Below are 55,420 nucleotides of genomic sequence, written 5' to 3' on the forward strand. Positions count from 1 at the left end.
TGCGCCGCTCCGGCGCCTACACGCTGCCCGACTTCGCCGAGGCCCGGCTCGCCTCCCAGGGCGTGCGGCGGCTGGCGGGCGCCTTCGTCGTCGGCATCGGCTGGCTGTACCTGCTGCCCCAGCTCCAGGGCGCCGGCCTCACGCTCGCGGTGCTCACCGGGGCGCCCGGCACCCTCGGCGGAGTGATCGTCGCCGTCGTCGTGGTGGCCACCGTCGCCGCCGGCGGCATGCGCAGCATCACCTTCGTGCAGGCCTTCCAGTACTGGCTGAAACTGACCGCCCTGCTCGTCCCCGCGCTCTTCCTGCTGCTCGCCTGGCAGAGCGACGGCGCCCCCCGCCACGCCTTCGACGAACCCGCGGCCTTCCGCGAGCCGCGCACCGTCCGCGTCGGCAGCACCCTCGACCTGCGGCTGGACCGCCCCCTCACCGTCACCGTGCACGGCACCGTCGACGGCCGCCCGCACCCCGGCGAGCCCGTGCGCCTGGCCGCCGGAACCCACCGCCTCGGCGGCGGCACCCGCCTCACCTTCCGGCCCGGCGACCCGGTGCCCGCCGCCGGCCGGGCCCGCACCGGCGGCATGTCGACCTCGCTCGCCGCAGGCCGCGAGGAACGCCCCCTGTACGCCACGTACGGCCTCATCCTCGCCACCTTCCTCGGCACCATGGGACTGCCGCACGTCGTGGTCCGCTACTACACCAGCCCGCACGGGGTCGCCGCCCGCCGCGCGACGGTCGCCGTGCTCGGCCTCATCGGCGCCTTCTACCTGCTGCCGCCCCTCTACGGCGCCCTCGGCCGCCTCTACGCCCCCGAACTGACCCTCACCGGCGACGCGGACGCCGCCGTCCTGCTGCTGCCCGACCGGATGATCGGCGGCCTCGGCGGCGACCTGCTCGGGGCGCTGGTCGCGGGCGGCGCCTTCGCCGCCTTCCTGTCCACCGCCTCCGGACTGACCATGGCGGTCGCCGGGGTGCTCACCCAGGACGTGCTGCCCTCGCGCGGTCCGCTGCCCGCCCGAGGCGTACGGCACTTCCGGCTCGGCACCGTGCTCGCCATGGCCGTACCGCTCGCGGTGAGCGTCCTGGCCGGGGGACTGCCGGTGGCCGACGCCGTCGGACTCGCCTTCGCCGTGTCCGCGTCCTCCTTCTGCCCGCTGCTCGTCCTCGGCATCTGGTGGCGGCGGCTCACCCCGCCCGGCGCTGCGGCCGGGATGCTGGCCGGCGGCGGGGCCGCGTTCGTCGCCGTCGCCGTCACCATGGCCGGACTCCCGGGAACCGGCCCGCCGCACGCGCTGCTCGCCTGGCCCGCCCTGTGGTCGGTGCCGCTGGGCTTCCTCACCATGGTGCTGGTCTCCCTGGCCACCCCCGGCCGGGTGCCGCCCGGCACCGCGGCCGTGCTCGCCCGCTTCCATCTGCCCGAGCCGCCCGGCACGGAGGCCAAGGCGTGAGCGGCTTCCTCGCCGGGCTGTGCGTCGCCGTCCTGCCGCTGCTGGCCGCCGGGTTCTGGCTGGGCCGGCGCACCGCCAGGACCCCGCGTCCGGGCGGTCTCGGCACGCCCGTCGAGCACGCCACCTTCCGGACCCTGCACACCGCCTCCCTCGCCGCGCCCCCGCTGCGGGCCGGGCTCACCGAGGAGACCGCCCGCAGATCGGCCCGGCGGCTGCGGTCCCTGCTCGGCACCGACGCGCTCTGCCTCACCGACGACACGCGCGTACTGGCCTGGGACGGCGTCGGCGCCCACCACCGCGCCGAGATCATGGCGCGGCTCACCGGCCCCCTGGAGACCGGGCGCGGCGAGGCGTTCCGGCTCGGCTGCACGGCACCGGACTGCCCGGTGCGCTGGGCGGTGGTCGCCCCGCTCACCGTGGACGACCGGGTGCACGGCGCCCTGGTCGCCTGCGCGCCCCGCGAGTCGGCCGTCCTGGTCCGCGCCGCCACCGAGGTGGCCCGCTTCGTCTCGGTCCAGCTCGAACTGGCCGACCTCGACCGCTCCCGCACCCGGATCGTCGAGGCCGAGATCAAGGCCCTGCGCGCCCAGATCTCCCCGCACTTCGTGTTCAACTCGCTGGCGGTGATCGCCTCGTTCGTCCGCACCGACCCCGAGCGCGCCCGCGAGCTGCTGCTGGAGTTCGCCGACTTCACCCGCTACTCGTTCCGCCGCCACGGCGACTTCACCACGCTCGCCGACGAACTCCACGCCATCGAGCACTACCTCTCGCTGGTCCGGGCCCGCTTCGGCGACCGCCTCGCCGTCACCCTCCAGATCGCCCCGGAGGTGCTGCCCGTCGCGCTGCCCTTCCTGTGTCTGCAACCGCTCGTGGAGAACGCCGTCAAACACGGCCTGGAGGGCAAGGCCGGGACCTGCCGCATCCGTCTCACCGCCCGGGACGCGGGCGCGGAGGCGCTGGTCGTCATCGAGGACGACGGCGCCGGGATGGACCCCGGGCTGCTGCGCCGCATCCTCGCAGGGGAGGACAGCCCCTCCGGCGGCATCGGCCTGTCCAACGTCGACGACCGGCTGCGCCAGGTCTACGGCGACGACCACGGCCTGGTCATCGAGACCGCGCCCGGCGCCGGAATGAAGATCACCGTGCGGCTGCCCAAGTACCAGCCGGGCGTGCACTCCTCGGCCCGCCTCGGCGGCTCCCCCGCGAACTGAGCGGCGCGGAACGGAGCTGGGAGGGGCTCAGGTGTGGTGGGTCACCACCACACCCAGGGTCGCAAGGCCCAGCACCACCCAGCCGAACCACAGCCAGCCGTTGCCGCCGAGCGCCACCGTGTACGCGGTCACCGCGACCAGGGCGCCCACGGTGAGCACCCCCATCGCTCTCGTGGAACCGTCCGTCGAACCGGGCATCGCGGCACCCTCCTCCTGGTCGGCCTCCCTCCCATGGTGCCCCGGAATCCGCCTCCTGGGAGGCTCCGGTGCACGCACCGTACGGAAGTGACGGGGGACGGGCGGGCCGCGGCAGGGCCAGGGGTCAGTTGCCGCGGGCGTTGAGCGAGGCCAGATAGGCGTTGTAGGCGGCCAGCTCCTTGTCGCCGTCCCGCTCGGCGGCCCGGTCCTTGCGCTTGGCCTGCCGCTGCTCCGAGCGGTACCACTGGAACAGCAGCGCCAGCAGCACCAGCACCGAGGGCACCTCGCTGAACGCCCAGGCGATGCCGCCGGCCGCCGTCTGGTCGGACAGCGCGTCGATGCCGAGCGAGGCGGGCGGGTCGCGGAAGGTCTCCACCAGGGGCGTGGAGCCCATCATCAGCGCGATGCCGAAGAACGCGTGGAAGGGCATCCCGGCGAACAGCTCCAGCATCCGCATCAGATAGCCCGGCCGGTGCGGGCCCGGGTCGATGCCCATGATCGGCCAGAAGAACGCCACCCCGACCGCGAGGAAGTGCACCATCATCGCGATGTGCCCGGCCCGCGAGCCCATCAGGAGGTCGAAGAGCGGGGTGAAGTACAGCGCGTACAGGCTGGCGACGAACAGCGGGATGGTGAACGCGGGGTGTGTGATGATCCGGACGTAGCGGCTGTGCAGCAGCGCCAGCAGCAGTTCGCGCGGACCCTTGCGGCCCCGGCCCGCCACCGGCAGCGCGCGCAGCGCCAGGGTGATCGGGGCGCCGAGCAGGATCAGGATCGGCGAGAGCATGCTGATCACCATGTGCTGGACCATGTGCACGCTGAACATGACCATGCCGTAGTCGTTCAGCTTGGTGCACATCATCAGCGCCACCGTCAGCACCCCGACGACGTACGCCACCGTGCGGCCCACCGGCCAGGAGTCGCCGCGCCGCCGCAGCCGCACCACGCCCCAGCCGTAGAGCGCGAGACCGAGCAGGCAGGCGACGAGGAAGAACGGGTCCGCGGACCATGCGAGGCCGCGTCCCAGCGTGAACGGCGGCAGATCCATCATCATGCCGTGCCCGCTGTGATCCATCCGCCGGCTCCTGATTCGTGGGGGTGTGCGCTGTCCGACCCCAGCTGTGGGCGTCCGTGACCGTCTGTCCCCAGCTGTCTGTCGGCACCCAGACTAGAACCGCCCCCGGCCGCTCTCGCGACCGGGGGCGGCTGACGCGCGGGCGTGTCCTACAGCACGCACTCCGCCTCGGCGTACCGGTCGGCGGGCACCGTCTTCAGGGTCTCCACGGCCTGGGCGAGCGGCACCATCACGATGTCCGTGCCGCGCAGCGCGGTCATCCGGCCGAACTCCCCGCGGTGCACGGCCTCCACGGCGTGCCAGCCGAACCGGGTGGCCAGCACCCGGTCGTACGCCGTCGGCGTGCCGCCGCGCTGGACGTGCCCGAGGATGACCGGCCGCGCCTCCTTGCCCAGGCGCTCCTCCAGTTCCAGGGAGAGCTGCCGGGCGATGCCCGCGAACCGCTCGTGGCCGTAGACGTCCTTGCCGCCCTCGTCGAAGTCCATGGTGCCGGGCAGCGGCTTGGCGCCCTCGGCCGCGACCACGATCGCGAACCGCTTGCCCGCCGCGAACCGCTCGCCGACCTTCTTCGCCAGTTCCTCGATGTCGAAGGGCCGCTCGGGGACGACCACGGCGTGCGCGCCGGCGGCCATGCCGGACTGGAGCGCGATCCAGCCGGTGTGGCGGCCCATGACCTCCACGATCAGCACCCGCTGGTGGGACTCGGCGGTGGTCTTCAGCCGGTCGAGCGCCTCGGTGGCCACCGTCACGGCGGTGTCGAAGCCGAAGGTGACGTCGGTGACCGCGATGTCGTTGTCGATGGTCTTGGGCACGCCGACGATGGGCAGGCCGTTGTCCGAGAGCAGCCGGGCCGCCTTGAGGGTGCCCTCGCCGCCGATCGGGATGATCGCGTCGAGCCCCAGCTCCTGGACATGGCCGCGGGCCCGCTCGACCCCGTCGCGCAGGTGCTCGGGACGCACCCGGGAGGAGCCGAGGATGGTGCCGCCGAGGGCGAGGATGCCGCCGACCGCGTCCAGGTCGAGCTTGAGGTAGTCACACTCCAGGAGGCCCTTCCAGCCGTCCCGGAATCCGATGACCTCGTCGCCGTGGTCGGCGACGGCACGGTGCACGACGGACCGGATGACGGCGTTCAGGCCGGGGCAGTCGCCGCCGGACGTGAGGACACCAATGCGCATAGCCCGAACAACCTTCTCCACGTGGGCCGGGACCGGACCGCGCTGTCCGGCTCGATCCCGGCCACCCTACCGGCGTGAGGGGGTGGTGCCGTAAGGGCCGTCCGGCTGGTGGACGCGGGTGCACAGGTGAGCGGACGCGCCGTCAGCCGGGCCCGGTGACGAGCGTCCCGCGCGCACCTTGCGGGGAGCTTGCGAGGGGCTTGAGGAGAGCCGACACCCGGCCGAAGCGCCGGAGACGCAGACACCGCCGGAAACGCAAGACACCGCCGACGCCGCGGTCACCGCCGACACCGCGGCCGCCGGGAGACACCGCGGGCGCGCCCGGGAGGGTTCCCGGGCGCGCCCGCGGGCCGCCGTGCCGTGCGGTCCGCGCTCAGGCGGGCTGCTCGGCGGCGGCGATGCGCTCGGTGCGCAGGGCCTCGTACCAGCGGTCGTCGACCGGCGGCAGCGCGTTGACGTCGAGGGCGAGCTTCAGCAGCAGGTCCGCGATCTGCGGGTTGCGGGCCAGCACGGGACCGTGCATGTAGGTGCCGAAGACCGTGTCGTTGTACGCGCCCTCCGTGCCGTCGCCGGTGCCGTTGCCCCGGCCGACGCGGACCTGGGCGAGCGGCCGGGCGGCCGGGCCGAGGTGGGTGACGCCCTGGTGGTTCTCGAAACCGGTCAGCGGGGGCAGCCCGAGGCGCGGGTCGACGTCGCCGAGCACGTCGCCGACGCACCGCTCGCCCTCGCCGCGCACGGAGACCACGTCGAGCAGGCCGAGGCCCGGCTCGCGCTGGCCGAGGTCGTTGACGAACTCGTGGCCGAGGATCTGGTAGCCGGCGCAGACCGAGAAGACGATGGCGCCGTTCTGCACCGCCTGGTAGAGGTGGCCGTCGCGGCGCAGCCGCTCCGCCGCCAGCCGCTGCGGGCGGTCCTCGCCGCCGCCGATCAGGTAGATGTCGCCGGAGGTCGGGATCGGCTGGTCGCTGCGTACGTCCAGGCGGGCCACGTCCAGGCCGCGCTGCCGGGCCCGGCGCTCCACGACGAGCGCGTTGCCCTGGTCGCCGTAGGTGCTCAGCAGGTCCGGGTAGATCCACACCAGCCGCAGTTGGTTGTCGCTCATGAAGTGCTCGTCCTTCGTGATCAGTTGCCGACGCGGCGGCGCAGGTCCTGGAACGCGGTGTAGTTGGCGATGACCTCGATCCGGCCGGGCGGCGCCTGCTGCACGGCCTGGTCGAGGTTCTCGCAGACCTGGAAGTGCTGGTTGGCCACCTCCAGACGCACCGCGAGGTCCAGCTTCCGGTCGCCGATCACGAGGAGCGGGTGGCCGGTGAGACGGGTGTAGTCGACGTCCCACAGCCAGGAGGTGTCGGTGCCGTCGGCGCCGCGCGCGTTCACCGAGAGGATGACCGGGGTCGGCGGCGGGTCGATCAGCGAGAAGGTCTCCAGCCAGCCGGCCGGGTTCTTGGCCAGCAGCAGGCGCAGGTCGCGGCCCTGGAACTGCACGACGTCGTAGCGTCCGGCGACCGCCTGCACCTGGTACATCCGCTCCAGCGCGACCTGCGGCGGCACCCCGAAGACGGCGGCGACGGCCGCCGAGGAGGCGGCGTTGGCCTTGTTGGCGCGGCCCGGCAGCTGGAGGTGGATCGGCCAGGCCGAGCCGTGCGGGTCCAGGACGTGGTCGCCGGACAGGGCCCAGCTGGGCGTGGGGCGGCGGAAACCGCACTCGGCGCAGAACCAGTCGTCGCCCGGACGCTGCATCACACCGCCGCAGGACGGGCAGGACCAGGCGTCGTCCTTCCACATCTGCCCGGCGGCCACCCAGATCACATTGGGCGAGGAGGAGGCGGCCCACACCACCAGCGGGTCGTCGCAGTTGGCGACGACCACGGCCTTGGACCCGGCGAGCCCCTCGCGCCAGTTCTCGGCGAGCATCCGGGTCTCGGCGGCCCGGTCCAGCTGGTCGCGGGAGAGGTTGAGCAGCGCGATGCACTTGGGGTCGGTGTCCCGGGCGACGCCCGCGAGGTACTTCTCGTCGACCTCGATCACACCGAACTTGGCCTCCGAGCCGCCCGCCAGCGCCGAGGTGATGCCCGCCGGCATGTTGGCGCCGAGCGCGTTGGAGACCACGGGGCCCGCGGCCCGCAGCGCCTCGGCGATGAGCCGGGTGGTGGTGGTCTTGCCGTTGGTCGCCGACACCAGGATGACGTCCAGGTTCTGGGCGAGCCGGGCCAGCAGGTCGGGGTCGAGTTTGAGCGCCACCCGGCCGCCGATCACCGAACCGCTGCCGCGCCCCGCGGCGCGCGATGCCGCCGCGACCGCCTTGCCCGCGGTCACGGCCAGCTTGGCCCGCGGCGTGAGCGGGTCCGAGTTGCCTGCCATCAGTTCTCGATCCTCCTTGCGTACGCGCCGCGCCTGAGCCATCCGGCAACGTGGTGTGGACCTCAGCCTATCGAGATCCGTTCACGCACCCGAATTCCGGCACCCGTGCGGCGCTCGCGCGCCGTTCGCGCGTGCAGAAGGACCGTACCCTTGCCGCCATGCGACACGGCTCGATCCCCGGCGCCCGCGGGCGCGTACGGCCCCTCACCCTCCTCGGCGACGAGGCGCTGCGCACACCCTGCCGGGAGGTCACCGCCTTCGGTCCCGAACTGGCCTCGCTCGTGGAGGACTTGTTCGCCACGATGTACGCCGCACGGGGGGTGGGACTGGCCGCGAACCAGGTGGGCGAGGAGCTGCGGGTGTTCGTCTACGACTGCCCCGACGACGAGGACGTGCGGCATCTGGGGCATGTGGTGAATCCCCGTCTGGTGGCGGCGGACGGCATCGTGCTGCGCGGTCCGGAGGGATGTCTCTCGCTGCCGGGCCTGGAGGCGGGGACCGAGCGCCACGACCACGCGGTCGTGGCGGGATTCACAGTGACGGGGGAGCCGGTGACGGTCGAGGGGACGGGATTCTTCGCCCGCTGCCTCCAGCACGAGTGCGACCACCTGGACGGCCGTCTGTATGTGGATCATGTCACGGGCCTGCGCCGGCGCAGGGTGCTGCGGCAGGCGGCCAGGGCACCCTGGGCCCGCCGGGGGTGACGGTCGCGGATCCGGGTGGCTGTCCGCGGCCGGGTGGGTGCTAGAAGCCGGGGCCTCCGGCCTTGTCCCCGGCGCCCGCGAGCCGGCCCCACAGCAGATCGGCGAGGCTGCGCACCAGTTCCGCGCGCGAGCAGGGGCGCTCGCCCAGCCACCAGTCTCCGGCCGCGTGCATCATGCCGACGATGCCGTGTCCCCACACCCGGGCCAGCTGCTGGCCGCCCGGTCCGAGGTCGAGGCGCTCCCCGATGACCTGGGCCAGCTCCTCGCCCATCCGGCGCAGCAGCGGCGCGGAGTGCTTGCCGACGTCGAAGCCCTGGTCGCCGCCCTGGCCGCCCTCCGCCGGGTGCATCAGGAAGCGGTACACCTGGGGCCTGGCCTCTATGGCGGCGAGGTAGGTGTCGAGTGTGGCCTCGACGCGGGCGCGCCGCTCGGCCGGTGCGTCGAGGGCGGCCCGCAGCGAGTCGAGCAGGGCGTCGGTGTGCCGCTTGGCGAGGGCGGCGTACAGGCCGCCCTTGTCGCCGAAGTGGCGGTAGAGGATCGGCTTGGTGATGCCCGCCTCGGCGGCGATGGCGTTCATCGACGCGTGCGGACCGTCGCGCAGCACCACTCGGTCGGCGGCCTCCAGCAGCTCGCGCCGTCGGCGGTCGGCGGACCGCTGCTGATCGGTCCGCTGCGTGGTGTCCATGATCTCTCCCCACCCGTGCTGATTCGGTGACGCCTGCGCAAACTAACACTGACCGGGCCCGCGGCATCGAACGGGCTGCCGAGGCGACAGCGGCACTTGACTTCTCCTACTGGTCGGTAACACGGTACGGTTACCGCAAGTAACACCACAGTGTGCCGCTGGAGGGGACATGGCCGAGTTCACCATGGAGCTCAACGACGAACAGAAGGAGGTGCGGGACTGGCTGCACGGCTTCGCCGCCGATGTGATCCGCCCCGCCGCCGCCGAATGGGACGAGCGTGAGGAGACTCCCTGGCCGGTCATCCAGGAGGCCGCCAAGGTCGGCATCTACTCCCTGGACTTCTACGCCCAGCAGTACTTCGACGCCACCGGCCTCGGCATCCCGATGGCCATGGAGGAGCTGTTCTGGGGCGACGCGGGCATCGCCCTGTCGATCGTCGGCACCGGCCTCGCCGCCGTCGGCGTCCTCGCCAACGGCACCGAGGAGCAGATCGGCACCTGGATCCCGCAGATGTACGGCGACCCCAGCGACGTCAAGGTGGCCGCCTTCTGCTCCTCCGAGCCCGACGCCGGCTCCGACGTGGCCTCCCTGCGCACCCGCGCCGTCTACGACGAGGCCAAGGACGAGTGGGTGCTCAACGGCACCAAGACCTGGGCGACCAACGGCGGCATAGCCAACGTCCATGTCGTCGTGGCCTCCGTCGACCCCGGCCTGGGCTCCAAGGGGCACGCCTCCTTCATCGTCCCGCCCGGCACCCCGGGCCTGTCCCAGGGCCAGAAGTTCAAGAAGCACGGCATCCGCGCCTCGCACACCGCCGAGGTCGTCCTCGACAATGTGCGCGTCCCCGGCTCCTGTCTGCTCGGCGGCAAGGAGAAGCTGGACGAGCGCCTCGCCCGCGCCCGCGAGAAGGCCAGGGCGGGCGGCGAGCGGGTGAAGAACGCGGCGATGGCCACCTTCGAGGCGTCCCGCCCCGCCGTCGGCGCCATGGCGGTCGGCACCGCGCGCGCCGCCTACGAGGTCGCCCTCGACTACGCGAAGACCCGCGAGCAGTTCGGCCGGCCGATCATCGACAACCAGGGCGTGGCCTTCCAGCTCGCCGACATGGCCACCTCCGTCGACGCGGCCCGCCTGATGGTGTGGCGCGCCTCCTGGATGGCGATCAACGGCAAGCCGTTCACCGCCGCCGAGGGCTCGATGTCCAAGCTGTTCGCCAGCGAGACCGCGAAGAAGGTCACCGGCCAGGCCATCCAGATCCTGGGCGGCAACGGCTACACCCGCGAGTACCCGGTGGAGCGGATGCACCGCGACGCGGCGATCTACACCATCTTCGAGGGCACCAGCGAGATCCAGCGGCTGGTCATCTCCCGTACGGTCTCCGGCCTGCCGATCCGCTGACCCGTCCACCGGCCGCAAGGCGCCCTGGTGGCGGCGGTCCGCCGGCGGGGCGCCTCGCGGCCGGCCGCCGACGGACACCGGGCGCGGCCGAGGCGCCGGGGGCGGGGCCGTCAGCGGTGCCTGAGCGGGGTCAGCTGCTCGATGTCGTAGCGCCGCCGCAGCGCCTCGATCGCCGCGTGGTCGGGCGGCCCCCCGCTCCTGAGGATCTCCAGCAGCTCCTCGAAGTACCGCTCATGGTCCGGCGGCGGGGACGCCTGGAAGAACATCTTCGCCGGGCTGTCCGTGGGGTTGGCGAACGCGTGCGGGCAGCCCGGGGGCACGGCGATGACCGTGCCCGGGGTGGCCCGCACCACGCGGCTGCCGGACCGGGACTCCCACTTCTGCCAGCGGTCGGGCGTCCGCACCCGCGGCTCGAACGCGAGCACGTCCAGCTCGCCCTCCAGCACGTAGAACAACTCCTCGCTGCGCGTGTGCACATGGGCGCCCACGTCGAAGCCCGGCGGGACCTCCACCTCGAAGGTGGAGGAGGTGCGCGAGTGCGAACCGGTCACCTTGAACGTCACCCGCTGGGCGGCCGTCTCGACCACCCGGCCCTGGCCCGGTGGCACGAGCAGCCCGTCCACCGCGGCGAGTTCGGGATCCTCGATCGCGGGAAGCGGCGGCTCGATCGTCGTCATCGGCGTTCACCACGCCACGGGCAGGGCCTCGGGACCGCGGATCAACGCGCCCTTGCGGAACGGCACCTGCTCCGGTGCCACCGCGAGCCGCAGCCCCGGCAGCCGGTCGAGGAGGGCGTCCACCAGCAGTTCGGACTCCATCCGGGCCAGCTGGCCGCCCGGACAGTAGTGCGGGCCGAACCCGAACGCCACATGCGGGTTGGGACTGCGCGTGAAGTCGATCCGCTCCGGGTCGGGGAAGACCTCCGGGTCGCGGTTGGCCGACAGATAGGACACGTAGATCGCGTCGCCCGCCCGGATCCGCACCCCCTTGATCTCCACGTCCTCCAGGGCGATCCGGGACAGACCGACCGCGTTGCGGTGCGGGATGTAGCGCAGCAGCTCGTCGATGGCCTGCGGCCGGACCGAGGGGTCGGCGCGCAGCCGGTCCGCCAGTTCGGGCCGGGTCAGCAGCAGGTAGAACATCTGCCCGCTGTTGTTGGTGACCGCCTCGCCGCCGATCTGGAGGAGCACCGCGAGACCCACGGCCTCCTCCAGGGTGATCTCGCGCCGTCCCACGGCGGCACCGAGCAGCGAGGCGACGTCCTCGTCGGTGCTGTCCGCGCGCGCGTCGATCAGTTCCGTGAAGTACGCGCCCATCTCCTCCTTGGCCTGCTCGCTGACGTCGGCGCCGTGCGAGGACGACAGGATGTACTGGGTCCAGGTGTGCATCGCGTGCCGGTCGGCGGCCGGGACACCCATCAGCTCGCAGATCACCGCGATCGGGAAGGGGCTGAGCACCGCTGCCGTCAGGTCGGCGGGCGGCCCGGCGGCCACAAGCTCGTCGACCAGCTCGGCCAGCATCCGCCGGGCGCTGTCGCGCACCCGCTCCACGCCGCGCGCCGTGAACGCGGGCGCCACCGACCGGCGCAGCCGGTTGTGGTCGGGCGGGTCCAGGAAGCCGACCGCGCCCCGGGACGGGATGAAGTGCGGGGCCAGCCTGGTGACCTGCCGGTCCATGACGGCCTCCCGGCTGAACCGGGCGTCGTTGGTGACCAGCCGCACATCGTCCATGCGGGTCACCAGCCAGGCCCAGCCCTCGCCGTTGGGCAGCTGGATCCGGGTGACCGGGCCCTGCTCCATCAGGTCGGCCAGGACCGGGTCGAAGTCGACCCCGGTCAGATCGAGGGCCGGCCAGTGCCGCACCGGGCACTGCTCGCCCGCGGCCGGATCCGGTTCGGTGAGCGTCTTCTCGCTCATGACTGGTCCCCGATCTGCCAGTTGCCGAGCGACATCTCGGCGGTGATGCCGGGGCCGAACCCGGCGAGCAGCCCGCGCGCACCGTCCTGGACGCCGCCCTCGTCGAACAGCCGCCGCAGCGCGTCCAGCACGACGGCGCTGGCGATGTTGCCGTACTCGGTGAGCGTGGACCGGCTGAAGCGGAACGCGTGCGGCTCGACCTTCAGGAACTTGGTGAGGTCGTCGAGGATGCGCGGGCCGCCCGCGTGGATGACGTAGAAGTCGAGGTCGGAGGCGTCCCAGCCGTGCAGCCCGGCCAGGTCCTGGAGCGCTGGTGCCAGCGGCTCCATGGTGGTGGGCACCCGCTTGTCCAGCAGGAAGTGGAAGCCGGTCTCCCGGACGTCGTACGCGATCCAGTCCTCGGTCTTGGGGATCAGGTACGAGCCGTTGCGCACCAGACGCACGCCGGTGCCGCCGGTGCCGCGGACCACGGCGGCGGCGATGCCGTCGCCGAACAGCCCGTTGGACAGCAGCGAGCCGACGCCGATGTCGGTGGGCTGGTAGCACAGCGAGCAGAACTCGCAGGCCACGATGAGCACGTTGGCGTCCGGGTAGGCCGTGCAGAAGTCGTGCGCGCGGTTGATCGCGGCGCCGCCCGCCGCGCAGCCGAGCTGCGCCATGGGTATCTGACGGGTCGTGGAGTCGAAGGCCATCTCGTTGATCAGCCACGCCGTGAGCGAGGGCATCATGAAGCCCGTGCACGAGACGTAGATGATGACGTCGATGTCGGTGGTCAGGAGTTCCGCGTCGTCGAGCGCCCGCTGGATGACCGCGGGGACCCGGGCCTTGGCCTCGTGCTCGTAGAGCTTGTTGCGCTCCTGGAAGCCCGGGTGCTTCAGGGTCTCCTCGATGGGCTGCACGATGTGCCGGGTACGCACGCCGGTGTTCTCGATCAGCCGGAGCGCCAGCGCGAGTTGCGGGTGGTCCGCGTGCCGGGAGCGCGCGAGGTCCAGCGTTTCCTCCATGGTGATCACGTGCTCTGGAACGGACACCGAGGGCCTGCACAAAGTCGCCATGATCCGTGCCTGCTTTCGCCTTCCGGAAGGCCGGTAGCCCCCCGGTCAGAGGGTGGTGCACCCAGAAGGGTGGTCCACCCACGATCACCCGGGAGAGCGACGATCTCGCGCCGGACTACTCCAATCCGGGGACGGAGGGCCGGGGCCGCGCGGCCCCCGCGGGGGCGCCGAAGGGCCGGCCGCTGCGCTCCGTACGACGACAAAGGTGCTGGTCAGAGGCGTCTTCCGCCGGGCCGGGGCGGTGCGCGCGGAGCCGGCCCGCGCGGCGCGCGGTGACGGCACGGCGGGCGGGGTCCCGCGCGCGGTGCGCGGGCGGCGGGCGCGGGCCGTACGGCGGGAGGGGTGAACGCGGTGCGTGCGGACGGCGCACTCGCGGCCCGCCCGGAAACCTGGGAGAGGGAGCGCGCCCGGGAACCCGGGAAGGGGAGCGCGGGGGAGGGGCGGACGCCCGGCCGCGGCGCGGGGCGGCAAGGTCACACGGGCCGGGCGGGCGCGCGGCGCTCAGCCGGACGCGGCTCCGCTGCTGTGCGCGATGCACGCGACGTCGATCCGGTCGGCCAGCTTGGCCAGTTCGATGGTCAGCGCGGCCACGGTGTCCTCGTCGAGCCTCTCCTGCCCGGTCTCCACCAGCCGCAGCCACCGGCCGCCCACCGTCCGCAGCAGCTTGCTCACATCGGCGGCGGACACCTGCAAGGTACCGCGGTCGTCGACGATCAGAGGGAGTGTCACTTCGCGGTTCACACCAGCGATCGTAGCCGCGGAAGCCTCACGCTCCGTGCCACACCGTGGTGATGTTGCAGAACTCGCGGATTCCGTGCCCGGACAGCTCACGCCCGTACCCCGACCGCTTGATCCCGCCGAACGGGAACGCCGGGTGCGAGGCGGTCATGCCGTTCACATACACCCCGCCGGCCTCCAGGTCCCGCACGAACCGGTCCACCTCGGCCTCGTCCCGGGTCCACACGTTCGAACTGAGCCCGAACGGCGAGTCGTTGGCGATCAGCACGGCCTCGTCGAGGTCGGCGGCGCGATAGAGCGTGGCGACCGGTCCGAAGGTCTCCTCGCGGTGCACGCGCATCTCCCGGGTGACACCGGCCAGCACGGTCGGCGGGTAGTACCAGCCGGGCCACGCGGGGCGTTCGCCACCGCACAGCACCTCGGCGCCGCTGCGCCGGGCGTCGTCGACCAGCTCCTCCAGATCGGCCCGGCCCCGCTCGCTGGCCAGCGGCCCCACCTCGGTGTCCTCCTGCGTCGGATCGCCCATCTTCAGGGCCCGCATCCCGGCCACGAACCGCTCGGTGAAGGCGTCGTAGACGTCCCGGTGCACGATGAACCGCTTCGCGGCGATGCACGACTGCCCGTTGTTCTGCACCCGCGCCGTCACCGCGACCTCGGCGGCCCGCCGCACGTCGGCCGACGGCATCACCACGAACGGATCGCTGCCGCCCAGCTCCAGCACCGTCTTCTTGATCATCTCCCCGGCGGTGGACGCCACCGCCCGCCCGGCCGGTTCGCTGCCGGTGAGCGTGGCCGCCTTCACCCGGTCGTCGCGCAGGACGCCGTCGACCGCGCCCGAGCCGATCAGCAGGGTCTGGAAGCAGCCCTCGGTGAAGCCCGCCCGGTGGAACAGGTCCTCCAGGTACAGGGCGGTCCCCGGCACATTGGAGGCGTGCTTGAGCAGGCCGACGTTCCCGGCCATCAGCGCGGGCGCGGCGAAGCGCACCACCTGCCACAGCGGGAAGTTCCACGGCATCACCGCGAGCACCGGACCCAGCGGCCGGTAGCGCACCAGGGCCCGCGAGCCGCCGGAGTCCTTGACATCGGCCGCGGCGGGTTCCTCGTCGGCGAGCAGTTCCTCGGCGTGCTCGGCGTACCAGCGCATCGCCCTGGCGCACTTGGCGGCCTCCGCGCGCGCCTGTGCGACCGGCTTGCCCATCTCCGTCGTCATGGTCCGGGCGACCTCGTCCCGGTCCCCGTCCAGCAGGTCGGCGGCCCGCTCCAGCAGACGGGCCCGCTCGGCGAAGGACGTCGTCCGGTACGTGCGGAAGGTGGCCTCGGCCAGCTGGAGCCGGCGCTCGATCTCCTCCTCGCCCATGGCCTGGTACGTCTTGAGCGTCTCGCCGGTGGCCGGGTTCACCGTGGCGATGGACATGGCTGACCTCCCTCGGGAGCGGGCTGTGCTTCGACCTTCGCCCGCCGCGCCGCCCGCCGCAACGCGTGGGCCCCTCGTCAGAGCGAGTGCTCGGCCAGCCGGTCGAGAAACGCGGCCTGGGCGGTGACGATCACCTCGCGGGCCGCGTCGAGCCCGAACCAGGCCACCCGGTCCAGCTCCGGGAACTCCTGGGTCCGCCCGGAGCGCGGCGGCCACTCGGTCACGAAGGTGCCCGGGACGATCGCCGCCGGGTCGAGGTCGCCCTCGACCGCCCACACGGTCACCGTCTTGCCGCCCGCCTGGCGCACCTCGCCCAGCGGCAGCGCCTCGCCGTCCGGCGGCGCGAGCCCCAGTTCCTCGCGGAACTCACGGCGGGCGGCCCGCCACGCGGGTTCGTCCTCCTGGTACTCGCCCTTGGGCACGGTCCAGGCGCCCTTCTCGCGCCGCGACCAGAACGGGCCGCCCATGTGGCCGAGCAGCACTTCGAGGCCGCCGGACCCGGGGCGCCGGAACAGCAGAAGTCCGGCACTGCGCCTGGAGCGCCGCTGAGGGCCGCCGCTCACGGCCGCACCTGCGGGTGCGCGGCCAGCAGCGTCCCGACGGTGTCGGCCTCCTCGGGGCGCTTGTCCTCGCGGTAGCGCACCACCCGGGCGAAGCGCAGGGTGACGCCCGCCGGATAGCGCGTGGACCGCTGGAGCCCGTCGTAGGCGATCTCCACGACCAGTTCCGGGCGGACCAGCACGCCCCAGCTCTTCTCCTCCACGGCCAGCTCCCGCAGCCGCTCGGTCTGCCAGGCCAGCAGCGCGTCGGTCAGGCCCTTGAAGGTCTTGCCCAGCATCACGAAGCCGCCGTCCTCGGTCCGCGCCCCCAGATGCAGGTTGGACAGCCGCCCGGTGCGGCGGCCGTGGCCCCACTCGGCGCCCAGCACCACCAGGTCCAGCGTGTGCACCGGCTTGACCTTCAGCCAGGACGCGCCGCGCCGGCCCGCGCTGTAGGGGGCGTCGAGCCCCTTGACGACCACGCCCTCGTGGCCGCGCTCCAGGGTCCGCGCCAGGAACTCCTCGGCCCGCGGCACGTCCTCCTCGCCCGCGACGAGGGTGCGCCTGACCCGCATCGGCTCCGGGACCAGCCGGGCCAGCTCGGCGTGCCGCTCGGCGAACGGCAGGTCGAGCAGGTCGCGGTCGCCGACCGACAGCGCGTCGAAGAAGACCGGGGCGACGGGGACCGCGGCTGCGGCGGTGGCCACGTCCAGCCGGGAGCCGACGCGTCCGGCCGTCTCCTGGAAGGAGCGCGGCCGGCCCTCGGCGGTGAAGGAGATCACCTCGCCGTCCAGCACGAACCGCTCGCCCGGCAGCGCCAGCGCCGCCGCGTGCACCTCGGGCAGCCGGTCGGTGATGTCGTCCAGGGTGCGGGTGTGGATCCGTACGGTCCGGCCGTCCCGGTGCACCTGGACCCGGATGCCGTCCAGCTTCTCCTCCACGGCGCACGCGCCCAGCTTCGCCACCGCCTCCGCCACCGAGGAGGCGCTGTGCGCCAGCATCGGCAGCACCGGACGGCCCACGGTGAGCCGGAAGCGCTCCAGCGCGGGCGGGCCGTCGGCGAGCAGGGCGGCGGCCACCGTCCGGAGGGAGCCGGCCAGCATCACCGCCCGCCGCACGTCCGCCGCCGGGGCGTCGGTCGCCGCGGCGAGCCCCTCGACCGCGACCGCGTCCAGCGCGCCCTGGCGTACCTCGCCGGTCAGCAGCCCCAGCAGGAAGCGCTGCTCGTCCTCGGTCGCCGCGGCCAGCAGCGCGCCGACGATCCGGGCCCGCTCGGCCTGCGCACCCGGGCCGGAGACCTCGCCCAGTCCGGTCAGCCGGGCGTCCACCTCGCGCACGGTCAGGGAGGGCTCGGCGGCCGGGGGCACCGGACGGCCGAGCACCTTCCAGCCGACGCCCAGCCGCCCCTGCGGCAGTCTGCCCGCCAGATACGGGATGACGACCGGCACGTCCTCGGCCGCCGCCTCCCGGAACAGCTCCGCGAGCAGAGCGGTCTTGCGCGACCGCGCCGAGGCGGCGGCCACCTCCCGCGACACCTGAGCCAGCCGGGCGAGCAACATGCAGTCATGGTGCACCGGAGGGGGCCGCTCCACACCTGCGCGCCCGGACGGCCGGGGACGCGCGGGCTACGCCGGTTCCGCCTCCCGCTCCGGCCGGGCCGCGAGCGCCGCGTCCAGGTCGGCGAAGAGCAGGTCGCCGTTGATGGCCGCACCGGCGCGGTAGCCCCGGCTCGCCGCGTTGACCACCTGCTCGGCGAAGCCGCTCGCGTTGCCCGCGGCCCACAGGCCCGGGACCGTCGTCAGCCCCCGCTCGTCGGTCACGGGGTAGGCGCCGAACGGCGTGTCGCCCAGCTCGGCGCCCAGTTGCCGCAGGAGATCGTTGCCGGGCACCGCGCGCGGGGCGACGAAGAGGACCTCGCGGGCGTGGACACTCCCGTCGGCGAGCCGGACACCGCTCAGCCGGCCGCCCTCGGTGACGAGCCCCGCCACCTCGCCCGGCACGACGCGCACCCCGGCCGCCGCCAGCCGGCGCAGGTCGACGTCGGACAGCTCGTCCTCGCCGACCCGGTGCAGGAACAGCGTCACGTCCCCGGACCACTGGCCGACCATGAGCGCCTGGTGCACGCTCAGCGGGGTCGTGGCGAGCACGCCGAAGGCCCGGTCGCGCACCTCCCAGCCGTGGCAGTACGGGCAGTGCAGCACATCGTCGCCGAACCGCTCGGCGAGCCCGGGGACCTCGGGCAGCTCGTCCTTCAGCCCGGTGGCGACGACCAGGTGCCGGGCGTGGACGGTGCGTCCGCCCGCCAGGTCCACGTCGAACTCGCCCGCGGCGTCCCGTACGGCGCGCACCGCCCGGTCCCGGACCAGCCCGACCCCGTACCGCGCGATCTCCTCGCGGCCCGCGGCCAGGAACTCGGCGGGCGGCATGCCGTCCCGTGACAGGTAGCCCTGCATATGGGCGGCGGGCGCGTTGCGCGGCTCGCCCGCGTCGACGACGAGCGTACGGCGCCGGGCCCGGCCGAGGACCAGCGCGGCGGAGAGCCCGGCCGCGCCCCCGCCGACGACGACCACCTCGTACCGGTCGCGCCCCTCGTGTCCGTCGGGCCCGTCATGCCCGTCGGGTCCGTCGTGCCCGCCGCGCGGCTCGGTTCCGGTCGTCTGCTCCGGCTCGGTCATGGTGACCATCTCCCTCTCGTCGCGCCTTTCCTCGCGACGGTCGCTCCAAGCGTGCGGGATTGACAAATGGCTTTGCTGATTCTGCAATGGCGGGTATGGCGAGGGACACGACGGACGCGACGGGCGGTACGGGCGCGACGGACGACGTACTGGCGGGTGTGGGACCGAGGCTGCGGCGGATCCGCAAGGAGCGGGAGGTGACCCTCGCGGGCCTGTCGGAGACCACCGGCATCTCCGTCAGCACCCTCTCGCGGCTGGAGTCAGGGCTGCGCAAGCCCAGTCTGGAGCTGCTGCTGCCGATCGCGCAGGCCCATCAGGTGCCGCTCGACGAGCTGGTCGGCGCCCCGCCGGTCGGGGATCCCCGGGTGCGGGCCAGACCCATCGTGCGCGGCGGCCGCACCCACTGGCCGCTCACCCGGCAGACAGGCGGCCTCCAGGCGTACAAGGTGCTCGAACCGCGGCGCAAACAGGACCCGGACCCGCGCACCCACGAGGGCTACGAGTGGCTGTACGTGCTCTCCGGGAAGCTGCGGATCGTGCTGGGCGAGCACGACGTGGTGCTCTCGGCGGGCGAGGCCGCGGAGTTCGACACGCGCGTGCCGCACTGGTTCGGATCGACGGGGGAGGGGCCGGTGGAGTTCCTGAGCCTGTTCGGACCGCAGGGCGAGCGGATGCACGTACGGGCGCGGCCGACGCGGTCCACGCGGCGCGGCGGGCGCGAGGAGGGCGACTGAGGCTGCCTGTACCGCGAGTACTCCGGGTGTTCCGGAGTTCCCCTCGGAGCGAGTGCTCCCTGGAGTTCCCCTCGCGGCAAGCGACCGCTTAGTATGCCGTCACCGATCGGACGACGCAGTTTCGCGGAGGCGGGCGCATGCAGGCATGGCGAGTGCACGAGAACGGCGAACCGAGCAAGGTGATGCGTCTGGAGGAGACCGAACGGCCCGTGCCCGGCGCCGGTCAGGTCCTCCTCGCGGTGCGCGCCGCCAACGTCAACTTCCCGGACGCCCTGCTGTGCCGCGGCCAGTACCAGGTGCGGCCGCCGCTGCCCTTCACTCCCGGAGTGGAGATCTGCGGCGAGACCGAGGACGGCCGCAGGGTCATCGCCAACCCGGCCCTGCCCCACGGCGGTTTCGCCGAGTACGCCGTCGCGGACGCCGCCGCCCTGCTGCCCGCGCCCGAGGCGCTGGACGACGCCGAGGCCGCCGCCCTGCACATCGGCTACCAGACGGGCTGGTTCGGCCTGCACCGCCGGGCACGCCTCGAAGCGGGGGAGACCCTGCTCGTGCACGCCGCGGCCGGCGGCGTCGGCAGTGCCGCCGTGCAGCTCGGCAAGGCGGCCGGGGCGACCGTCGTCGGCGTCGTCGGCGGCCCCGCCAAGGCGGCCGTGGCCCGGGAACTGGGCTGCGACGTCGTCGTCGACCGGCACGCCGAGGACGTCGTGGCCGCCGTCAAGGAGGCCACCGGCGGCCGGGGCGCCGACGTGGTCTACGACCCGGTCGGCGGCGAGGCGTACACCCAGTCCGCCAAGACCGTCGCCTTCGAGGGCCGGATCGTGGTCGTCGGCTTCGCCGGCGGGACCGTCCCCGCCCCGGCGCTCAACCACGCCCTCGTCAAGAACTACTCGATCCTCGGCCTGCACTGGGGCCTGTACAACACGAAGAACCCGCAGCTCGTGCGGCACTGCCACGAGCAGCTCACCGCACTGGCCGCCCGCGGCGCGGTCAAGCCGCTGGTGAGCGAGCGGGTGCCGCTGGGCGGCGCGGCGGACGCGGTGCAGCGGGTCGCCGACGGTGTCACCACCGGCCGCGTCTCCGTGCTGCCCGCGCGGGGCGAGGGGGCCGCCGTATGACCGCCGTCGCCCTGGACGCGGCCGGACTGCGCCGCCGCGCCCGCGAACTGCTCGCCGCCCACCCGCCCGCCACGACGGACCGGCTCGCCTTCCTCCAGGCACGCTTCGACGCCGGACTGGCCTGGGTGCACTTCCCCGAAGGACTCGGCGGACTCGGCGCCCCCCGCACCCTCCAGGCCGTCGTCGACGCCGAACTGGAGGCCGCGGACGCCCCCGACAACGACCCGCGCCGCATCGGCATCGGTCTCGGCATGGCCGCCCCGACCCTCCTGCGCCACGGCACCGACGAGCAGAAGCGGCGCTTCCTGCGGCCCCTGTGGACCGGACAGGAGGTCTGGTGCCAGCTGTTCAGCGAGCCGGGCGCCGGGTCCGACCTCGCCGCCCTCGGCACCCGCGCCGTCCGGGACGGCGAGGACTGGATCGTCGACGGCCAGAAGGTGTGGACCTCCAGCGCCCACCTCGCCCGCTGGGCCATCCTCCTCGCCCGCACCGACCCCGCGCTGCCCAAGCACCAGGGCATCACCTACTTCCTGTGCGACATGACCGACCCCGGGGTCGAGGTCAGGCCGCTGCGCCAGCTCACCGGCGAGGCCGAGTTCAACGAGGTCTTCCTGACCGGCGTCCGCATCCCCGACGCCCACCGCATCGGTGAGGCCGGCGACGGCTGGCGGGTCGCGCGGACCACGCTGATGAACGAGCGCGTCTCCATCGGCGGGATGCGGCTGCCCCGCGAGGGCGGCATGATCGGCCCGGTCGCCAGGACCTGGCGCGAACGCCCCGGGCTGCGCACCCACGACCTGCACCAGCGGCTGCTGACCCTGTGGGTGGAGGCCGAGGTCGCCCGGCTCACCGGCGAGCGGCTGCGCCAGCAGCTCGCCGCCGGACAGCCCGGTCCCGAGGGCTCCGGCATGAAGCTCGCCTTCGCCGGCCTCAACCGGCGCATCAGCGGCCTGGAGGTCGAACTGCGCGGCGAGGAAGGGCTCCTGTACGACGACTGGACCATGCGCCGCCCCGAACTCGTCGACTTCACCGGCCGGGACGCCGGATACCGCTATCTGCGCGCCAAGGGCAACAGCATCGAGGGCGGGACCAGCGAGATCCTGCTGAACATCGTCGCCGAGCGCGTCCTCGGGCTGCCCGCCGAACCGCGTACCGACAAGGACATCGCCTGGAAGGACCTGGCCCGATGAGCACCCAGCCGGACCCCCTGTCCGCCGGAGCGGCCCGCCCGCACGCCGGGCCGGACCTCCTGTACTCCGAGGAGGAAGAGGCGCTGCGGGCCGCCGTCCGCGACCTGCTCACCGACCACTGCGCCGCGCCGGACGTGCTCGCGCGCACGGAGTCGGACACCCCGCACGACGTACCGCTGTGGCAGACCCTGGCCGCAGGGATGGGCCTGGCCGGGCTGCTGGTGCCCGAGGAACTCGGCGGCCAGGGCGCCACGCACCGCGAGGCCGCCGTCGTCCTGGAGGAACTGGGCCGCGCGGTCGCGCCCGTGCCCTACCTGACCAGCGCGGTGGTCGCCACCGAGGCGCTGCTGGCCTGCGGGGCGGACGACCTCGTCACCGCGCTGGCCACGGCCGCCTCGACCGGTGTGCTGGCCGTCGCCCTGCACACGGCCCCCGGCGCACCCCACGCCGTCGTACGCCACGAGAACGGCACCCTGCACGGCGAGCTGACCGCCGTCGCCGACGCGGCGGTCGCCGACGTCCTGCTCGTACCCGCCGACGACGGCGGCCTGTACGCGGTCGACGCCGCCGCCGCGACCGTCGTCCCGCAGGTGCCCCTGGACCTGACCCGGCCGCTCGCCCGCGTGCGCCTGGACGGCGCCGCGGGTCGTCGCCTCGGTGACGCGGAACCCGCCGTGCGCCGCGCCCTGCGCGCCGGGGCGGGGCTGCTCGCCTCCGAGCAACTGGGCCTGGCCGAGTGGACGTCGACACAGACCGTGGCCTACCTGAAGGAGCGCAAGCAGTTCAACCGGCCCGTCGGCGGCTTCCAGGCGCTCAAGCACCGGCTCGCCCAGCTGTGGCTGGAGACCGTCCACCTCCGCGCCGCCGCACGCAACGCCGCCGACGCGCTCGCCCGCGACGAGGACGCCGACGTGGCGGTCGCCGTCGCCCAGGCCTACGCGGCCGCCGTCGCCGTGCACGCCGCCGAGGAGGCGGTGCAGTTGCACGGCGGCATCGGCATGACCTGGGAGCACCCGGTGCACCTGTACCTGAAACGGGCCAAGTCCGACGCGCTCGCGTACGGCACTGCGGGCGCCCACCGGGAGGCGCTGGCCGCGCTGGTCGACCTCCCGGCACCACCGCCCGCGCCCGCAGTCCGCACCGCCGTCTGATCCCCCGTCCGGCTCGTCGTCCGAGCCGGGTCCGTCCCGTCCACCGGTCCCGCCGCCGGTGAACAGGGGCGGACCATCCGGCCAACACCCCTCGCCGCGAAGCCCGTCGAGCCCGCGCGCCACGCATACTCCCCTGAGGTCCCGTACGCCCCTCCAGGGAGGCAGAGCATGGCCCTCACCACCCGTCGCAGAGCCCTCACCACCCTCGGCGCCGCCCTCGCGGGCACCGTCGCCCTGCCCGCCGCGCGCGCCGCCGCCGGTGACCGGCGGCCCGGCCCGCGCCCGCTGTGGCACGCCCACGCGCACAACGACTACGAGCACCCGCGCCCCCTCCTGGACGCCCTCGACCACCGCTTCGGCAGCGTCGAGGCCGACATCTACCTCGTCGGCGGACAGCTCCTGGTCGCCCACGACCCGGCCGGCCTCGACCCCCGGCGCACCCTCGAAGCCCTCTACCTCGACCCGCTGGACGCCCGCGTCCGCGCCCACCACGGCTCCGTCTACCCGGGCGCACCCGCCCGGCCGCTCCAGCTCCTCGTCGACATCAAGACGGAGGGCGCCGCCACCTACCGGGAACTCGACCGCCGTCTGACCCGCTACCGGCACCTGTTCACCAGCTGCGCCCACGGACGCGTCCGCCCCGGCCCGGTCACCGCCGTGATCTCCGGCGACCGCGCGGCCCGCGGCCCGATGGAGGCCCAGACGGTGCGCCGGGCCTTCTACGACGGCCGGCTCACCGATCTCGGCGGTCCCGCACCCGCCTCCTTCGCCCCGCTGATCAGCGAGGACTGGACGTCGCTCTTCACCTGGCAGGGCACCGGCCCCTTCCCGGAGGCCGAGCGCCGCACGCTGCGCGGCATCGTCGCCCGTGCCCACGCCCACGGGCAGCGGGTGCGGTTCTGGGCCACCCCGGACGCCCCCGGACCGGGCCGCGACGCCCTGTGGAGCGAACTGCTCGCCGCGGGCGTCGACCATCTCAACACCGACGACCTCGCCGGTCTCGAAGCCTTCCTCGACGCCCACGAGGGCCGCGGCGGCCGCCCGGCCAGGCCGTAGGACCGCTCGCGCGGCCACCGGCAGAACCACACGTTCGGCGGACACGTCAGCCGCCCGGACGAACCCTCCGCTACGCCACACTTGCGGCCGAAAGCCGCGAAGTGGGCGTGGCGGAGGAGGTTGACGATGGCCATTTCCATCTCGGTGGTGCTGCTGCTCGCGATCCTGGCGATCATCTTCGTGCGCAACGGCGCCCTGAAGTGCTCCCATGCCCTGGTCTGCGGCATGCTCGGCTTCTTCCTGGCCGGCTCCAGCATGGCGCCCACCATCCACGAGGGGCTGGCGGCCACCGCCGAGATCGTCAGCAGCCTGCGGCCCTGACACGGTGGGGGCCCGCGCCCCGCGCGGCCTGCGGAGGGCGGGTCACGCGCCGGAGAACACCCCGACCCCGTTGGCGACCGCCCGTTCGGCGCCGTCGCTCGGATGGTTGCGCACCGTCACCTTCGTGCCGCCGGGCTCCCGGGCGACCAGCGTGCTGGAGCCGCCGCCGTCCAGATTGAAGCCGTCGCTCGCCCCCAGGTCACGCAGGGCGGCGGCCACCTCGGCGAGGGTCAGCCCGCTCCGGTACGCGGACGCCCCGTCCAGAGCCACGAGCAGCAGCCGGTGCCCGCCGTCCGCGATGCCCACGGCGGTGCGCACGGCCGCCGTCGCCCCGTCGAGACCCGACACCGCCGCGCCGCCGCGCAACACCGGGAAACCGCCCACCGCGAAGGCGTAGGGCACCCCGGAGACCGCCGTCACCCGGTGCTCGACCCGTACCGCCTCGCCCACGGAGAGCGCGCGCAGCCGCTGCGCGCCCGCCTCCCGGCCCACCAGCACCGTCGTGCCGTCCGGGACGGCGCCGCTGCCGGGCGCGCCGGCCGTCCGGGTCACCCTGCCGTCCCGGACCGTCACCTCGTAGGTGTCCTTGCTGCACGGCGCGCCGCGTTCGGTGTCCGTGCCGCAGACCGTCCGGGCCCGGGAGACGGAGCCCCAGTCGGAGGTGTAGGCACCGACCGAACCGACCGGCAGCGCGTACTGGTTGAAGCCGCCGAGCTTCACCTGCCCCTCGGGCGTGGTCACCGTCCCGGACAGGGTCAGCCGGTCGAGGCGCGCCCTGCGGTCGGTGCCCACGCCGAGCACGTCCTCGGTGGTCGTGCCGGGCGGCAGAGCCGGGCCGAAGCGCTGGCCGCGCGGTACGGCGGCCTTGAGCGCGCGCCCGTCCGCGATCTCCGGACCGACCGAGGCGCCGGTCGCCGCGACGCCGGGGTGCTGGGTCTCGGTGATGTCGAAGAAGTCCCCGTTGACCCCGGCGAGCGCCCCCTGCGCGGTGGCCAGCCGGGACACGGTGCCCCTGGCCGCCACGGCGTCCGGGTGCAACAGGCCGACACGCACGTCCTTGTCGTCCAGATCGACGCCGATCACATGCACCCGGACCGTGCCGTGGGCCGCGGCGAGGTCGAACTCGCGGTACTCCACTCCCGGTGCGATCCGCTCGGTGCCGGGCGCTCCGCTGGCCGGCGCCGCCGCTCCCACCAGGGCCGTGCCCGCCAGCGCGCCCCCGGCGAGGAGAACGGCCAGTGCCGTGGTGAACCGGCCCGTGCGACGCGCCGCCACTGATCCCGCTGTGCCCACCGTGCCCCCTGATGTCTCGTCAACTCGGTGCGGACACAGGGCAGTGCAGCAGAATCCGGTGTCCCAGGAGGTGCCCGGACGCCGACGACGCGGGAACAGAGGGGAAAACGCACTCCTTCGGGTGTCTTCGGCCGTACGTCTCCGGCCGTACGTCTCCGGCCCTATGTCTTCGGCCTTGCGTCTCCGGCCGGTTGTGCGTGGGCGGGTGCGCGGGGAGCTCCCGTCCTCAGCGGTGCCCGAGGACGTTGACGACCCGGCCGTTGGGATCGCGGACGAAGAAGCGGCGCACGCCCCACTCCTCGTCGGTGAGCGGATGCACGATCTCCGCGCCGCGTTCGCGCAGCACGGCGTAGGCGGCGTCGACGTCGTCGACCTCCACGCTCAGATCGGGAACGACCGGCGCCGTCCGGTCCTCGCCCATGAAGCTGATCTGCGCGGCCGGGTTCACGGTGGAGGCCAGGGTCCGGATCCACCCGTGGTCCATGACCTGCTCGAAGCCGAGGAGGCCGTAGAAGTCCGCGCTCTCCTCCAGGGCTTCGGAACGGACGTTGGGGACGACACGGCGGACCTGCATCGGGCGGCTCCGGTGATCGCTGGTCTCCGCGGACGCGGGAGGCGCCGTACGCGGACGGGTGACGGGTACGGCCAGCCTAGCGAAGCGGCCCGGGGGAAAGCCGAGTTGGCCCGGTCTCGGTCCGTACCTAGTCCGTACCTGGTCCGTCCCTGGTCCGTTCCCTGACCTTTCCCGGGCCGGGCTCGGTCAGGGTTGGGCCGGACGTCGGTTGGGCTTCGGCCGGGTCCCGGGGGGGGAGGGGGAGGAGGGGGCAAGTCGGCGTCAGGGAGCGTCCGTCACGGACTGCTCGGTCCACACCGTCTTGCCCGTCGCCGTATAGCGGACGCCCCATGCCTGGGCGAGCCGGGCGGCGATGAACAGCCCGCGCCCGCCCTCGTCGGCGGAGCGCGCGTGCCGCAGATGCGGGGCGGCCCGGCCGGCGTCGCTCACCTCGCAGGTGAGCGTACGGTCGTGGATCAGGCGGAGTTCGAGGGGCGGGTCTCCGTACAGCACGGCGTTGGTGACGAGTTCGCTCACGATGAGCTGGGTGTTGTAGGCGGTCTCGTCGTCCACGCCCCACGCGCCGAGCTGTTCACCGGCGAGGGCGCGGGCCGTTCCCACCGCCGCGCTGTCGTCGTCGAGCCGCCAGCAGGCGAAGGCGTCGGGCGGCAGGGACCGGGTGCGTGCCACGATCACCGCCGCGTCGCCCGCCGCCAGATCCTTCGGCAGCGCGTAGACGACGGCGTCGCACAGCTCCTGGAGCGGCCGGTCCGCGTAGTCCGGCGCCGAGCGCAGCGCCCGGGAGGAGTCCGCGAGGTGGGCGGTGACCCGCGGATCGCTGGTGAACACCAGCACGCTTCCGGCGGGCACCTCGAACTCGACGGTCGCGAACGGCGCGTCCTCGGCCATGCCCAGCGGTGGCCCGGCGGGTACATCGGGGACGTCCACGGTGTGGTCGGGACGGATCACCACCGGGGCCAGATCACCGGCCGCCGCCGCCACGCAGGTCCCGGTCAGCGGGTCGTGGACGGCGTACACGCAGTCGGCGGTCAGCGCCTCCCGGCGCAGCGGATCGCCCAGCGGCAGGTTCGCCCGCTCGAACGCGAGCTGCGCCGCCGTGTCGTGCAGGCGGGCCAGCAGCTCGTCGGCGGACAGGTCGAACGCCGACAGGGACCTGAGGACCGTGCGCAGCTGGCCCATGGTGGCCGCCGCGTTCAGACCCCACCCGGACACGTCCCCGACGACCAGCGCGGTCCGCCCGCCGGACAGGGCGATCGTGTCGTACCAGGCGCCGGGGTCGGCACCGGTGAGCGACAGGTAGGCGGTCTCCAGTGACGCGTGGGACTCGGGGCGGCGGGGGAGCAACTGGCGGTGCACCGTCGCGGCGACGGTGTGCTCCCGGATGAAGCGCCGCGCGTTGTCGACGCACAGGGCCGCGTGCGCCGCCAGTTCGACCGCGAGCCGCCGGTCGCCCGCGTCGAACGGCGGCGACTCGTCCGTGCGGTACAGACTGACCAGCCCGAGCGCCGCGTCGCGCAGCGCCAGCGGCACCACCAGCAGCGTGTGGGAGTCCGAGGAGTCCATGGCGTCCGCACGCGGCGGGTCGGCGGGCATCCACGGCGCCCGCGGACGCAGCGGCACCACCCGGGGACGCAGATCGGTCAGCGCCTGGGTGAACGGCGTGGGTCCCGGCAGCCGCCGCACGTCACCGACCGGGTGCGCCTGCGGCGGATGTGTGCGGCCGCTGCGGAACGCGGTGCGCATCAAGGGTGTGCCCGGCGGCAGTGGAGCCGGGGGTGGTTCGTCGCCGCGGACCACCGAGTCCACCACCTCCACCACCGCGATGTCCGCGAACTCCGGAACCAGGGCCTCCACCAGTTCCTCACCGGTCACCACCGGGTCGAGGGTGCGCCCCACCCGTCGCCGTACCGCGTCGAGGACCCTGGCGCGGGCGCGCCCCCGCTCCCGCTCGGTGACGTCCAGCGCGGTCACCGCGAGGCCCAGCACCTGCCCGTCGGCGCCCTCCAGCCGCATCGCGGTGGCCTCGAAGCAGCGCTCCTCGGGCGGCTCCGCGCGGACGCACGCCCGTACGAGCCGCTGCCACAGGGGCTCACCGGTCTCCAGCACCTCGCGCAGCGCGGTCTCCAGGTCGTTGTCCTCGACCATGCGGTAGACGTCGCGGACCGGCCTGCCCGCCAGCTCGTCCGGAGAGGTCTCCCGCATCCCGGTCGCCGCGGTGCTCAGCCGCACCACGCGCAGATCCGGGTCCAGCAGATGCAGTGCGACCGGTGAGCGGGTGAAGAGCGCCTCCAGCATGGCGGCCGAGATCTCGTCCGCGGGCCGTCCGGGATCGCCGTACGCCACTGGGACCTCCTTCGGCCGGCCGGTCCGTCCGCTCCCGCCGTGTGCCGGGCCCGTGTCCCCGGTGCGGGCTTCCAGCGTGCTCCGCCCGGGAGCCCGCCGCACGCGCAGCGCGCGGTGCGCGGCGTGAGGCCCACGGGTGGGCGGTTTGCCGGTTGGGCGGGTGGTGGCGGTGCGCGGTGTGAGGCGGGTGCGGCGCGGGCGATGCGTGGCGGGCGCCCGGTGGGGCGCCCCACCGCCGTCACATGAAGTTGACCATTCTCAGATAGCGGACCCAGTCCCAGTGCGGTCCCGGATCGGTGTGGTCCGTGCCCGGCACCTCGTAGTGCCCGATGATGTGCGAGCGGTCCTTGGGGATCTGGTGCCGGTCGCAGATGGCCGCGGTGAGCCGGGCCGACTGTTCGTACAGTGCGTCGGTGAAGTACGCGGGCTGGTCCACCCACCCTTCGTGCTCGATGCCGATGCTGTGCGTGTTGTAGTCCCAGTTGCCCGCGTGCCAGGCGATGTCCGCCTCGCGGACGCACTGCGCCACATGCCCGTCGGAGGAGCGGACGAGATAGTGCGCGGACACCTTCTTCTGCGGGTTCTGGAAGATGGCGAGGGTGTTGGCGTACGTCTCCTGTGTGACGTGGATGATCACCCGGTCGAGGGAGTAGCTGGTGGGCCGGTCGGACGCCGTGTAGTTGGAGGAGGAGGCCGGCAGCCACTCGGTGGGCGGATACCCGGCGCTCAGCGGACGGGGGCGCGCGGCCGCGGGGGAGGCGGGGAGCAGTAAGGCGGTGGGGACGGCGGCGAGCGCTGCGGCGCCCCGCAGGATGCGCCGTCGGCTGGGCTGGGATCCTGCCCGGTCCATGGGCGACGACCTTTCTCGTGTGTGGGGCTCGTATGGGGGGATCTCGCTTCTCGTGGGGGACGCGAGGTGGGGCGGCGTGTCGGTGGCGCGAGTGTCTGTCGGCGGGATGCGCGTAGATGTGGGGGCGGGGCCGGGGCCGGGCCGGGGGTGAGGGCGGGGACGGGTGTCGGTGGCGGTGAGTCTCGCGCACGGCCGGTCGCTGGGTGCGGAGCCGGGCGGCGTGTCCGGTCGGTGTCGCCCGCCCCGGCGGTGCGGGGATCGACCGGGTGGGCGCGGGCCGCCGTCGTGGGCCGCGGGGTCCGCGGACGGCGTCTCGCGTGAATTACGGTACGGCGCCGCCGGGTTGGACAGAAGGGCGCGGCAGGGATCCGTGGACGCGCGGCGCGTTGTGGAGAACTCGACCACCCGGACGAGTGAAGTACGGCGGGTTTCAGACGTGTTCGGCCACGGCTGACGGGTCGTCGAGGACGGCACGCACCACCGAGTGCGCGGCCCCCAGCAGCGGCCCCTCGGGTCCGAGGGACGAGACGGACACCGGGCAGGCGGGGCCCGCGGTCCGCCGGTCCAGCTCGGCCTCCAGCGAGGGCAGCAGCCAGGGCGCGAGCCCGGACAGCGCGCCGCCGAGCACGACGGTCTCGGGGTCGAGCAGATTGACCGCGCCGGTCAGCGCGACGCCCAGCGCCCGGCCGGCGTCCCGCAGCGCCCCCCGCACCCGCGTGTCCCCGGCGGCGGCACGGGTCGCGAGCAGTCCGACCCGGCCCTCGCCCCCCTCCAGCCCGGCGGCCCGCAGCACGGCCTCCTCACCGGCGTACTGCTCCAGGCAGCCGCGTCCGCCGCACGGGCAGGCGGGGCCCTCCGGCTCGACCGGGACATGCCCCAGCTCGCCCGCGAAACCGCGGGTGCCGCGCAGCAGGCGGCCGTCGACCACCAGGGCGGCGCCGATGCCGATCTCCGCGGACACGTGCAGGAAGTCCGGCGGTGTGTCCCGGCCGAGCCATAGTTCGGCCAGGGCGCCGAAGTTCGCCTCGTTGTCCACGGTCAGGGGGTACGTGCCGGGCAGCAGGGCGCCCAGGTCGGTGTCGTGCCAGTCGAGGTTGGGGGCCCGGACGACCGTACGGCCGTCGCGGGCGACCAGGCCGGGCACGGCGACGGCGAGCCCGGCCGGCCAGAGCCCCTGGTCCCGCGCCCCGGCGACGACCTCGGATATCAGCGCGCCGAGCTCCGCCGCCACCGGTTCCGGGGCCCGGCCGCGGTTCGTGCCGTGCCGCACCGCCCGCGCCCGGACGGTGCCGCGCAGGTCGACCGCGCAGGCCGCGAGGTGGTCGACGCCGACCTCGGCGCCGATCCCGGCCGGGCCCCGGCCGCTGACCGCGAGTGCCGACCCCGGGCGGCCCACCCGGCCCGGCCGCTCGGGCCCCAGTTCCTCCAGGAGTCCGGAGCGGACGAGTTCGTCGACCAGCGTCGACACCGCTGCCCGGGTGAGTCCGATGCGCGAGGCGACCGCCGCCCGCGACAGCGGGCCCTCGGCGCTGACGGTGTGCAGGACGCGGGCGAGGTTGCGGCGGCGCATGCCCTGCTGGGTGTCGGGCTGCGGGCGGCCCGGACCGGTCGGGCGGGGCTCGTTCAGCGGTGCGGTCATGCCTGCGTCGTCCTCGGTCGGTGTCCTGCGGAGGTGGGCCGCCGGTCGGTGTCCGGTGGGCCGCGCCGGTCTCGTCAGTGCTCCCGCGCGCCCCGCTCCAGCAGCGGGGCCGCGTCGGAGAGTACCCCGGAGATCCTGGTCAGCGTCGTCTCGTCCCGCTCCACCGGATCGAGCACGGGCCCGTCGGCCGTCCGCCAGCGGCGGGCGACCGCGGCCGGGTCCTCGCCGGTCAGCAGCCCCGCGGCCTGCGCGGCGGCGCCCAGCGCGACCAGTTCCCCGGCCTCGGGGATCCGCACCGGCCGCCCCGACAGCCGCCGCACGGTCTGCTGCCAGGCCGTGCCGCGGGCCCCGCCGCCGATCAGGACCAGGGGAGCGGTGCGGTCGGCGTCCTGGTCGAGGACCAGGTCGAGCGCGCCGAGCAGGGCGTGCACGGCGCCGTCGTACGCGGCCTGGAGGAGTTGTCCCGCGGTCGTGTCGTGACGCAGTCCGTGCAGCAGACCGGAGGCGTTCGGCAGGTCCGGGGTGCGCTCGCCGTCGAGGTAGGGGAGCAGCGTGACGCCGGTGCCCGGTTCGACGGCCTCCCGGTCGACACCGAGGAGTGCGGCGATCCGGTCGACGGCGAGCGTGCAGTTGAGGGTGCAGGCCAGCGGCAGCCAGTCGCCGCGCGCGTCGGCGAAGCCCGCCACCGTGCCGGACGGGTCGGCCGGGCGGTGCTCGGAGACCGCGTACACCGTGCCCGACGTGCCGAGGCTGAGCACCGGGGTGCCCGGAAGCAGCCCGAGGCCGAGCGCCGCGGCGGCGTTGTCGCCGGTGCCGGGCGCCACCAGGGTGCCCTTGGAGAACGGCAGGTCGTGGATGTCGCGGACCGTCCCGGCCACCTCGCCGGGCCGCACCACCCGGGGCAGCAGCGCCGGGTCGAGACCGATCCGGCCGAGGACCTCCTCGTCGTACGCCTCGGTGGCGGACGCCCACCAGCCGGTGCCCGAGGCGTCGCCCCGGTCGGTGGTGCCCTCGCCGGTCAGACGTTCGGTCAGATAGTCGTGCGGCAGGCGCACCGACGCCACCGCACGGGCCGCCTCCGGCTCGTGCTCGGCGAGCCAGGCCCACTTGGTGACCGTGAAGGACGCGCCCGGCACGCTGCCCGTGCGCCGCGCCCACGCCTCGGGCCCGCCCAGGTCCGCCACGAGACGGCGGGCCTGCGGCGCCGAGCGCACGTCGTTCCACAGCAGGGCCGGCCGTACGGGATCGCCGTGCGCGTCCAGAGTGACGAGCCCGTGCTGCTGCCCGCCCACCGACACGGCGGACGCCTCGCGCGCCGCGTCCCCGCACCGGTGCAGTGCCGTGCGCAGCGCGTCCCACCACTGGCGGGGGTCGCTCTCCCGGCCCTCGCCGGTGGAGACGGTGTGCGGGGCCTGTCCGCTCGCCACGACCCGGCCGGTGGCCGCGTCGACGACGAGCACCTTGGTGGACTGGGTGGACGAGTCCACACCGACGACGAGCGGACCCTCGGCTGCTGACATCGGCTCTCCTCTTCCTCGCGGGCTCACGGGGCTCTGACGTGCGGTTCTCCTGGAGCGCCGGGGCGCGTGACCCGGGCTTCGCGCCGGTCGGCGCCCCTTCGTCCCTTCCCAGGGACGCGTCGGCATACTAATTTGTAAATCGCCATGACGAAATAGTCGCAAGCGAGCGAGGAGCCGCGGCATGAACTACCAGCCCACCCCCGAGGACCGGTTCACGTTCGGGCTGTGGACCGTCGGCTGGCAGGGACGGGACCCGTTCGGCGACGCCACCCGCCGCGCCCTCGACCCCGCCGAGACGGTCCGGCGCCTGGCCGGTCTCGGCGCCCACGGCGTGACCTTCCACGACGACGACCTGATCCCCTTCGGCTCCTCCGACGCCGAGCGCGACACCCACGTCAAGCGGTTCCGCCAGGCACTGGACGCGACCGGCATGACGGTCCCGATGGCCACCACGAACCTCTTCACGCACCCCGTCTTCAAGGACGGCGCCTTCACCGCCAACGACCGCGACGTGCGCCGCTACGCGCTGCGCAAGACCATCCGCAACATCGACCTCGCGGCGGAACTGGGCGCGCGCACCTACGTCGCCTGGGGCGGCCGGGAAGGCGCCGAGTCGGGCGCCGCGAAGGACGTACGGGCCGCCCTGGACCGTATGAAGGAGGCATTCGACCTGCTCGGCGAGTACGTCACCGGCCAGGGCTACGACCTGCGCTTCGCGATCGAGCCCAAGCCGAACGAGCCGCGCGGCGACATCCTGCTGCCCACCGTCGGCCACGCCCTCGCCTTCATCGAGCGCCTGGAGCACCCCGAGCTGTACGGCGTGAACCCCGAGGTCGGCCACGAGCAGATGGCCGGACTGAACTTCCCGCACGGCATCGCCCAGGCCCTGTGGGCGGGCAAGCTCTTCCACATCGACCTCAACGGCCAGTCCGGCATCAAGTACGACCAGGACCTGCGCTTCGGCGCCGGTGATCTGCGCGCCGCGTTCTGGCTCGTCGACCTGCTGGAGAGCGCCGGGTACGACGGCCCGCGCCACTTCGACTTCAAGCCGCCGCGCACCGAGGACCTGGACGGCGTGTGGGCCTCCGCGGCTGGCTGTATGCGCAACTACCTCATCCTCAAGGAGCGCGCCGCCGCCTTCCGTGCCGACCCCGACGTCCAGGAGGCCCTGCGCGCCGCCCGCCTCGACCAGCTCGCGCGGCCCACCGCGGCCGACGGCCTCCAGGCGCTGCTGGCCGACCGCTCGGCCTACGAGGAGTTCGACACCGACGCCGCCGCGGCCCGCGGCATGGCCTTCGAACACCTCGACCAGCTCGCCATGGACCACCTGCTCGGCGCCCGCGGCTGAGCCGGGGACACGGGAAAGGGGCGGCACGCGCGCGTGCCGCCCCTTTCGATGACGTCGTGTCAGATGCCGTGCGGCAGCCGCACGTAGGTCACCGTGGTCTTGATGCCGCTGTCCACCAGCCGCCCCTGCGCGTCGAACGCGTCCGGGCCGTCCGTCATCCCGAAGTCGTTGTCGTTGATCAGGGCGAGCGTCCGGTCGTCCACGCGCGCGACACCCTCGATCTTCCCCGGCACCCCGGCGACCTTGCCCAGGTCGACCACGAGCCGCTTGGCGAGCACCGGCACACCGGCCGCCGCGGGGTCGTCGAGCTGCTCCAGCGACGGCGAGGTGGTGTCGTCGTCCCACCGGCCGCCGAGGATGTCCGCCCGGCGGTCCAGCCGCACCAGGTGCAGCCGTGCCGCCCTGTCGGTGCGCTCCTCCACCAGCAGCCGGTCACGGCCCACCGCGACCACCGAGGAGATCTTCAGCTCGGAGGTGTCGTCCTCGCCGGGGTCGACGACGCCCACCGGGTCGAAGCGGTACGCGTACTCGGCGGTGACCGCCTGCTTGCGGGGCGAGAAGCGCAGCAGCCGGGTGGTGCGCGAGGCGTCCCCGGAGGCGGCGTCGGGCAGCGACAGCGGGCTCTGCACCGCCATCACCAGGTCACCGCCCGGCAGCAGCGCGAGCCCCTCGAACCCGCGGTTGCCCTTCCGGTGCAGCAGCACGGACGGCAGCGCCTCCACCACGCGGTAGTCGGCGCCGCTGAGCCGCAGCCCCTTGGGCACGTACCGGGTGAGCACCTTCCCGCGCGCGGAGACATGGACCAGCGAAGGACCGTACTCGTCGACGAGCCAGAAGGAGCCGTCCGCCGCCCGGACGATGCCCTCGGTGTCCAGCCCGTTCGGGTTGTACGGCAGCGGGGTCCGCGCGTCGTAGGAGTACGGGGCCTCGTCGCGTCCCTCCTGGTTGGACAGGCCGGTGACGGGCTTGCCGGAGGAGGTGGTCAGAGGGATGGCGTCCAGCACCCGCACCGCGCTGCCCGACACCTTGATCTTCACGATCGCCGGGTCGAAGCCGGGCACCGGGAACGTACGGCGCTTCTTGCCGGACACCTTGATCTGGCCGTTCGGCCCGCGGTCGGTGACCGTCCAGAACTCGCCCTTGCGGCCCGCCGGGTAGATGTCGCTGCCGATGCCGCCCAGATTCACGCCCCGGTCGTCGTCCACGGTGCCCGGCAGCAGCCGGTTGCTGAACGCGCCGAGCGGTATGTTCCCGAGCGTGGCCGTGCCGACGACGCGCGCGTCACGGGAAGGGGCCCGCCCGCCCCGGTCGTGGCCGTCGGCGGCCGTGGCCGAACCGGCTGCCGCAAGCCCGGCGAGCAGGGCGAGCGGAAGCCCCGCTGCGAGAGTGCGCCGGACACGGCGCCGACCGGGGACGTGCGAGGACATCGGGCCTCCTGAGAGCCAAGTGTGCTGACAGCGGTCAGGGTTGGACGCCCCGCGCAACGGAGGGCCAAGGAGGCGTGAACGGGAGGCGTCGGCAGGCCGTCGACCTGGGACTTTCTTGGTGTGGTCGGCGTGTCGGATGCGCGGGTGGCACCTTGCGGCTGACCGACCGGGTGCGGCCGCTCGGGCAGACGTTCCGTCGCCTGGTCCGGGCACGCGCCTGCCCCGGCGTTCCCAGGCGCGCCCCAGCAGGCCGAGGGGTGTCCGGGAGCCTCAGACGCCCTCGTGCCCCGGTCCGGCCCCCGGGGCACCCGCCACGGTGCCCTCCGCGCCGTCCGGGCCCTCCGCCGTGGCGAGCGCGGTCGCGGGATCCTGGGCGGGACCGCCCGCCGGTGTCCAGTGGCCGTGCTCCTTGCGGAAGGGCCACCAACGGCCGTCCCGCCCCAGCCGGATCTGGTGGCCCGTGCCGACGACGGTCCAGCGGTTCCCCGTGGCCCGCAGGGACGGCCGGTCCTCCTCCCAGGCCGCCGCCAGGGCGGCACGCGCGCGTGCCTGTGCCTCGCCGTCCACGGTCCACTCCTCCTCCAGCACGGCCACACCGGCGGCGCCGCCCGTCCGCCACGCCCGCACGGCACGCGCGAGTTGTGCCCTGCTGCGCCCCGAGCCCTCGGCCAGCCGGTCCAGCAGGGCGCGCTCACCGGGACCGCCCGCGTCGGCGGTGCCTTCGGAGGCGCCCGCGGCGAGGCGTACGGCGTCCTGCCCGACGGTCGGGCCGAACTCGTCCGCCCCTCCCCGGGAGGCGCTGTCGCCCGCCCCGCTGAGCCACCTGTGGGCTCTGGCGGCGGTGCGCGCGGCCAGGAACTCCAGTGCCGCCGGATCGACCCCGGGCGCCGGAGCCGTCTCGGTGCCGAGCGACGGCGGCAGACCCGGCCCCGCCGGTGGTCCGGGCGGCGGCGGCAGCGGCGGCAGGGCGGACTCGCGGGCGTACGCCTCCGCCGCGTCCACACCGTCCGGCGGCGCCTGCTCGCCCGCCCGCGCCGCGTCCCGGGCGTGCAGTTCACCGAACAGGGTCCGCTCGTCCCGGCCGCGCATCAGCAGCAGCACGAGGGGATCCTCGTCCAGCAGCCGCGCCACCAGGTGGCACAGCGCCGCCGTGTGCCCGCAGTGGTCCCAGGCCCCGCAGTCGCACCGGGGCTCCAGGTCACCGATGCCCGGGAGGAGTTCGATGCCCGCGGCCGCGGCGTCCTCGACCAGCTCGGGCGGCAGATCGCGGTCGAGCAGGGCCGCGAGGTGCCCCGAACGCTCCACGGCCACATCGAGGAAACGTGCCCACCCGTCGTCGGACAGCGGCTCCAGCAGAACGTCCGCCCGGTGCGCCGTACGGTCCCGGTCGTGCACCACCGCCGTGATCCGGCCCGGACGCACCGACACGGCGCCCACCGCTCCCGCGCGGGCCAGACGCCGACCCGCACGCACCTGCTGGGCCTCCAGCGCGGTGTCCTCCAGCGCCTTCAGCCAGGCGTGGCCCCACCACGTCCGGGCGAAACCCCGCCCCTGGGCCGGGGGCAGCGCCGCGAAGATCCGCTCCGTGCCGTTCGCGTGCTCGTTCATCGGACCTCTCCTCGCAGCTCGACCAGCGCGGCCAGTTCGGCGTCGGTCAGTTCGGTGAACGCGGCCTCGCCCGACCCGAGGACCGCGTCGGCGAGATCACGCTTGCGGTGCAGCAGCGCGGCGATACGGTCCTCGACCGTGCCCTCGGCGATCAGCCGGTGCACCTGCACGGGCCGGCTCTGGCCGATGCGGTACGCCCGGTCGGTGGCCTGTGCCTCCACCGCGGGGTTCCACCAGCGGTCGTAGTGCACGACATGCTCCGCGCGCGTGAGGTTCAGTCCGGTGCCCGCGGCCTTCAACGACAGCAGGAACACCGGCACCTCACCGTCCTGGAAGCGGCGGACCTGCGCCTCACGCTCCGCGACAGGGGTGCCGCCGTGCAGGAACTGCGACCGCACCCCGCGGGCCGCGAGATGCCGCTCGATCAGCCGTCCCATCCGCACGTACTGGGTGAAGACCAGCACCGCCGCGTCCTCCGCGAGGACGGTGTCGAGCAGTTCGTCCAGCAGTTCGAGCTTCCCGGACCGCCCGGGGATCCTCGGCCGGTCCTCCTTGAGGAACTGCGCCGGATGGTTGCAGATCTGCTTCAGACCCGTCAGCAGCTTCACCACCAGCCCGCGCCGTGCCATGCCGTCCGCGGCGGAGATCCCGGCGAGCGTCTCGCGCACCAGGGCCTCGTAGAGCCCGGTCTGCTCCGCGGTGAGGGAGACGGCGTGATCGGTCTCCGTCTTGGGCGGCAGCTCGGGCGCGATCCCCGGGTCGGACTTGCGGCGCCGCAGCAGGAACGGCCCGACGAGCCGTGCGAGGCGCTCGGCGGCGGCCGGGTCCCGGCCGTTCTCGACGGCCTGCGCGAAGCGCGTGCGGAAGGCGCCGAGGCCGCCCAGCAGTCCCGGGGTCGCCCAGTCGAGGATCGCCCACAGCTCGGAGAGGTTGTTCTCCACGGGGGTGCCGGTGAGCGCCACGCGCGCGCGTGCCCCGATGGTCCGCAACTGCCGGGCCGTGGCCGAGTACGGGTTCTTCACGTGCTGCGCCTCGTCCGCCACGACCATGTCCCAGGGCACCTCGGACAGCCGCGGTGCGTCCAGGCGCATCGTGCCGTACGTGGTCAGCACGACCTCGCCGTCGGCGAGGCAGGTCAGGTCGCGCCGCGCACCGTGGAAGCGGCGCACCGGCGTGCCGGGCGCGAACCTCTCGATCTCCCGCTGCCAGTTGCCCATGAGCGACGTCGGGCAGACCACCAGGGTGGGACCGCCGGTGGCGGGATCCTGCTGCCGGTGCAGGTGCAGCGCGATCAGGGTGATCGTCTTGCCGAGCCCCATGTCGTCGGCCAGACAGCAGCCGAGCCCCGACGACGTCATCCGCACCAGCCAGCCCAGACCGCGTGCCTGGTAGTCGCGCAGCCGGGCGGCGAGCGCGGTCGGCTGCTCCACCGGGTCCTGCGCCTGCGGGCCCGTGAGCCGGTCCCGCAGGGCCGCCAGCCATCCCGTGGGCCGCACCTCGACCCGATGGCCGTCGACCTCGGCGGAGCCCGTCAGGGCGGCGCCCAGCGCCTGCACGGCGGTGACCTTCCGGTCCTGCCGTCCCCGGGCGCGGCGCACCTCGTCGGGGTCGACCAGCATCCACTGGCCGCGCAACCGCACCAGGGGCCGGTTCGCCTCCGCCAGACGGTCCAGCTCCGCGCGGGTGAGCCGCTGACCGCCCAGCGCGAACCACCAGTCGAAGGCGAGCAGCGCGTCGGCGGACAGCGCCGCGCCGGGGCCCGGCGCGGGACCCGGTGTGCCGCCCGCGCCGTCCGGTGGTCCGAGGGTCGCCCCGGAGGTCAGCCCGCGGGCCGTCGCCGACGGCCAGTGCACCTCGACCCCGGCGGCGGCGAGCGCCCGGGTGCCCTCCCCGAGCAGTTCGGCGACTTCCTCGTCGGCCAGTTCGACGGCGTCCGGCACGGCAGCCGACAGCAGTGGTGTCAGCGCGGGCCAGGACCGGGCCGCCCGGCGCAGCGCGAGCAGGACGTCCGTCCGCGCGCGGGGACCGAACGCCTCGGCCGGGCCGCCCGGTCCGGCCCAGACCTCCGCGGCGTCGGACACCCAGGCGGGACCGCTCACACTGTGCACCTGTAGCACCGCGCGGAACCGGGGGGCCGGGCCGTCGTCGGCGGCGGCTTCCAGCCCCCTCACCTCGACCCGCAAGGAGATCCGCAGGCCCGTGTCGTGGCCCGCGGCGACCTCGGCGGCCCATGCCCGCTGCTCCGGGAGGTGCTGCGGCTCCTGTGCCGCGTAGGCCGGTCCGCCCGTGACCAGGGACGCGGCGGGCGAGCGGGGCAGCGTGTCGGCGACCGCGTCCAGGAAGGCGCGCAGCAGACGCCCGGGATCGGGCAGCCGCGGCGGCCCGGGGACGTCGAGCGGTACGGCGTGCGCCTCGGGCGGCATCGCGGCGGCCAGTGCGCCGACCCGCTCCGCGTCCTCGCCCAGGAGGGGCGCCGCGCGCCAGGCATCGTGGTCGGCCGCCGACAGTCCCGGCAGCAGCAGGCCGCGCGCCGTGAAGTGCAGGCCCAGTACGGCCGCCGCGCCCCAGAAGGCGGCGGCGCGGTGCCCCGGACCACCGGCACGCGCGTGCGTGAGCACCGGCAGCGCCGAGCGCAGGGGAAGGACGACGGCGGGTACGGTCACCGGAGCGACCCCGCCCTCGCGGGGGACGACGACCGTCAGCTCGGTCACGGATGTCGGGACGGGAGCCGGGGGAGCCGGGGGAGTCGAGCCGTCGGGACACCAGAAGGCGACCCGGCCGGAGCGCGCGGGGTCCGCGGGCAGGAACACGGCGCAGCAACGGGCGAGTTCGGAGAGGTCGGACGGTGTCGCCGGGGAAGTCCGCTGCACGGTGATGGCGATTCCTCAAATTTGACTACTGGGGGTCGGCCGCCGAGGGTACAGCACGTCGGAGGCCGACCGGGACCAAGGCGCCGGTGACGTGGACATGGCCTGCCGTGGTGTCGCTGGCCCCCCGGCGCCTGCGGGGGTGTTCCCCCGGCCCGCGGGGAGGCGGCCCCCCTGCGGGCCGGGGTGTTGGCGCCATGGCCGGGACAGGGCTTCGATCCCTACGTTTTCTCAGGTCAGGCTGTTGCCGAGAGACCGGAGACCCCGCCATGCCCCAGCCCGCCGCAGCCGTCGTGGACGGCATCGAGGAGAGGGCCGGCGGGTCCGCCGCCGGCAGCGAGTTCGCCCCCCTGCTGCGCACCGTCAAGGACCGGGGACTGCTGGGGCGACGGCACGGGTGGTACGCGCGCGTCGTCGCCGGCAACGCGCTGGCCCTCGCGGCGGTCGTCGCGGGACTCTTCCTCGTGGGCGACTCCTGGTGGGCGCTGCTCCTGGCGGTGCCGTTCGCCGTGCTCTTCGCCCGCACCGCGTTCATCGGCCACGACGCCGGACACGCGCAGATCAGCGGCGACAAGGCGGTCAGCCGGGTGATCGGCCTGGTGCACGGCAACCTGCTGCTCGGCCTGAGCTACTCGTGGTGGAACGCCAAGCACAACCGCCACCACGCCAACCCCAACCACCGTGACAAGGACCCGGACGTCGCCGCCGACGTACTGGTCTTCACCGGCGAACAGGCCGGTGTCCGGCAGGGCTTCCGCCGCTGGCTCACCCGGAACCAGGCCTGGCTGTTCTTCCCGCTCACCCTCCTCGAAGGCGTGGCCCTCAAGGTGCACGGCTTCAAGGACCTGCGCCGCCAGTCGCCCCGGGAACGCCTCGTGGAGGGCGCGCTCCTCGTGGCCCATGTCGTGGGGTACGCGGCGCTGCTGCTCATCGTCCTGTCCCCGGCGAAGGCCCTGGCGTTCGCCGCCGTGCACCAGGCACTGTTCGGCCTGCACCTGGGACTGTCCTTCGCGCCCAACCACAAGGGCATGGAGATGCCGGATCCGGACGGCGAGGGCTGGGGGCACCTGCGCCGCCAGGTGCTCACCTCGCGCAACATCCGGGGCGGTGTCCTGACGGACTGGTTCCTCGGCGGCCTCAACTACCAGATCGAGCACCACCTGTTCCCGAGCATGCCGCGCCCGCACCTGCGGCTCGCCCAGCCCCTGGTCCGCGCCCACTGCCAGGACCTCGGCATCTCCTACACGGAGACCGGCCTCGTCGACTCCTACCGCCAGGCCCTGCGTCATCTGTACGAGGTGGGGGAGCCTCTGAGGGTGGAGTAGGCGGGGCCGGTGCACGGGCTCTCGCGGCGCCACCGGCCGGACCGCACGGGCGCAGGGACCGCGCAGGCAGCATCGCACGGACCGCGCAGGCAGTATGGGGTGACGACGGGGGAACCCAGGGCCCGAGGCGACCCGTAGGGGCGCGGCTCAGGGATGTCTCAGGGGCTTCTCAGGGTCACGGACCGGAACCGCCGGAGCGGCGGAGCCGTTTTCACGACAGAGAGCGGCAGTGGCCGCGAAGGAGGCGACAGATGTCGAAGAAAGCGAAGATCGCCGCGGGCGGCGTGGCGGTCGGCCTGATCCTGTGGATCTGGCTGCCCTTCTGGGCCGTGCTCCTGATCGTCCTGGGTGTCCCGGCCGCCGCCTACCTCGCGCTGGACCCCTCCCAGCGTCGTCGGCTGCGCCGCGTCACCCGCAAGGAGCTCGACCGCTGATCCGCCGGCCGCGGTCCTAGTGTCCGGGCGCCCTTCCGTCCAGGGCGCAGGAGTCGACCACATCACCGCTCGCGGGCCTGCCGACGGTCCGGTCCGCGGGCGGCCGCACACCGTGCTCCACCCACGCCGCCAGAGCCTCGAAAGCGGACCGGTAACAGGGCAGGATCGGCCGCAGCCGGTCCGGAAAGGTGTCGTACAGCCCGTCGACGTGCGTGCCGCCCTCGATCCTGTAGTACCGGTGCAGAGCGCCCCGGCCGCTCGCGTCGACCATGCGCGCGTACACGTCGGAGTCCGCGGCCCGGGGAAGCAGCGAGTCCAGGTCACCGTGCAGGGTGATCAGCGGCCTGCCGATCCGCCCGGTCAGTGCGACCCGGGCCACCGCCCGGTGCACCGAGGCGGGACGCGCGGCGTAGTCGTAGGCGGCGTCGGAGGGGCACGGCGCCAGGACCTGCTCCGGCGTGCTCCCGGCCGACGTTCCCGGGCAGGCCGGGTCGTAGCCGGGGTCGAACTCGGCCCGGTAGATCTTCTGCGTCACCCCCCAGTACGCCTGCTCGTGGTACGGCCACAGGAACTCCGACCGGGGCGCGAACCCCACGGCGTACAGCGCCGAGTCACCGGCCGACCCCAGGGACCGGGCCACGGTGGCGGGCAGCGAGGTGAGCAGGTTCGGACCGCCCGCCGTCCACAGGGCGCCCTCCCAGTCCACACCGCCGTCGTACAGCTCCGGATGGTGTTCCAGTTGCCAGCGCGTGAGGTATCCGCCGTTGGACATGCCGGTCATGTACGTCCGGCGCGGTGCGCGGCCGTACCGTTCGGTGAGCACACCGCGTGCCGCGCGCGTGAGCTGGGTGGTGCGCGTGTTCCACTCGGCGACCGCGTCGCCGGGCCGGACTCCGTCGCGGTAGAAGTCGGCCGAACTGTTGCCCTTGTCCGTGGCGGCATAGGCGTAGCCCTGAGCCAGCACCTGGTCCGAGATGGCCTTGTCCGTGGCGTACTGCTTGCGTGTGCCCGGCGCTCCGGTGACCACCAGACCGCCGTTCCAGTGGTCCGGCAGCCGGATCACGAACTGCGCGTCGTGCCGCCACCCGTGCGTGGTGTTGAAGTGCGAGGAGTCCGGGAAATAGCCGTCGATCTGCACACCGGGCACCCCGGAAGGCACACGCGTGTCCCGGGCGGTCAGCCCGGCCTGGTCGGCCATGTCCGTGTAGGAGGTTCCGGCGAGTCCCGTGGTGGTCAGATCGGGCAGACACGCCGTCTGCGCGAAGGCCGCGCCCGGCACCCGCAGCCGGTTCCCGTGCCCGCAGTGGCCGTCGGGACCGGTCGCGGCGGCCACCGGGGCGGGCGAGGCGGCGATGCCGGTCAGCAGCGCGGCGGCGGCGAGCGGGACTCCACGGGACAGACGCACGACGACCTCCGGAGGGGACGGGAACAAAGGCGGTGCTCGGGCCGGCGCACGAGGAGGTGCGGGCCCGGAGCCGCCCCATCGTGCGGGGTCCGCTCCCGCCAACTCCATGGGTCGGCGCCATATGCCAGAGCGGGTCGCTGTGGTGATTCAAGACATACGTCGGTGGACGAGCCACCACGGAATGCTCGCGATACGGGCGTCCGGGGAGGTCTGCCGGGGGCGTCATGGGTGATGGCGCCCCCGGGGTGCGAACCTGGTCGCACGAGGGGGTCAGCTGGGGCGTACCGCCAGCCGGTCGAGGGCCTCCAGCAGACGGGGCAACTCCGGTCCCCGGCCCACCGGCAGCACCTCGCCGGGCTCCTCGTCGAGGAGTACGAAGGCGATGTCGTCGGTCCGGGCCACCATCGACCAGCCCGGTCCGTCCGCACGCAGGGTCCGCGCCTCACCCGGAGCGAAGGACGACCTGACCCGGCCCAGCGGCGGCGGAGAGTCCACGTACGCGTGGGCCTCCGCCAGGGCACGCCGGACACCGCGATGCCCCATGGGGGCGTCCTGCGCGGTCCCGTCCGCCACGCTTTCGCCGCCCCCGCCCCCGCCCCCGCCCCCGCCCTCGGCCCCTGGGCCCGTCTCCGGGTCCCGCTCGGGCGCCGGTCCCTCCCCGGGCTCGCGGCCCAGACCGGAGCCCCGCCCCTGGGCGGTCTCCTCGGGTTCGCCCCCCTCCGGTCGGCTTCCCCCGGCCGGGGCGAAGTACGTGGCGTCGTCGATCTGCTCCCGCCACGCCGTCCAGCGCAGGGCGATCTCATCGGCGCCCAGACGGCGCTGGGCGGGCCCCCAGACGCTGGTGTCCGGTGGCGTCAGCAAGGGGCCGTCCCCCGCGTCGCGGGCGGGATCGTGCGGCGCGGGCACGCCGGGTGCCGCGACGGCCACGTCGAGCGGCCAGCCCGGCAGGGCGGCGACCACCGTGCGCTCCCCGGGCGACAGGTCGTACTCCATGCCGCAGTCCCAGGACGCGATGGCCACCGCCACCAGTGACACGTCGTCGACGACCACGGTCCACCGCGCCCCGGCGCCGTCCTGACCGAGCACCAGCCCGTACCCGTCCACCAGCGGGGCCAGGCCGAGCGCCGCACAGGCTTCCGGATAGTCGTCGCCCAGCACGCTCGGGAACTGCGCGGGCGTCAGCAGCACCGCCGTCAGCACATAGAGCGCGTCGTCCGCGGCGGCGACGGCTTCCTCGTCCGTCCCGGCCATCCCAGCCTCCCCATCGGTTCGTCCAACGGCGCGCACCCTAGTGGGCGGGCCAGGAGGTTGTCACGAGTCCAGTCACCAGCACGGACCTGCGGTTTTCCACCCCGTAAGGGACGAAACGGCCGCCCCGGTGCCCCTCGGGTGCCGCACCGGGCGCAGGGTGCCGACACGGATGGTCCATCTGTGGCTACGCACAGTAGAGTTGGGGCACGGACGGCAGGAGGGGTGCGCAGTGGCGAAGCGGTTCGACCGGCTCGAGCAGATCCGCCGGATGGATCCGGTGACCGAGGCGACGGAGATCCACCGGCTGACCGCGGTGTACGAGTTCCCCTGGGACTTCACCCGCGCCCTGGAACTGGCCCTCTACCGGACGTACGCCGTCCCGAGCATCGGCCGGCTGCTCGCCGAGACGGCCGAACTCACGGAGCGCTCCCAGAAGCGGTACGACGACACGGCGCTGCTCCTCGACACCGTCATCGAGCACGGATTCGCCGGTGAACGCGGCCGCACCGCCATCCGGCGCATCAACCAGATGCACCGCAGCTACGACATCGGCAACGACGACATGCGCTATGTGCTGTGCACGTTCGTCGTGATGCCCAAGCGGTGGATCGACGCCTACGGCTGGCGCAGGCTGTCCCGGCACGAGACCGTGGCCGCCGCCGTCCACTACCGCACGCTCGGGCGGCACATGGGCATCAAGGACATCCCCGAGTCGTACGAGGAGTTCGAGGCGCACCTCGACGCCTACGAGAAGGCCCATTTCGGCTGGGACGAGCGGGCGCGGACGGTCTCCGACGCCACACTCGGTCTGATGGCCTCCTGGTACCCGCGCCCCCTCGCTCCGCTGCTGCGCCGTGCCACCCTGGCCCTGCTCGACGAGCCGCTGCTGGAGGCGTTCCGCTACGACCCGCCGACCGCCATGACCCGCCGCCTCGTACGTGGCGCGGTGCGCGCCCGGGGCCGGGCCGTCAGACTGCTGCCGCCGCGCGGCGCGCCGCACTTCGCGCGGCAGAACTGGGAGATCAAGAGCTACCCGGACGGCTACCGGGTGGCCGACCTCGGCACCCGTCCCGTCCCCGGCCTGCGGGGCTGTCCGGTGCGGCACGCCGGTGGCTCAGCCGACGGCGTCGTCCAGTGAGCCGATCGTGGTGCGCAGCCATGCCAGTTCCGCCTGGCTGGTGGCCCGCGCGACGGTGAGGATGCCACGCCGGAAGGGGTCGCCGAGTTCTTCGGCCCGCAGCGGCCGGTCGCCCTCGTAGAAGAAGCTCGAAGGGGTCTCCAGGAAGCTCAGTCTGCGCCGCAGGACGGCCGCCTGGTCGCCCGGATCGTCCAGGTGCCTGAGGAAGGCCAGGACGGTGAACCAGCGGTTCTCGTCCGTGATGTCCTGCTGGACCGGTTCGGCGAGGCGGCGGCGCAGTTCGCGCCTGCCCTCGTCGGTGAGCGTGAGGACGTGGCGCGGTGCCGCCACGGCCCCCGGCTCGGTGGCCCGTTCGAGCAGGCCGGCCTTCTCCAGTCGCTTGATCGCGGGATAGAGCGTGCTCTCGGCGACGGGCCGTACATGACCCGTCAGCGCGGTGATGCGTTTGCGCAGCTCATAGCCGTGCAGGGGGGCGTCGTGAAGAAATCCGAGGATGGCCAGCTCCAGCATCCCCGCATTGTCGCGCACATCCGCGGTACATCGCACTCCAGGTACAACACATCAGCTGTACAACGCTCCCTCTATACATCGATCAGGTAATACCTCGTTACCGATGTATGCTCCTTGAGGGGTGCCGGACGTGCCGGTGTCGCGATGCGCGGAGGGTGACATGAGACAGGCCGAGTTCGACGGTGCGGGCAGCATGATCCGCTGGACCGAGGCACCGGGCGCCGAGCCCGCGCGCGTGTACGTGCACGGACTCGGCTCGGTCTCGTCCGTCTACCACGCGCACATCGCGGCCCGCCCCGGAGTCGTCGGGCGGCGCAGCCTCTTCGTCGACCTGCCCGGACACGGCATCAGCGACCGGCCCGCCGATTTCGGCTACACCCTGGAGGAGCACGCGGACGCCGTGGCCCGCGCACTGGACGAGGCGGAACTGACCGGCGCCGAACTGGTCGCCCACAGCATGGGCGGGGCCGTCGCGATCGTGCTCGCCCACCGCAGGCCCGACCTCGTCTCCCGGCTGGTCCTCGCCGAGCCCAATCTGGACCCGCTCCCACCGGTGAGCGCGGGCAGCAGCATCATCGGCTCCTTCGACGAGGAGGCGTTCGTCGACGGCGGCCACGCGCGCGTGCTGCTCCAGGCGGGTCCCGTGTGGCCCGCGACCCTGCGGCTCACCGACCCGCGCGCACTGCACCGCAGTGCGGTGGCGCTCCGCCGAGGCACCCGACCCACGATGCGCGACATGCTTGTGCGCCTCCCCGTGGACCGCCTCTGCCTCCAGGGGGAGCTGAGCGGCGAACTGCCGAGCAGGAGCGGTCTGGAGGAGGCGGGCGTACGGGTGGTGAGCGTGCCGGACGCGGGCCACAACATCATGTTCGACAACCCCGGAATGTTCGCGGCAGCCGTCGCCGGAACGCTGTGAGCGGGGCCCGGCCGGTGGCCGGTACGCCGCACCCTGCCCGGGGCGCGGGACGGCGGGTCAGTCCTCCCGGACGGCCAGCGCCAGGAAGCGGGCGTCCTCGTCGACGTACGACGTCATGCGCCACCCCGATCCGGCCAGCAGCGGGCGGAGACGGTCTTCCGCGCGCAGGTCGTCCGGGGTGATCCGGCGCCCCTGACGCGCCGCGAGCGCCGCCCGACCGATCGGATGGAACAACGCCAGCGTGCCACCGGGCCGCACCACGCGCCGCAACTCCCGCAGGTTCTCGGCGGGACGCGGCAGATGCGCGACGAGACCGGCCGCGAAGACGGCGTCGAACGAATCCGTCCGGAACGGCAGCGCGCCGACATCGGCCAGCAGCAGCCGCCCCTCACGGTCACGGCCGGCCCGTACCGCGGCCTCCAGCATCGCCGGTGTGGCATCGGCGCCCACGACCACACCCGACACTCCCACGGCGGCGCGCAGCGGCGGCAGCGCGCGCCCGGTCCCGCACCCCGCGTCGAGCACGCGGTCGCCGTCGCCGAGTCCCAGCTCGGCGACGGCGGCGGCATAGGCGGGGCCGTCGTCGGGAAACCTGCTGTCCCAGTCCGCGGCGCGGGCGGTGAAGAACTCCTGGACGTGCGTGATGTCGTCACTCATGCACGGCATGATCCCGCACCCCGCGCAGGCGTGCCGGGGACGGCCGACAGGGCCGACGGGCGGAGGCGCCCCGGTCCGGGCCGGGATCCGCGCGGATCAGCCGGAAGCACGGCCTCAGCAGGAATCAGGACCACCGGGTATCGGCCGGAATCGGGGGACCACCCGGCACCGGCCGGTATCGGGGATCGCCCGGCACCGGCCGGAATCAGTCGGCGAGGTCCCGCACCGCCACGACCTTGTCGATCGCGGCCCGGACCAGAAGCTCTCCCGGTACGCCGTTGCGTTCCCCGAACTCCTCGGCGCGCTCCTCGCCCATGTAGCGGGCGCCGATCCGGGCCGCCCAGTGCCGGACCTCGTCCAGGTCCTCGGACAGCCGGGCCCGGCCCTGCACCACCACGAAGGTGAACGGCGGCCGGTCGTCGTCCACACAGAGCGCGAACCGGCCGTCCCGCACCAGATTGCGCCCCTTCACCGTCTCCTTCCCGGTGTTGAAGACCACGTCGTCCCCGTCGAGCAGGAACCAGATCGGCGCCACATGCGGGCTTCCGTCGGCCCGGACGGTCGACAGCTTGCCGGTGCGGGTGCCGTGCGAGACGAACGCCCGCCATTCCTCGTCGGTCATCTTCTGTGCCATGCCCCCATCCTGCTTGCCGGGGCAGGAACAGTGGGGAAGGCTGGCGGGAGATCCTCCGATCTGGAGGAGACGATGCGTGGGGGGCGAACAGATCATGGAGCACAACCGCACACTCGGTTGGCTGCTGGACGACCTGACCGAGCGGGTGGGGGACGTCCGGCATGCCCTGGTCCTGTCCACCGACGGACTGGTCACCGGAGCCAGCACGGGCCTGCGCCGCGAGGACGCGGAGCACCTGGCCGCCGTCGCGTCCGGCCTGCACAGCCTCGCCAAAGGGTCCGGACGCCATTTCGGCGCGGGGACGGTACGGCAGACGATGGTCGAGTTCGACGACGCGGTGCTGTTCGTGACCGCCGCCGGCGCGGGCAGCTGCCTGTGCGTCCTCAGCAGCGCCGAGGCCGACATCGGCCTGATCGCCTACGAGATGACCCGGCTGGTGAACAGGGTCGGCGAGCATCTCGACGTCGCCACTCGCCAACCCGAGCGTCCCCCCACCACCGACCTCTGACCAGCGTGTTCGCGGGTCACTCGTGAGTTATCCACAGGCTTGCGCCGAAATGCGCGGTTCCGGCTACGGTTTTCGGTGTGCGAGCGCGGCAGGCGCGAGCAACTCACTCACGGGGGAAACATGTCCGGCACCACCATCACGCACGAGTCCGCATCCGCCCTCCAGCCGGCCTCCGGGAACCCCGGCGCGTCCATCGGCCGGAGCCGAGCCGCCAGTGAACTGGGACTGAAGCGCCGCGAGTTCGAACTCGCCGTGGGCCTCGGCCACATCCGGACGCTCGCCGACGACGGCGGAGGCGGCTGCCGCGTGGAGCGAGCCGAGATCGAGCGGCTCCGGGCGCAGGAAGGCTTTCCGCAGGCGCTGCGCGATCGGGTGGAGGCGGTGGGCACCAGGCAGGCCGCGGAGATCATGCGGATGACCACGGTCCGGTTCACCCGCCTGGCCCGGCTGGGCCTGCTCGTGCCCGTCGCGTTCTACCTCAATCGGTACCGGGCCGTCGTCTGGCTGTATCTCGCCGACGAACTGCGGCAGTTCGCGGCCGACGAGAAGAACACCTCGCTGCTGACCCGGCCGCTGGCCGAGACGCTGCGGGACCAGTTGGACGCGGGCGTGGACCTGCGCCCGCGCAACTGGCGCGGACGGCATCTGGGCTTCCTGCTCCGGCAGGCCGCCGACGACCCCTGGGCACAGGCGGCGGCCCCGGCGTCACTGCTCGACCCGCTCCAGATCTCGGAGATCGTCCCCGATCCCTATGAACGCGCCCATCTGAACCGCCACCGGACCCGGCCGCAGCCGCACGGCGCGCCCGGTTCGCCCGCCGCCGACCTGGTCGAGCACCTCTCCACGGCGCAGGACGCCGATGAGATCGCCTGGCTCCGGGCCGACTTGGCGCAATCGATGCGGGAAGCCCGCGCCCAGCGGCCCGCACCGCGCCCGGCGCCGCACCCCGCCGATCCGGCATCCCGTCACCTTGTGCCGGGGCCGGGCTCCGGCCGACGTCCGCTCGGAGACCGGCGGCGAGCCGCCGACCGGCGTCCCGCCCTCGACAGCCGACGGCACGCTCCGGAGCGACGCCGTCCGCCCGAGCCCGCCCGGCAGCGGTCCGGACGCCGCCCTGGGCAGCGGTCCGCACGACGCTCGCCCGGACTGCTCGGACGGCTGTTCCGCAGAGGGGCCTGACCCGCGAGCCGTGACGCGTCCGCGGCCCGCGCCACACCGGAGGCCCGGCGGTGCGTCGGTGCGTCGGCGCGCGAGGGTCACACCGGGCGGAACAGACCCTCCTGGACGACGGACACCAGCAGACGCCCCTCGGTGTCGTAGATGCGCCCGCGGGCCAGCCCCCGCCCGCCCGTCGCGATCGGTGACTCCTGGTCGTACAGGAACCACTCGTCCGCCCGGAACGGCCGGTGGAACCACATGGCGTGGTCCAGCGACGCCATGTCGAAACCGCGCGGACCCCAGAGCGGCTCGATCGGCAGGCGCACGGCGTCCAGCAGCGTCATGTCACTGGCGTACGTCAGCGCACAGGTGTGCACGAGCGGATCGTCGCCGAGCGGACCGACCGCGCGCATCCACACCGCGCTGCGCGGTTCGGCGTCCTCGACCTCCTCGGCGGTCCAGCGCAACCGGTCCACATACCGGATGTCGAAGGGCTGGCGGCGCGCCATGCGCTCGAACTGCTCCGGCAGCGCGCCCAGGTGCTCGCGGACCTCGTCGGCGACCGTCGGCAGGGACTCCGGCGACGGCACCTTGCGGGCCGGCGGCAACTGATGATCGAAACTGCCCTGTTCGGGCTGGTGGAAGGAGGCGGTCAGATTGAAGATCGTGCGGCCCTGCTGCACCGCGGTGACCCGGCGCGTCGTGAAGGACCGCCCGTCCCGCACCCGCTCCACCTGGTACACGATCGGCACCCCCGGACGGCCGGGGCGCAGGAAATACGCGTGCAGGGAGTGCACCGGGCGGTCGCTGTCCGTGGTACGCCCGGCGGCCACCAGAGCCTGCCCGGCCACCTGCCCGCCGAAGACCCGTTGCAGGGACTCCTGCGGGCTGCGGCCGCGGAAGATGTTGACCTCGATCTGCTCCAGGTCGAGCAGATCGACAAGCCTCTCGGCCGGGTTCGTCATGGGCGCGATTCTCCTGTGTTCACGGCTGCGGGGCGGGTGCCACCCGAGGACCGGAGCCGGTTCACAGCTGTCCGACGGCGGTCACCCGCACGATCGCACGGCCCTCGGCGTCCGAAGCGGCCAGGTCGACCTCCGCGCTGATGCCCCAGTCGTGATCGCCGTTCGGGTCGTCGAAGATCTGCCGCACCCGCCACAGCCCGTGCTCCGGCTCCTCCTTGATCACCAGCAGCTTCGGGCCGCGGGCGTCCGGACCGGTACCCAGGTCCTCGTACTCGTCCCAGTAGCGGTCCATGGCCTCGCCCCACGCCTCCTCGTCCCACCCGGACTCGGCGTCCATCTCGCCCAGTTCCGCGACCTGGTCGAGGGCGGCGAGTTCCACCCGGCGGAACAGCGCGTTGCGGACCAGGACGCGGAAGGCGCGCGCGTTGGAGGTGACCGGCTTGACCTGGTCGGCCTTCTCCTGCGCCTCCTCCGCGGTCATCTCCGCCGGGTTGGCCAGCTGCTCCCACTCGTCCAGCAGGCTGGAGTCGACCTGGCGCACCATCTCGCCCAGCCAGGCGATCAGGTCCTGGAGGTCCTCGGACTTCAGGTCGTCCGGGACGGTGTGCTCCAGGGCCTTGTAGGCGCTGGCCAGGTAGCGGAGCACGATGCCCTCGGTCCGCGCCAGCTCGTAGAGGGAGACCAGCTCGGTGAAGGACAGCGTCCGCTCGTACATGTCCCGGACCACGGACTTGGGCGACAGCGGATGGTCACCGACCCACGGGTGGCTCTTGCGGTAGGTGTCGTAGGCGTGGAAGAGCAGCTCCTCCAGCGGCTTGGGGTAGCTGACGTCCTGGAGGCGCTCCATCCGCTCCTCGTACTCGACGCCGTCCGCCTTCATCGCGGCCACGGCCTCACCGCGCGCCTTGTTCTGCTGGGCGGCCAGGATCTGCCGCGGGTCGTCCAGCGTGGACTCCACGACGGACACCATGTCCAGCGCGTAGGACGGCGACTCGGGGTCCAGCAGCTCGAAGGCGGCCAGGGCGAAGGTGGACAGCGGCTGGTTCAGCGCGAAGTCCTGCTGGAGGTCGACCGTGAGGCGGACGATCCGGCCCTCGGCGTCCGGCCGGTCGAGCTTCTCGACGATGCCGCCGTCCAGCAGCGAGCGGTAGATGGCGATGGCCCGCCGGATGTGCCGCAACTGCTGCTTGCGCGGCTCGTGGTTGTCCTCCAGCAGATGCCGCATCGCCTCGAAGGCGTTGCCGGGCCGCGCGATCACCGACAGCAGCATGGTGTGCGTCACCCGGAAACGGGACGTCAGGGGCTCCGGCTCGGAGGCGATGAGCTTGTCGAAGGTGGTGTCCGACCAGGCGACGAACCCCTCCGGGGCCTTCTTGCGGACGACCTTGCGGCGCTTCTTCGGGTCGTCGCCCGCCTTGGAGAGCGCCTTCTCGTTCTCGATGACGTGCTCGGGGGCCTGCGCGACGACGAAGCCCTCCGTGTCGAAGCCCGCGCGTCCGGCACGGCCCGCGATCTGGTGGAACTCCCGGGCCCGCAGGGTCCGCACCCGGCTGCCGTCGTACTTGGTGAGCGCCGTGAACAGCACGGTGCGGATCGGGACGTTGACCCCCACACCGAGGGTGTCCGTACCGCAGATCACCTTCAGCAGACCGGCCTGGGCCAGCTTCTCCACCAGCCGCCGGTACTTGGGCAGCATGCCGGCGTGGTGGACCCCGATCCCGTGCCGGACGTACCGGGAGAGGTTGCGGCCGAACTTGGTGGTGAAACGGAAGTTGCCGATCAGCTCGGCGATCTGCTCCTTCTCCTCGCGCGAGCACATGTTGATGCTCATCAGCGCCTGGGCCCGCTCCACCGCCTGGGCCTGGGTGAAATGCACGATGTACACGGGCGCCTGCCGTGCCTGCAACAGCTCCGTGAGCGTCTCGGTGAGCGGGGTGCGCCGGTACTCGTACGACAGGGGCACCGGGCGGGTCGCCGAGCGGACCACGGCCGTGGGGCGGCCGGTGCGGCGGGCGAGGTCCTTCTCGAAGAAGGAGACGTCGCCGAGTGTCGCCGACATCAGGACGAACTGGGCCTGCGGCAGTTCCAGCAGCGGGATCTGCCAGGCCCAGCCGCGGTCCGGTTCCGCGTAGAAGTGGAACTCGTCCATGACGACCTGGCCGACGTCGGCGTCCTTGCCGTCGCGCAGCGCGATGGACGCCAGCACCTCGGCGGTGCAGCAGATGACGGGCGCGTCCGCGTTCACGGAGGCGTCGCCGGTGAGCATGCCGACGTTCTCGGTGCCGAACAGCTTGCACAGCTCGAAGAACTTCTCCGACACCAGCGCCTTGATCGGAGCGGTGTAGAAGGTGACCTCGTCCCGGGCCAGGGCGGCGAAGTGCGCACCGGCGGCGATCATGCTCTTGCCGGACCCGGTGGGCGTGGACACGATCACGTTCGCCCCGGAGACCGCCTCGATCAGCGCCTCCTCCTGGTGCGGGTAGAGCGTGAGACCCCGCTCCTGGGCCCACGACTCGAAGGCTTCGTAGAGGGCGTCGGGGTCGGCGGTCGGCGGCAGCTGATCGATGAGGGTCACGCACCCATCTTGCCTGGCCGCCCGGCCCCAACGGGAATCGGCTGCCCGAGCGAAGATCACGACCGCTACGCTGTGTCGCCGACGCGGTGTCAGCACACCGGTCCGACTGGACGACGGCACACGACGAACGGGGCGGGGAACGGCCATGATGGGACCAGCACACTCACTGTCGGGCGCCGCAGCCTGGCTGGGCGTCGGGGCGGCGGCCGCGGCGATGGACCACCCGATGCCCTGGCCGGTCGTGCTGGTCGGCGCGCTGATCTGTGCCGGGGCGGCTCTCGCCCCCGACCTGGACCACAAGGCCGCCACCATCTCGCACGCCTTCGGTCCGCTGTCGCGCTGGCTCTGCGAGATCGTGGACAAGCTCTCCTACGCCGCCTACAAGGCGACGCGCAAGAAGGGCGACCCGCGCCGTTCCGGCGGTCACCGCACGCTCACGCACACCTGGCTCTGGGCGGTGCTGATCGGTGGCGGTGCCTCCGTCGCGGCGATCACCGGCGGGCGCTGGGCGGTCCTCGCGATCCTCTTCGCCCACATGGTCCTGGCCATCGAGGGGCTGCTGTGGCGGGCGGCCCGCGGCTCCAGCAGCGACGTCCTGGTGTGGCTGCTGGCCGGGACGAGCGCCTGGATCCTCGCCGGGATCCTGGACAAGCCGGGCAACGGCTCCGACTGGCTGTTCACGGCGCCGGGCCAGGAGTACCTGTGGCTGGGGCTGCCGATCGTGCTGGGCGCGCTGGTGCACGACATCGGGGACGCGCTGACCGTCTCCGGATGCCCGATCCTGTGGCCGATACCGGTGGGCCGCAGGCGCTGGTACCCGATCGGGCCGCCCAAGGCGATGCGGTTCCGGGCGGGCAGCTGGGTCGAGCTCAAGGTGCTGATGCCGGTGTTCATGGTGCTCGGCGGAGTGGGCTGCGCGGCGGCGCTGAACGTCATCTGAGCTGTTCGCCGGGCCCGGCGGCCTCTCGTGCCCGGCCCCCGCACGGACGGCGGGCCGGGTCTCCACGAGTCTTGTCGGCCGCTTTCCCCGCCCGGCCCCCGGCTCCGCTCCCCTCCGCGGCCTCAGCCCTGGCCGGAACCGCCGCCGTAGCGGCGTTCGAACCGGGCGACCCGGCCCTCGGAGTCGACCGTGCGGGCCTTGCCGGTGTAGAAGGGGTGGCTCTCCGAGGAGATCTCCACGTCCACCACCGGGTACGTCTCCCCGTCGTCCCAGTCGATGGTCTCGTCACTGGACGCGGTCGACCGGGTGAGGAAGGCGTAGCCGGCGGCCCGGTCGCGGAAGACCACGGAGTGGTAGTCGGGGTGCTTGTCCTGCTGCATGGATGCTCCTCGTCGTACGGCGGTGGCCCGGAGAGCGGCGGCGACGGGGTGCGGGCGACGAGTCCTGTCCTACAGGGAGTCCTCGTCGACGACGTGCATCGCGGCCTCCTCGGCGGAGGCGGCCGCCCCGTCGATACCCACGTCCGTGGCGACCAGCGCGCTCTCCTCGTCCTCGTGCACACCCTCGTCGGGCGCGACGAGCCGGCCGGAGCGGCCGGCACCGACCTCGTTGTCCAGGAGTTCCCCGTCGGAGCCGTCGCAGTCACCGATGCCGTCGCCGTCCGGCGCGGCGAGATCGGGCAGCTCCTCCGAGAGCCGTTGGTCCAGGGTCTCGCCCTGGACGCGCTCGGCCGCGGTCACACCGGTGTGCTCCACGGCCCACGGCCGCTCGGGAGGGGACCAACCGCGGTCCAGGGGGTCCTCGACACCGTCGTTCACCAGCGTGTCCTCCGAGTCGAGGACTCCCGTGTCCTCCCGGACCTCGGAGCTGTCATCGGGCTGGTAGACGTCGTCTCCCCATCCGTCGGCGCTGTCCACGGGTACCTCCAGGTGCTGGGGACGGGCCCGTTCTCGCTCCGCCCGGCTCGAACCGGACGGTCCCCGGGCGCTCCCCGAGCCGCTTCCACCTCCCAGACTTCCACCCCTGTTCGGCACCGCGCAACGGCACGGCCGCCCCGCCCCGGCCGTGCGCCCGCCGGGACCGGCCAGGTCTCCCCGGCGCCCCCGGACCACGCGCCCGCCGCCACTGCCGATGCCGACGCGCACACCGCCGTCACCGCGACCCGCGCCGCACACGCCGCGCGTGGTGCCCGCCGTGTCGGCGACGGCTCCACGCGCGGCACCCCGGACGCCTCAGCCGTGCCAGGAGCGCCACAGCGCCGCGTAGGCGCCGTCCGCCGCGACCAGCTCGTCGTGACTGCCCAGCTCGCTGACCCGGCCGTCCTCGACCACGGCGATCACGTCCGCGTCATGGGCGGTGTGGAGCCGGTGGGCGATGGCCA

Annotated in this window: 51 protein-coding genes and 1 pseudogene (2 of these 52 only partly in view); 19 read left to right on the forward strand and 33 right to left on the reverse strand. The window is 73.7% G+C overall.

Translation table 11 applies throughout. From position 1 onward, the window contains the following. Both ACWDYF_RS25430 and ACWDYF_RS25435 read left to right on the forward strand, forming a co-directional pair. Positions 1 to 1,445 carry the 3' portion of a sodium/solute symporter gene (locus ACWDYF_RS25430; RefSeq protein ID WP_389471953.1) on the forward strand. It extends 286 nt beyond the left edge of the window, so 1,445 of the gene's 1,731 nt are visible here — the last part of the coding sequence; the start codon falls outside the window, past its left edge; its stop codon occupies positions 1,443 to 1,445. After that, positions 1,442 to 2,656, forward strand: coding sequence for a sensor histidine kinase (locus tag ACWDYF_RS25435; RefSeq protein WP_389471955.1), 1,215 nt, complete (start codon positions 1,442 to 1,444; stop codon positions 2,654 to 2,656). Before ACWDYF_RS25430 ends, ACWDYF_RS25435 begins: the two co-directional genes overlap by 4 nt. A gap of 27 nt (positions 2,657 to 2,683) precedes the next feature. Here the strand turns inward: ACWDYF_RS25435 and ACWDYF_RS25440 are convergent, their stop codons facing one another. The 5 genes from ACWDYF_RS25440 to ACWDYF_RS25460 form a co-directional block, all read right to left on the reverse strand. Then, complete coding sequence (locus ACWDYF_RS25440) at positions 2,684 to 2,854, reverse strand: hypothetical protein (protein ID WP_389471958.1); 171 nt, start codon at positions 2,852 to 2,854, stop codon at positions 2,684 to 2,686. Positions 2,855 to 2,978: 124 nt separating this feature from the next. Next, entirely contained in the window at positions 2,979 to 3,929 is a 951-nt protein-coding gene (locus ACWDYF_RS25445; protein ID WP_381737780.1) for a cytochrome c oxidase assembly protein, read from the reverse strand. Between the two features lie 149 nt (positions 3,930 to 4,078). Continuing rightward, entirely contained in the window at positions 4,079 to 5,104 is a 1,026-nt protein-coding gene (locus ACWDYF_RS25450; RefSeq protein ID WP_381737782.1) for a 6-phosphofructokinase, read from the reverse strand. A gap of 373 nt (positions 5,105 to 5,477) precedes the next feature. Beyond that, positions 5,478 to 6,206, reverse strand: a complete 729-nt coding sequence (locus ACWDYF_RS25455; RefSeq protein ID WP_018571089.1) for a type 1 glutamine amidotransferase — start codon at positions 6,204 to 6,206, stop codon at positions 5,478 to 5,480. Positions 6,207 to 6,226: 20 nt separating this feature from the next. Further along, positions 6,227 to 7,465, reverse strand: coding sequence for a MurT ligase domain-containing protein (locus ACWDYF_RS25460; RefSeq protein ID WP_018571088.1), 1,239 nt, complete (start codon positions 7,463 to 7,465; stop codon positions 6,227 to 6,229). Between the two features lie 158 nt (positions 7,466 to 7,623). Between ACWDYF_RS25460 and def the strand changes: the two genes are divergently transcribed. After that, complete coding sequence (gene def, locus ACWDYF_RS25465; RefSeq protein WP_018571087.1) at positions 7,624 to 8,169, forward strand: peptide deformylase; 546 nt, start codon at positions 7,624 to 7,626, stop codon at positions 8,167 to 8,169. Positions 8,170 to 8,209: 40 nt separating this feature from the next. On the opposite strand, the gene ACWDYF_RS25470 is transcribed toward def, so the two are convergent. Further along, entirely contained in the window at positions 8,210 to 8,854 is a 645-nt protein-coding gene (locus tag ACWDYF_RS25470) for a TetR family transcriptional regulator (RefSeq protein ID WP_018571086.1), read from the reverse strand. 169 nt (positions 8,855 to 9,023) lie between these two features. Here ACWDYF_RS25470 and ACWDYF_RS25475 point away from each other — a divergent pair, with 169 nt between their 5' ends. Beyond that, the gene (locus ACWDYF_RS25475; RefSeq protein WP_381737785.1) at positions 9,024 to 10,250 is read left to right on the forward strand and encodes an acyl-CoA dehydrogenase family protein; all 1,227 of its coding nucleotides are present in this window, start codon (positions 9,024 to 9,026) and stop codon (positions 10,248 to 10,250) included. A gap of 110 nt (positions 10,251 to 10,360) precedes the next feature. Here ACWDYF_RS25475 and ACWDYF_RS25480 read toward each other — a convergent pair whose 3' ends face one another. The 3 genes and pseudogenes from ACWDYF_RS25480 to ACWDYF_RS25490 all read right to left on the reverse strand — a co-directional run. Then, positions 10,361 to 10,927: a cupin domain-containing protein gene (locus ACWDYF_RS25480; protein WP_381737787.1), complete on the reverse strand. Its 567-nt coding sequence runs from the start codon at positions 10,925 to 10,927 to the stop codon at positions 10,361 to 10,363. Between the two features lie 6 nt (positions 10,928 to 10,933). Beyond that, positions 10,934 to 12,166 (reverse strand): cytochrome P450, encoded by a 1,233-nt coding sequence (locus ACWDYF_RS25485; RefSeq protein ID WP_381737789.1) that lies wholly within the window; start codon positions 12,164 to 12,166, stop codon positions 10,934 to 10,936. Next, positions 12,163 to 13,230 (reverse strand): annotated as a pseudogene (locus ACWDYF_RS25490) (type III polyketide synthase); the annotation flags it as partial. The gene ACWDYF_RS25485 and the pseudogene ACWDYF_RS25490, both read right to left, overlap by 4 nt. 196 nt (positions 13,231 to 13,426) lie before the next feature. On the opposite strand from ACWDYF_RS25490, the gene ACWDYF_RS25495 reads away from it, so the two are divergent. Beyond that, complete coding sequence (locus ACWDYF_RS25495) at positions 13,427 to 13,567, forward strand: hypothetical protein (protein WP_389474225.1); 141 nt, start codon at positions 13,427 to 13,429, stop codon at positions 13,565 to 13,567. Positions 13,568 to 13,722: 155 nt separating this feature from the next. Here ACWDYF_RS25495 and ACWDYF_RS25500 read toward each other — a convergent pair whose 3' ends face one another. The 5 genes from ACWDYF_RS25500 to ACWDYF_RS25520 all read right to left on the reverse strand — a co-directional run bounded on the left by ACWDYF_RS25500 (position 13,723) and on the right by ACWDYF_RS25520 (position 18,596). Continuing rightward, positions 13,723 to 13,962: a DUF6213 family protein gene (locus ACWDYF_RS25500; protein WP_018571081.1), complete on the reverse strand. Its 240-nt coding sequence runs from the start codon at positions 13,960 to 13,962 to the stop codon at positions 13,723 to 13,725. 25 nt (positions 13,963 to 13,987) lie between these two features. Then, positions 13,988 to 15,373: an NADP-dependent succinic semialdehyde dehydrogenase gene (locus ACWDYF_RS25505; protein WP_381737793.1), complete on the reverse strand. Its 1,386-nt coding sequence runs from the start codon at positions 15,371 to 15,373 to the stop codon at positions 13,988 to 13,990. A gap of 77 nt (positions 15,374 to 15,450) precedes the next feature. Then, on the reverse strand, positions 15,451 to 15,936 hold the full coding sequence (locus ACWDYF_RS25510) for an NUDIX domain-containing protein (RefSeq protein WP_389474228.1): 486 nt from the start codon (positions 15,934 to 15,936) through the stop codon (positions 15,451 to 15,453). Next, positions 15,933 to 17,471, reverse strand: a complete 1,539-nt coding sequence (locus ACWDYF_RS25515) for an ATP-dependent DNA ligase (protein ID WP_389474230.1) — start codon at positions 17,469 to 17,471, stop codon at positions 15,933 to 15,935. The genes ACWDYF_RS25510 and ACWDYF_RS25515 overlap by 4 nt, the downstream gene beginning before the upstream one ends. A gap of 66 nt (positions 17,472 to 17,537) precedes the next feature. Continuing rightward, positions 17,538 to 18,596, reverse strand: coding sequence for an NAD(P)/FAD-dependent oxidoreductase (locus tag ACWDYF_RS25520; RefSeq protein ID WP_389474232.1), 1,059 nt, complete (start codon positions 18,594 to 18,596; stop codon positions 17,538 to 17,540). 86 nt (positions 18,597 to 18,682) lie between these two features. On the opposite strand from ACWDYF_RS25520, the gene ACWDYF_RS25525 reads away from it, so the two are divergent. From ACWDYF_RS25525 to ACWDYF_RS25550, 6 genes are all read left to right on the forward strand, one after another. Then, the gene (locus ACWDYF_RS25525; RefSeq protein ID WP_381737801.1) at positions 18,683 to 19,321 is read left to right on the forward strand and encodes a helix-turn-helix domain-containing protein; all 639 of its coding nucleotides are present in this window, start codon (positions 18,683 to 18,685) and stop codon (positions 19,319 to 19,321) included. Positions 19,322 to 19,458: 137 nt separating this feature from the next. After that, a complete protein-coding gene (locus ACWDYF_RS25530; protein WP_389474235.1) occupies positions 19,459 to 20,436 on the forward strand; it encodes an NADPH:quinone oxidoreductase family protein in 978 nt (325 codons plus the stop codon). Then, positions 20,433 to 21,626: an acyl-CoA dehydrogenase family protein gene (locus ACWDYF_RS25535; protein WP_389474237.1), complete on the forward strand. Its 1,194-nt coding sequence runs from the start codon at positions 20,433 to 20,435 to the stop codon at positions 21,624 to 21,626. The genes ACWDYF_RS25530 and ACWDYF_RS25535 overlap by 4 nt, the downstream gene beginning before the upstream one ends. Then, on the forward strand, positions 21,623 to 22,777 hold the full coding sequence (locus tag ACWDYF_RS25540; protein WP_389474239.1) for an acyl-CoA dehydrogenase family protein: 1,155 nt from the start codon (positions 21,623 to 21,625) through the stop codon (positions 22,775 to 22,777). Before ACWDYF_RS25535 ends, ACWDYF_RS25540 begins: the two co-directional genes overlap by 4 nt. Before the next feature lie 168 nt (positions 22,778 to 22,945). Next, entirely contained in the window at positions 22,946 to 23,833 is an 888-nt protein-coding gene (locus tag ACWDYF_RS25545) for a phosphatidylinositol-specific phospholipase C/glycerophosphodiester phosphodiesterase family protein (RefSeq protein ID WP_389474241.1), read from the forward strand. Between the two features lie 126 nt (positions 23,834 to 23,959). Then, positions 23,960 to 24,154 (forward strand): hypothetical protein, encoded by a 195-nt coding sequence (locus ACWDYF_RS25550; RefSeq protein WP_018571071.1) that lies wholly within the window; start codon positions 23,960 to 23,962, stop codon positions 24,152 to 24,154. Positions 24,155 to 24,196: 42 nt separating this feature from the next. Here the strand turns inward: ACWDYF_RS25550 and ACWDYF_RS25555 are convergent, their stop codons facing one another. The 6 genes from ACWDYF_RS25555 to xylB form a co-directional block, all read right to left on the reverse strand. Continuing rightward, positions 24,197 to 25,429: a phosphodiester glycosidase family protein gene (locus ACWDYF_RS25555; protein WP_389474244.1), complete on the reverse strand. Its 1,233-nt coding sequence runs from the start codon at positions 25,427 to 25,429 to the stop codon at positions 24,197 to 24,199. A gap of 244 nt (positions 25,430 to 25,673) precedes the next feature. Beyond that, positions 25,674 to 26,021 carry a VOC family protein gene (locus ACWDYF_RS25560; RefSeq protein ID WP_018571069.1) on the reverse strand — a complete coding sequence of 116 codons (348 nt, stop codon included), beginning with the start codon at positions 26,019 to 26,021 and terminating at the stop codon, positions 25,674 to 25,676. Positions 26,022 to 26,282: 261 nt separating this feature from the next. Further along, positions 26,283 to 28,364 carry a SpoIIE family protein phosphatase gene (locus ACWDYF_RS25565; RefSeq protein ID WP_389474246.1) on the reverse strand — a complete coding sequence of 694 codons (2,082 nt, stop codon included), beginning with the start codon at positions 28,362 to 28,364 and terminating at the stop codon, positions 26,283 to 26,285. Between the two features lie 238 nt (positions 28,365 to 28,602). Continuing rightward, positions 28,603 to 29,214 (reverse strand): N-acetylmuramoyl-L-alanine amidase, encoded by a 612-nt coding sequence (locus ACWDYF_RS25570; protein WP_018571067.1) that lies wholly within the window; start codon positions 29,212 to 29,214, stop codon positions 28,603 to 28,605. 430 nt (positions 29,215 to 29,644) lie between these two features. Next, entirely contained in the window at positions 29,645 to 30,853 is a 1,209-nt protein-coding gene (locus ACWDYF_RS25575; protein WP_389474249.1) for an ROK family protein, read from the reverse strand. A gap of 74 nt (positions 30,854 to 30,927) precedes the next feature. Further along, positions 30,928 to 32,373: a xylulokinase gene (gene xylB, locus ACWDYF_RS25580; protein ID WP_389474251.1), complete on the reverse strand. Its 1,446-nt coding sequence runs from the start codon at positions 32,371 to 32,373 to the stop codon at positions 30,928 to 30,930. Between the two features lie 181 nt (positions 32,374 to 32,554). Between xylB and xylA the strand changes: the two genes are divergently transcribed. Continuing rightward, positions 32,555 to 33,721: a xylose isomerase gene (gene xylA, locus ACWDYF_RS25585; protein WP_389474253.1), complete on the forward strand. Its 1,167-nt coding sequence runs from the start codon at positions 32,555 to 32,557 to the stop codon at positions 33,719 to 33,721. A gap of 59 nt (positions 33,722 to 33,780) precedes the next feature. On the opposite strand, the gene ACWDYF_RS25590 is transcribed toward xylA, so the two are convergent. From ACWDYF_RS25590 to ACWDYF_RS25600, 3 genes are all read right to left on the reverse strand, one after another. Further along, the gene (locus tag ACWDYF_RS25590; protein ID WP_389474255.1) at positions 33,781 to 35,148 is read right to left on the reverse strand and encodes an esterase-like activity of phytase family protein; all 1,368 of its coding nucleotides are present in this window, start codon (positions 35,146 to 35,148) and stop codon (positions 33,781 to 33,783) included. Between the two features lie 270 nt (positions 35,149 to 35,418). Beyond that, positions 35,419 to 36,756 (reverse strand): SWIM zinc finger family protein, encoded by a 1,338-nt coding sequence (locus ACWDYF_RS25595; RefSeq protein ID WP_389474257.1) that lies wholly within the window; start codon positions 36,754 to 36,756, stop codon positions 35,419 to 35,421. Continuing rightward, complete coding sequence (locus tag ACWDYF_RS25600; protein WP_389474259.1) at positions 36,753 to 39,626, reverse strand: DEAD/DEAH box helicase; 2,874 nt, start codon at positions 39,624 to 39,626, stop codon at positions 36,753 to 36,755. Before ACWDYF_RS25600 ends, ACWDYF_RS25595 begins: the two co-directional genes overlap by 4 nt. Before the next feature lie 266 nt (positions 39,627 to 39,892). On the opposite strand from ACWDYF_RS25600, the gene ACWDYF_RS25605 reads away from it, so the two are divergent. Together ACWDYF_RS25605 and ACWDYF_RS25610 are read left to right on the forward strand one after the other, a co-directional pair. Further along, complete coding sequence (locus tag ACWDYF_RS25605) at positions 39,893 to 40,948, forward strand: fatty acid desaturase family protein (RefSeq protein ID WP_389474261.1); 1,056 nt, start codon at positions 39,893 to 39,895, stop codon at positions 40,946 to 40,948. Between the two features lie 251 nt (positions 40,949 to 41,199). Next, entirely contained in the window at positions 41,200 to 41,382 is a 183-nt protein-coding gene (locus tag ACWDYF_RS25610; RefSeq protein WP_037895925.1) for a hypothetical protein, read from the forward strand. A 16-nt stretch (positions 41,383 to 41,398) separates the two neighbouring features. Here ACWDYF_RS25610 and ACWDYF_RS25615 read toward each other — a convergent pair whose 3' ends face one another. Then, positions 41,399 to 42,787 carry a tannase/feruloyl esterase family alpha/beta hydrolase gene (locus ACWDYF_RS25615; protein ID WP_389474264.1) on the reverse strand — a complete coding sequence of 463 codons (1,389 nt, stop codon included), beginning with the start codon at positions 42,785 to 42,787 and terminating at the stop codon, positions 41,399 to 41,401. 270 nt (positions 42,788 to 43,057) lie between these two features. Next, positions 43,058 to 44,038, reverse strand: coding sequence for a hypothetical protein (locus ACWDYF_RS25620; protein ID WP_389474266.1), 981 nt, complete (start codon positions 44,036 to 44,038; stop codon positions 43,058 to 43,060). Between the two features lie 268 nt (positions 44,039 to 44,306). Here ACWDYF_RS25620 and ACWDYF_RS25625 point away from each other — a divergent pair, with 268 nt between their 5' ends. Beyond that, positions 44,307 to 45,176, forward strand: a complete 870-nt coding sequence (locus tag ACWDYF_RS25625) for an oxygenase MpaB family protein (RefSeq protein ID WP_389474294.1) — start codon at positions 44,307 to 44,309, stop codon at positions 45,174 to 45,176. On the opposite strand, the gene ACWDYF_RS25630 is transcribed toward ACWDYF_RS25625, so the two are convergent. Beyond that, positions 45,153 to 45,686, reverse strand: coding sequence for a PadR family transcriptional regulator (locus ACWDYF_RS25630; protein ID WP_381737829.1), 534 nt, complete (start codon positions 45,684 to 45,686; stop codon positions 45,153 to 45,155). The genes ACWDYF_RS25625 and ACWDYF_RS25630 overlap by 24 nt on opposite strands. A gap of 160 nt (positions 45,687 to 45,846) precedes the next feature. On the opposite strand from ACWDYF_RS25630, the gene ACWDYF_RS25635 reads away from it, so the two are divergent. Then, the gene (locus ACWDYF_RS25635) at positions 45,847 to 46,602 is read left to right on the forward strand and encodes an alpha/beta fold hydrolase (RefSeq protein ID WP_389474269.1); all 756 of its coding nucleotides are present in this window, start codon (positions 45,847 to 45,849) and stop codon (positions 46,600 to 46,602) included. A gap of 57 nt (positions 46,603 to 46,659) precedes the next feature. Here the strand turns inward: ACWDYF_RS25635 and ACWDYF_RS25640 are convergent, their stop codons facing one another. Together ACWDYF_RS25640 and ACWDYF_RS25645 are read right to left on the reverse strand one after the other, a co-directional pair. Further along, positions 46,660 to 47,259, reverse strand: coding sequence for a class I SAM-dependent methyltransferase (locus tag ACWDYF_RS25640; protein ID WP_389474272.1), 600 nt, complete (start codon positions 47,257 to 47,259; stop codon positions 46,660 to 46,662). Between the two features lie 205 nt (positions 47,260 to 47,464). Continuing rightward, on the reverse strand, positions 47,465 to 47,893 hold the full coding sequence (locus tag ACWDYF_RS25645) for a PPOX class F420-dependent oxidoreductase (RefSeq protein WP_018571052.1): 429 nt from the start codon (positions 47,891 to 47,893) through the stop codon (positions 47,465 to 47,467). Positions 47,894 to 47,987: 94 nt separating this feature from the next. Here ACWDYF_RS25645 and ACWDYF_RS25650 point away from each other — a divergent pair, with 94 nt between their 5' ends. Then, the gene (locus ACWDYF_RS25650; RefSeq protein ID WP_026253087.1) at positions 47,988 to 48,401 is read left to right on the forward strand and encodes a roadblock/LC7 domain-containing protein; all 414 of its coding nucleotides are present in this window, start codon (positions 47,988 to 47,990) and stop codon (positions 48,399 to 48,401) included. Between the two features lie 120 nt (positions 48,402 to 48,521). Further along, positions 48,522 to 49,580: a DUF6397 family protein gene (locus ACWDYF_RS25655; RefSeq protein ID WP_389474274.1), complete on the forward strand. Its 1,059-nt coding sequence runs from the start codon at positions 48,522 to 48,524 to the stop codon at positions 49,578 to 49,580. 77 nt (positions 49,581 to 49,657) lie between these two features. Here the strand turns inward: ACWDYF_RS25655 and ACWDYF_RS25660 are convergent, their stop codons facing one another. Together ACWDYF_RS25660 and ACWDYF_RS25665 are read right to left on the reverse strand one after the other, a co-directional pair. Next, complete coding sequence (locus ACWDYF_RS25660) at positions 49,658 to 50,524, reverse strand: acyl-CoA thioesterase (RefSeq protein WP_018571049.1); 867 nt, start codon at positions 50,522 to 50,524, stop codon at positions 49,658 to 49,660. A 61-nt stretch (positions 50,525 to 50,585) separates the two neighbouring features. Next, a complete protein-coding gene (locus ACWDYF_RS25665) occupies positions 50,586 to 53,099 on the reverse strand; it encodes a DEAD/DEAH box helicase (protein WP_389474277.1) in 2,514 nt (837 codons plus the stop codon). A 145-nt stretch (positions 53,100 to 53,244) separates the two neighbouring features. On the opposite strand from ACWDYF_RS25665, the gene ACWDYF_RS25670 reads away from it, so the two are divergent. Continuing rightward, a complete protein-coding gene (locus ACWDYF_RS25670) occupies positions 53,245 to 54,039 on the forward strand; it encodes a metal-dependent hydrolase (RefSeq protein ID WP_018571047.1) in 795 nt (264 codons plus the stop codon). Positions 54,040 to 54,161: 122 nt separating this feature from the next. Here the strand turns inward: ACWDYF_RS25670 and ACWDYF_RS25675 are convergent, their stop codons facing one another. The 3 genes from ACWDYF_RS25675 to ACWDYF_RS25685 form a co-directional block, all read right to left on the reverse strand. Then, entirely contained in the window at positions 54,162 to 54,419 is a 258-nt protein-coding gene (locus tag ACWDYF_RS25675; protein WP_018571046.1) for a type B 50S ribosomal protein L31, read from the reverse strand. A 69-nt stretch (positions 54,420 to 54,488) separates the two neighbouring features. Further along, entirely contained in the window at positions 54,489 to 54,956 is a 468-nt protein-coding gene (locus ACWDYF_RS25680; protein WP_018571045.1) for a DUF5709 domain-containing protein, read from the reverse strand. A gap of 315 nt (positions 54,957 to 55,271) precedes the next feature. After that, positions 55,272 to 55,420, reverse strand: the final stretch of a protein-coding gene (locus ACWDYF_RS25685) for an ABC transporter ATP-binding protein (RefSeq protein ID WP_389474282.1). Its footprint extends 1,633 nt past the window's final position; only the last 149 of its 1,782 coding nucleotides appear in the window; the start codon falls outside the window, past its right edge; it ends in the stop codon at positions 55,272 to 55,274.

The sequence above is a fragment of the Streptomyces sp. NPDC003284 genome, from assembly GCF_053589675.1.

What these genes read in the sequence shown, in the direction of transcription:
- ACWDYF_RS25440 (WP_389471958.1), bottom strand. Translation starts at nt 2,854, where the DNA reads ATGCCCGGTTCGACGGACGGTTCCACGAGAGCGATGGGGGTGCTCACC.
- ACWDYF_RS25445 (WP_381737780.1), bottom strand. Translation starts at nt 3,929, where the DNA reads ATGGATCACAGCGGGCACGGCATGATGATGGATCTGCCGCCGTTCACG.
- ACWDYF_RS25450 (WP_381737782.1), bottom strand. Translation starts at nt 5,104, where the DNA reads ATGCGCATTGGTGTCCTCACGTCCGGCGGCGACTGCCCCGGCCTGAAC.
- ACWDYF_RS25455 (WP_018571089.1), bottom strand. Translation starts at nt 6,206, where the DNA reads ATGAGCGACAACCAACTGCGGCTGGTGTGGATCTACCCGGACCTGCTG.
- ACWDYF_RS25460 (WP_018571088.1), bottom strand. Translation starts at nt 7,465, where the DNA reads ATGGCAGGCAACTCGGACCCGCTCACGCCGCGGGCCAAGCTGGCCGTG.
- def (WP_018571087.1), top strand. Translation starts at nt 7,624, where the DNA reads ATGCGACACGGCTCGATCCCCGGCGCCCGCGGGCGCGTACGGCCCCTC.
- ACWDYF_RS25470 (WP_018571086.1), bottom strand. Translation starts at nt 8,854, where the DNA reads ATGGACACCACGCAGCGGACCGATCAGCAGCGGTCCGCCGACCGCCGA.
- ACWDYF_RS25475 (WP_381737785.1), top strand. Translation starts at nt 9,024, where the DNA reads ATGGCCGAGTTCACCATGGAGCTCAACGACGAACAGAAGGAGGTGCGG.
- ACWDYF_RS25480 (WP_381737787.1), bottom strand. Translation starts at nt 10,927, where the DNA reads ATGACGACGATCGAGCCGCCGCTTCCCGCGATCGAGGATCCCGAACTC.
- ACWDYF_RS25485 (WP_381737789.1), bottom strand. Translation starts at nt 12,166, where the DNA reads ATGAGCGAGAAGACGCTCACCGAACCGGATCCGGCCGCGGGCGAGCAG.
- ACWDYF_RS25505 (WP_381737793.1), bottom strand. Translation starts at nt 15,373, where the DNA reads ATGTCCATCGCCACGGTGAACCCGGCCACCGGCGAGACGCTCAAGACG.
- ACWDYF_RS25515 (WP_389474230.1), bottom strand. Translation starts at nt 17,471, where the DNA reads ATGTTGCTCGCCCGGCTGGCTCAGGTGTCGCGGGAGGTGGCCGCCGCC.
- ACWDYF_RS25520 (WP_389474232.1), bottom strand. Translation starts at nt 18,596, where the DNA reads ATGGTCACCATGACCGAGCCGGAGCAGACGACCGGAACCGAGCCGCGC.
- ACWDYF_RS25525 (WP_381737801.1), top strand. Translation starts at nt 18,683, where the DNA reads ATGGCGAGGGACACGACGGACGCGACGGGCGGTACGGGCGCGACGGAC.
- ACWDYF_RS25530 (WP_389474235.1), top strand. Translation starts at nt 19,459, where the DNA reads ATGCAGGCATGGCGAGTGCACGAGAACGGCGAACCGAGCAAGGTGATG.
- ACWDYF_RS25535 (WP_389474237.1), top strand. Translation starts at nt 20,433, where the DNA reads ATGACCGCCGTCGCCCTGGACGCGGCCGGACTGCGCCGCCGCGCCCGC.
- ACWDYF_RS25540 (WP_389474239.1), top strand. Translation starts at nt 21,623, where the DNA reads ATGAGCACCCAGCCGGACCCCCTGTCCGCCGGAGCGGCCCGCCCGCAC.
- ACWDYF_RS25545 (WP_389474241.1), top strand. Translation starts at nt 22,946, where the DNA reads ATGGCCCTCACCACCCGTCGCAGAGCCCTCACCACCCTCGGCGCCGCC.
- ACWDYF_RS25550 (WP_018571071.1), top strand. Translation starts at nt 23,960, where the DNA reads ATGGCCATTTCCATCTCGGTGGTGCTGCTGCTCGCGATCCTGGCGATC.
- ACWDYF_RS25560 (WP_018571069.1), bottom strand. Translation starts at nt 26,021, where the DNA reads ATGCAGGTCCGCCGTGTCGTCCCCAACGTCCGTTCCGAAGCCCTGGAG.
- ACWDYF_RS25570 (WP_018571067.1), bottom strand. Translation starts at nt 29,214, where the DNA reads ATGGACCGGGCAGGATCCCAGCCCAGCCGACGGCGCATCCTGCGGGGC.
- ACWDYF_RS25575 (WP_389474249.1), bottom strand. Translation starts at nt 30,853, where the DNA reads ATGACCGCACCGCTGAACGAGCCCCGCCCGACCGGTCCGGGCCGCCCG.
- xylB (WP_389474251.1), bottom strand. Translation starts at nt 32,373, where the DNA reads ATGTCAGCAGCCGAGGGTCCGCTCGTCGTCGGTGTGGACTCGTCCACC.
- xylA (WP_389474253.1), top strand. Translation starts at nt 32,555, where the DNA reads ATGAACTACCAGCCCACCCCCGAGGACCGGTTCACGTTCGGGCTGTGG.
- ACWDYF_RS25590 (WP_389474255.1), bottom strand. Translation starts at nt 35,148, where the DNA reads ATGTCCTCGCACGTCCCCGGTCGGCGCCGTGTCCGGCGCACTCTCGCA.
- ACWDYF_RS25595 (WP_389474257.1), bottom strand. Translation starts at nt 36,756, where the DNA reads ATGAACGAGCACGCGAACGGCACGGAGCGGATCTTCGCGGCGCTGCCC.
- ACWDYF_RS25605 (WP_389474261.1), top strand. Translation starts at nt 39,893, where the DNA reads ATGCCCCAGCCCGCCGCAGCCGTCGTGGACGGCATCGAGGAGAGGGCC.
- ACWDYF_RS25610 (WP_037895925.1), top strand. Translation starts at nt 41,200, where the DNA reads ATGTCGAAGAAAGCGAAGATCGCCGCGGGCGGCGTGGCGGTCGGCCTG.
- ACWDYF_RS25620 (WP_389474266.1), bottom strand. Translation starts at nt 44,038, where the DNA reads ATGGCCGGGACGGACGAGGAAGCCGTCGCCGCCGCGGACGACGCGCTC.
- ACWDYF_RS25625 (WP_389474294.1), top strand. Translation starts at nt 44,307, where the DNA reads ATGGATCCGGTGACCGAGGCGACGGAGATCCACCGGCTGACCGCGGTG.
- ACWDYF_RS25630 (WP_381737829.1), bottom strand. Translation starts at nt 45,686, where the DNA reads ATGCTGGAGCTGGCCATCCTCGGATTTCTTCACGACGCCCCCCTGCAC.
- ACWDYF_RS25635 (WP_389474269.1), top strand. Translation starts at nt 45,847, where the DNA reads ATGAGACAGGCCGAGTTCGACGGTGCGGGCAGCATGATCCGCTGGACC.
- ACWDYF_RS25640 (WP_389474272.1), bottom strand. Translation starts at nt 47,259, where the DNA reads ATGAGTGACGACATCACGCACGTCCAGGAGTTCTTCACCGCCCGCGCC.
- ACWDYF_RS25645 (WP_018571052.1), bottom strand. Translation starts at nt 47,893, where the DNA reads ATGGCACAGAAGATGACCGACGAGGAATGGCGGGCGTTCGTCTCGCAC.
- ACWDYF_RS25650 (WP_026253087.1), top strand. Translation starts at nt 47,988, where the DNA reads ATGGAGCACAACCGCACACTCGGTTGGCTGCTGGACGACCTGACCGAG.
- ACWDYF_RS25655 (WP_389474274.1), top strand. Translation starts at nt 48,522, where the DNA reads ATGTCCGGCACCACCATCACGCACGAGTCCGCATCCGCCCTCCAGCCG.
- ACWDYF_RS25660 (WP_018571049.1), bottom strand. Translation starts at nt 50,524, where the DNA reads ATGACGAACCCGGCCGAGAGGCTTGTCGATCTGCTCGACCTGGAGCAG.
- ACWDYF_RS25670 (WP_018571047.1), top strand. Translation starts at nt 53,245, where the DNA reads ATGATGGGACCAGCACACTCACTGTCGGGCGCCGCAGCCTGGCTGGGC.
- ACWDYF_RS25675 (WP_018571046.1), bottom strand. Translation starts at nt 54,419, where the DNA reads ATGCAGCAGGACAAGCACCCCGACTACCACTCCGTGGTCTTCCGCGAC.